This is a genomic window from Haloferax sp. SDI50 (assembly GCF_059802635.1).
Genome location: NZ_JBPULL010000001.1, coordinates 2750799 through 2804965, shown reverse-complemented (window position 1 = coordinate 2804965; position 54167 = coordinate 2750799). Strand labels below are relative to the sequence as shown.

60 protein-coding genes and 1 tRNA gene (2 of these 61 cut by a window edge) are annotated in these 54167 nt (G+C 68.5%); 30 read left to right on the top strand and 31 right to left on the bottom strand.

Annotated features, from left to right (window positions below):
• Positions 1–61 carry the end of an ATP-binding protein gene (locus ACSR87_RS14860; protein WP_498530990.1) on the top strand. It extends 1514 nt beyond the left edge of the window, so the window shows 61 of its 1575 coding nt (coding positions 1515–1575); the start codon falls outside the window, past its left edge; the stop codon is at positions 59–61.
• Between the two features lie 5 nt (positions 62–66).
• On the opposite strand, the gene pyrI is transcribed toward ACSR87_RS14860, so the two are convergent.
• The 5 genes from pyrI to gdhB form a co-directional block, all read right to left on the bottom strand.
• The gene (gene pyrI, locus ACSR87_RS14855; RefSeq protein WP_498530989.1) at positions 67–534 is read right to left on the bottom strand and encodes an aspartate carbamoyltransferase regulatory subunit; all 468 of its coding nucleotides are present in this window, start codon (positions 532–534) and stop codon (positions 67–69) included.
• Positions 527–1444: an aspartate carbamoyltransferase gene (gene pyrB, locus ACSR87_RS14850; protein ID WP_498530988.1), complete on the bottom strand. Its 918-nt coding sequence runs from the start codon at positions 1442–1444 to the stop codon at positions 527–529. Before pyrB ends, pyrI begins: the two co-directional genes overlap by 8 nt.
• Before the next feature lie 219 nt (positions 1445–1663).
• Complete coding sequence (locus ACSR87_RS14845; protein ID WP_498530987.1) at positions 1664–2917, bottom strand: Glu/Leu/Phe/Val family dehydrogenase; 1254 nt, start codon at positions 2915–2917, stop codon at positions 1664–1666.
• 146 nt (positions 2918–3063) lie between these two features.
• Entirely contained in the window at positions 3064–3903 is an 840-nt protein-coding gene (locus ACSR87_RS14840) for an HpcH/HpaI aldolase/citrate lyase family protein (RefSeq protein WP_498530986.1), read from the bottom strand.
• 51 nt (positions 3904–3954) lie between these two features.
• Positions 3955–5241, bottom strand: a complete 1287-nt coding sequence (gdhB, locus tag ACSR87_RS14835; RefSeq protein ID WP_498530985.1) for a glutamate dehydrogenase GdhB — start codon at positions 5239–5241, stop codon at positions 3955–3957.
• 207 nt (positions 5242–5448) lie between these two features.
• Here gdhB and ACSR87_RS14830 point away from each other — a divergent pair, with 207 nt between their 5' ends.
• Positions 5449–5964: a MaoC family dehydratase gene (locus tag ACSR87_RS14830; RefSeq protein ID WP_498531076.1), complete on the top strand. Its 516-nt coding sequence runs from the start codon at positions 5449–5451 to the stop codon at positions 5962–5964.
• A gap of 68 nt (positions 5965–6032) precedes the next feature.
• Positions 6033–6488, top strand: coding sequence for a DoxX family membrane protein (locus tag ACSR87_RS14825; protein WP_498530984.1), 456 nt, complete (start codon positions 6033–6035; stop codon positions 6486–6488).
• On the opposite strand, the gene ACSR87_RS14820 is transcribed toward ACSR87_RS14825, so the two are convergent.
• The 5 genes from ACSR87_RS14820 to ACSR87_RS14800 form a co-directional block, all read right to left on the bottom strand.
• Positions 6472–6831 carry a DUF5658 family protein gene (locus ACSR87_RS14820; RefSeq protein WP_115878129.1) on the bottom strand — a complete coding sequence of 120 codons (360 nt, stop codon included), beginning with the start codon at positions 6829–6831 and terminating at the stop codon, positions 6472–6474. The genes ACSR87_RS14825 and ACSR87_RS14820 overlap by 17 nt on opposite strands.
• Positions 6832–7020: 189 nt before the next feature.
• Positions 7021–8766, bottom strand: a complete 1746-nt coding sequence (locus ACSR87_RS14815) for an acyl-CoA carboxylase subunit beta (protein ID WP_498530983.1) — start codon at positions 8764–8766, stop codon at positions 7021–7023.
• Positions 8767–8973: 207 nt separating this feature from the next.
• A complete protein-coding gene (locus tag ACSR87_RS14810; protein ID WP_498530982.1) occupies positions 8974–9867 on the bottom strand; it encodes a class 1 fructose-bisphosphatase in 894 nt (297 codons plus the stop codon).
• Positions 9867–9995: a hypothetical protein gene (locus tag ACSR87_RS14805; protein WP_498530981.1), complete on the bottom strand. Its 129-nt coding sequence runs from the start codon at positions 9993–9995 to the stop codon at positions 9867–9869. The genes ACSR87_RS14810 and ACSR87_RS14805 overlap by 1 nt, the downstream gene beginning before the upstream one ends.
• A 175-nt stretch (positions 9996–10170) precedes the next feature.
• A complete protein-coding gene (locus tag ACSR87_RS14800; RefSeq protein WP_498531075.1) occupies positions 10171–11115 on the bottom strand; it encodes a helix-hairpin-helix domain-containing protein in 945 nt (314 codons plus the stop codon).
• 124 nt (positions 11116–11239) lie between these two features.
• On the opposite strand from ACSR87_RS14800, the gene ACSR87_RS14795 reads away from it, so the two are divergent.
• The 6 genes from ACSR87_RS14795 (at position 11240) to ACSR87_RS14770 (ending at position 17743) form a co-directional block, all read left to right on the top strand.
• Complete coding sequence (locus tag ACSR87_RS14795; RefSeq protein ID WP_004063385.1) at positions 11240–12100, top strand: 3-hydroxyacyl-CoA dehydrogenase family protein; 861 nt, start codon at positions 11240–11242, stop codon at positions 12098–12100.
• A gap of 147 nt (positions 12101–12247) precedes the next feature.
• Positions 12248–13240 carry an ABC transporter ATP-binding protein gene (locus ACSR87_RS14790; protein WP_115802566.1) on the top strand — a complete coding sequence of 331 codons (993 nt, stop codon included), beginning with the start codon at positions 12248–12250 and terminating at the stop codon, positions 13238–13240.
• Positions 13237–15108, top strand: coding sequence for an ABC transporter permease family protein (locus ACSR87_RS14785; protein ID WP_498530980.1), 1872 nt, complete (start codon positions 13237–13239; stop codon positions 15106–15108). The genes ACSR87_RS14790 and ACSR87_RS14785 overlap by 4 nt, the downstream gene beginning before the upstream one ends.
• A complete protein-coding gene (locus ACSR87_RS14780; protein WP_498530979.1) occupies positions 15101–16159 on the top strand; it encodes an ABC transporter permease in 1059 nt (352 codons plus the stop codon). The genes ACSR87_RS14785 and ACSR87_RS14780 overlap by 8 nt, the downstream gene beginning before the upstream one ends.
• A gap of 95 nt (positions 16160–16254) precedes the next feature.
• Complete coding sequence (locus tag ACSR87_RS14775) at positions 16255–16578, top strand: DUF5798 family protein (RefSeq protein ID WP_498530978.1); 324 nt, start codon at positions 16255–16257, stop codon at positions 16576–16578.
• A 184-nt stretch (positions 16579–16762) separates the two neighbouring features.
• On the top strand, positions 16763–17743 hold the full coding sequence (locus tag ACSR87_RS14770; protein ID WP_498530977.1) for a PLP-dependent cysteine synthase family protein: 981 nt from the start codon (positions 16763–16765) through the stop codon (positions 17741–17743).
• Positions 17744–17794: 51 nt separating this feature from the next.
• On the opposite strand, the gene ACSR87_RS14765 is transcribed toward ACSR87_RS14770, so the two are convergent.
• The 3 genes from ACSR87_RS14765 to ACSR87_RS14755 form a co-directional block, all read right to left on the bottom strand.
• Positions 17795–18214, bottom strand: a complete 420-nt coding sequence (locus ACSR87_RS14765; protein WP_008574193.1) for a CoA-binding protein — start codon at positions 18212–18214, stop codon at positions 17795–17797.
• An 87-nt stretch (positions 18215–18301) separates the two neighbouring features.
• The gene (locus ACSR87_RS14760; protein WP_004043498.1) at positions 18302–18913 is read right to left on the bottom strand and encodes an RAD55 family ATPase; all 612 of its coding nucleotides are present in this window, start codon (positions 18911–18913) and stop codon (positions 18302–18304) included.
• A 187-nt stretch (positions 18914–19100) separates the two neighbouring features.
• Entirely contained in the window at positions 19101–19955 is an 855-nt protein-coding gene (locus ACSR87_RS14755) for a geranylgeranylglycerol-phosphate geranylgeranyltransferase (protein ID WP_498530976.1), read from the bottom strand.
• A gap of 94 nt (positions 19956–20049) precedes the next feature.
• Between ACSR87_RS14755 and ACSR87_RS14750 the strand changes: the two genes are divergently transcribed.
• A tRNA-Arg gene (locus ACSR87_RS14750) sits at positions 20050–20124 on the top strand.
• Between the two features lie 291 nt (positions 20125–20415).
• Complete coding sequence (locus ACSR87_RS14745) at positions 20416–21753, top strand: permease (RefSeq protein ID WP_498530975.1); 1338 nt, start codon at positions 20416–20418, stop codon at positions 21751–21753.
• Between the two features lie 81 nt (positions 21754–21834).
• Here ACSR87_RS14745 and ACSR87_RS14740 read toward each other — a convergent pair whose 3' ends face one another.
• The 7 genes from ACSR87_RS14740 to ACSR87_RS14710 all read right to left on the bottom strand — a co-directional run bounded on the left by ACSR87_RS14740 (position 21835) and on the right by ACSR87_RS14710 (position 28656).
• On the bottom strand, positions 21835–22143 hold the full coding sequence (locus tag ACSR87_RS14740) for a non-histone chromosomal MC1 family protein (RefSeq protein ID WP_004063400.1): 309 nt from the start codon (positions 22141–22143) through the stop codon (positions 21835–21837).
• A 107-nt stretch (positions 22144–22250) separates the two neighbouring features.
• The gene (locus tag ACSR87_RS14735; RefSeq protein ID WP_498530974.1) at positions 22251–23255 is read right to left on the bottom strand and encodes a phosphotransferase family protein; all 1005 of its coding nucleotides are present in this window, start codon (positions 23253–23255) and stop codon (positions 22251–22253) included.
• Between the two features lie 97 nt (positions 23256–23352).
• Entirely contained in the window at positions 23353–24045 is a 693-nt protein-coding gene (locus ACSR87_RS14730) for an HAD family hydrolase (RefSeq protein WP_498530973.1), read from the bottom strand.
• Between the two features lie 87 nt (positions 24046–24132).
• A complete protein-coding gene (locus tag ACSR87_RS14725) occupies positions 24133–25842 on the bottom strand; it encodes a sensor histidine kinase (protein ID WP_498530972.1) in 1710 nt (569 codons plus the stop codon).
• Between the two features lie 165 nt (positions 25843–26007).
• Positions 26008–27141: an NAD(P)/FAD-dependent oxidoreductase gene (locus ACSR87_RS14720; RefSeq protein WP_498530971.1), complete on the bottom strand. Its 1134-nt coding sequence runs from the start codon at positions 27139–27141 to the stop codon at positions 26008–26010.
• A 75-nt stretch (positions 27142–27216) separates the two neighbouring features.
• On the bottom strand, positions 27217–28191 hold the full coding sequence (mvaD, locus tag ACSR87_RS14715) for a phosphomevalonate decarboxylase MvaD (protein WP_498530970.1): 975 nt from the start codon (positions 28189–28191) through the stop codon (positions 27217–27219).
• 345 nt (positions 28192–28536) lie between these two features.
• Positions 28537–28656, bottom strand: a complete 120-nt coding sequence (locus ACSR87_RS14710; RefSeq protein ID WP_477185502.1) for a DUF7989 family protein — start codon at positions 28654–28656, stop codon at positions 28537–28539.
• 84 nt (positions 28657–28740) lie between these two features.
• Between ACSR87_RS14710 and ACSR87_RS14705 the strand changes: the two genes are divergently transcribed.
• Positions 28741–29181: an SRPBCC family protein gene (locus ACSR87_RS14705; protein WP_498530969.1), complete on the top strand. Its 441-nt coding sequence runs from the start codon at positions 28741–28743 to the stop codon at positions 29179–29181.
• A 51-nt stretch (positions 29182–29232) separates the two neighbouring features.
• Here the strand turns inward: ACSR87_RS14705 and ACSR87_RS14700 are convergent, their stop codons facing one another.
• The 3 genes from ACSR87_RS14700 to ACSR87_RS14690 form a co-directional block, all read right to left on the bottom strand.
• Positions 29233–29886, bottom strand: a complete 654-nt coding sequence (locus ACSR87_RS14700) for a hypothetical protein (protein ID WP_498530968.1) — start codon at positions 29884–29886, stop codon at positions 29233–29235.
• Between the two features lie 95 nt (positions 29887–29981).
• Complete coding sequence (locus tag ACSR87_RS14695) at positions 29982–30563, bottom strand: flavin reductase family protein (RefSeq protein ID WP_498530967.1); 582 nt, start codon at positions 30561–30563, stop codon at positions 29982–29984.
• 192 nt (positions 30564–30755) lie between these two features.
• Positions 30756–31187, bottom strand: coding sequence for a DoxX family protein (locus tag ACSR87_RS14690; RefSeq protein WP_498530966.1), 432 nt, complete (start codon positions 31185–31187; stop codon positions 30756–30758).
• A gap of 367 nt (positions 31188–31554) precedes the next feature.
• Between ACSR87_RS14690 and ACSR87_RS14685 the strand changes: the two genes are divergently transcribed.
• The 3 genes from ACSR87_RS14685 (at position 31555) to ACSR87_RS14675 (ending at position 33868) form a co-directional block, all read left to right on the top strand.
• Positions 31555–32232 (top strand): winged helix-turn-helix domain-containing protein, encoded by a 678-nt coding sequence (locus tag ACSR87_RS14685; protein WP_498530965.1) that lies wholly within the window; start codon positions 31555–31557, stop codon positions 32230–32232.
• 38 nt (positions 32233–32270) lie between these two features.
• Positions 32271–33068 (top strand): DUF429 domain-containing protein, encoded by a 798-nt coding sequence (locus tag ACSR87_RS14680; protein WP_498530964.1) that lies wholly within the window; start codon positions 32271–32273, stop codon positions 33066–33068.
• Between the two features lie 356 nt (positions 33069–33424).
• Entirely contained in the window at positions 33425–33868 is a 444-nt protein-coding gene (locus ACSR87_RS14675; protein ID WP_498530963.1) for a DUF7960 family protein, read from the top strand.
• 12 nt (positions 33869–33880) lie between these two features.
• Here ACSR87_RS14675 and ACSR87_RS14670 read toward each other — a convergent pair whose 3' ends face one another.
• Both ACSR87_RS14670 and ACSR87_RS14665 read right to left on the bottom strand, forming a co-directional pair.
• The gene (locus ACSR87_RS14670; protein WP_004063426.1) at positions 33881–34120 is read right to left on the bottom strand and encodes a DUF8132 family protein; all 240 of its coding nucleotides are present in this window, start codon (positions 34118–34120) and stop codon (positions 33881–33883) included.
• A gap of 79 nt (positions 34121–34199) precedes the next feature.
• Entirely contained in the window at positions 34200–34484 is a 285-nt protein-coding gene (locus ACSR87_RS14665; protein WP_498530962.1) for an acylphosphatase, read from the bottom strand.
• Positions 34485–34659: 175 nt separating this feature from the next.
• Between ACSR87_RS14665 and ACSR87_RS14660 the strand changes: the two genes are divergently transcribed.
• The 6 genes from ACSR87_RS14660 to ACSR87_RS14635 all read left to right on the top strand — a co-directional run bounded on the left by ACSR87_RS14660 (position 34660) and on the right by ACSR87_RS14635 (position 43060).
• Positions 34660–36021 (top strand): phosphopentomutase/phosphoglucosamine mutase, encoded by a 1362-nt coding sequence (locus tag ACSR87_RS14660; RefSeq protein ID WP_498530961.1) that lies wholly within the window; start codon positions 34660–34662, stop codon positions 36019–36021.
• 180 nt (positions 36022–36201) lie between these two features.
• Positions 36202–37338: a BMP family lipoprotein gene (locus ACSR87_RS14655; RefSeq protein WP_498530960.1), complete on the top strand. Its 1137-nt coding sequence runs from the start codon at positions 36202–36204 to the stop codon at positions 37336–37338.
• Between the two features lie 224 nt (positions 37339–37562).
• Positions 37563–39122 (top strand): ABC transporter ATP-binding protein, encoded by a 1560-nt coding sequence (locus tag ACSR87_RS14650; protein ID WP_498530959.1) that lies wholly within the window; start codon positions 37563–37565, stop codon positions 39120–39122.
• The gene (locus tag ACSR87_RS14645) at positions 39119–40387 is read left to right on the top strand and encodes an ABC transporter permease (RefSeq protein WP_498530958.1); all 1269 of its coding nucleotides are present in this window, start codon (positions 39119–39121) and stop codon (positions 40385–40387) included. The genes ACSR87_RS14650 and ACSR87_RS14645 overlap by 4 nt, the downstream gene beginning before the upstream one ends.
• Positions 40384–41487 (top strand): ABC transporter permease, encoded by a 1104-nt coding sequence (locus ACSR87_RS14640; RefSeq protein WP_498530957.1) that lies wholly within the window; start codon positions 40384–40386, stop codon positions 41485–41487. Before ACSR87_RS14645 ends, ACSR87_RS14640 begins: the two co-directional genes overlap by 4 nt.
• 157 nt (positions 41488–41644) lie before the next feature.
• On the top strand, positions 41645–43060 hold the full coding sequence (locus ACSR87_RS14635; protein ID WP_498530956.1) for a geranylgeranyl reductase family protein: 1416 nt from the start codon (positions 41645–41647) through the stop codon (positions 43058–43060).
• Here the strand turns inward: ACSR87_RS14635 and ACSR87_RS14630 are convergent.
• Together ACSR87_RS14630 and ACSR87_RS14625 are read right to left on the bottom strand one after the other, a co-directional pair.
• Positions 43035–44231: a sensor histidine kinase gene (locus tag ACSR87_RS14630; RefSeq protein ID WP_498530955.1), complete on the bottom strand. Its 1197-nt coding sequence runs from the start codon at positions 44229–44231 to the stop codon at positions 43035–43037. The two genes, ACSR87_RS14635 and ACSR87_RS14630, sit on opposite strands and share 26 nt — an antisense overlap.
• A 129-nt stretch (positions 44232–44360) precedes the next feature.
• Complete coding sequence (locus ACSR87_RS14625) at positions 44361–45644, bottom strand: amidohydrolase (protein ID WP_498530954.1); 1284 nt, start codon at positions 45642–45644, stop codon at positions 44361–44363.
• A 128-nt stretch (positions 45645–45772) separates the two neighbouring features.
• Between ACSR87_RS14625 and ACSR87_RS14620 the strand changes: the two genes are divergently transcribed.
• Together ACSR87_RS14620 and ACSR87_RS14615 are read left to right on the top strand one after the other, a co-directional pair.
• Positions 45773–47323: a Na+/H+ antiporter NhaC family protein gene (locus tag ACSR87_RS14620; RefSeq protein WP_004043545.1), complete on the top strand. Its 1551-nt coding sequence runs from the start codon at positions 45773–45775 to the stop codon at positions 47321–47323.
• Complete coding sequence (locus ACSR87_RS14615) at positions 47320–47583, top strand: DUF7513 family protein (protein ID WP_004063445.1); 264 nt, start codon at positions 47320–47322, stop codon at positions 47581–47583. The genes ACSR87_RS14620 and ACSR87_RS14615 overlap by 4 nt, the downstream gene beginning before the upstream one ends.
• Positions 47584–47644: 61 nt before the next feature.
• Here the strand turns inward: ACSR87_RS14615 and ACSR87_RS14610 are convergent, their stop codons facing one another.
• Positions 47645–47974, bottom strand: coding sequence for an uS10/mL48 family ribosomal protein (locus ACSR87_RS14610; protein ID WP_004063449.1), 330 nt, complete (start codon positions 47972–47974; stop codon positions 47645–47647).
• A gap of 158 nt (positions 47975–48132) precedes the next feature.
• On the opposite strand from ACSR87_RS14610, the gene ACSR87_RS14605 reads away from it, so the two are divergent.
• The 3 genes from ACSR87_RS14605 to ACSR87_RS14595 all read left to right on the top strand — a co-directional run bounded on the left by ACSR87_RS14605 (position 48133) and on the right by ACSR87_RS14595 (position 50386).
• On the top strand, positions 48133–48588 hold the full coding sequence (locus tag ACSR87_RS14605; RefSeq protein WP_004043548.1) for a bis(5'-nucleosyl)-tetraphosphatase: 456 nt from the start codon (positions 48133–48135) through the stop codon (positions 48586–48588).
• Between the two features lie 180 nt (positions 48589–48768).
• On the top strand, positions 48769–49761 hold the full coding sequence (locus tag ACSR87_RS14600; RefSeq protein WP_498530953.1) for a DUF5787 family protein: 993 nt from the start codon (positions 48769–48771) through the stop codon (positions 49759–49761).
• 25 nt (positions 49762–49786) lie between these two features.
• Positions 49787–50386, top strand: coding sequence for a class I SAM-dependent methyltransferase (locus ACSR87_RS14595; protein WP_498530952.1), 600 nt, complete (start codon positions 49787–49789; stop codon positions 50384–50386).
• A 19-nt stretch (positions 50387–50405) separates the two neighbouring features.
• On the opposite strand, the gene ACSR87_RS14590 is transcribed toward ACSR87_RS14595, so the two are convergent.
• The gene (locus ACSR87_RS14590) at positions 50406–50906 is read right to left on the bottom strand and encodes a DUF5797 family protein (protein ID WP_058567442.1); all 501 of its coding nucleotides are present in this window, start codon (positions 50904–50906) and stop codon (positions 50406–50408) included.
• Between the two features lie 99 nt (positions 50907–51005).
• Between ACSR87_RS14590 and ACSR87_RS14585 the strand changes: the two genes are divergently transcribed.
• The 4 genes from ACSR87_RS14585 (at position 51006) to ACSR87_RS14570 (ending at position 53249) form a co-directional block, all read left to right on the top strand.
• Positions 51006–51779: an enoyl-CoA hydratase/isomerase family protein gene (locus ACSR87_RS14585; protein ID WP_498530951.1), complete on the top strand. Its 774-nt coding sequence runs from the start codon at positions 51006–51008 to the stop codon at positions 51777–51779.
• Positions 51780–51898: 119 nt separating this feature from the next.
• Complete coding sequence (locus ACSR87_RS14580; protein WP_498530950.1) at positions 51899–52156, top strand: hypothetical protein; 258 nt, start codon at positions 51899–51901, stop codon at positions 52154–52156.
• Between the two features lie 93 nt (positions 52157–52249).
• Positions 52250–52570 (top strand): transcription factor S, encoded by a 321-nt coding sequence (locus ACSR87_RS14575; RefSeq protein WP_008574128.1) that lies wholly within the window; start codon positions 52250–52252, stop codon positions 52568–52570.
• 40 nt (positions 52571–52610) lie between these two features.
• The gene (locus ACSR87_RS14570) at positions 52611–53249 is read left to right on the top strand and encodes a DUF6517 family protein (RefSeq protein ID WP_498530949.1); all 639 of its coding nucleotides are present in this window, start codon (positions 52611–52613) and stop codon (positions 53247–53249) included.
• Between the two features lie 51 nt (positions 53250–53300).
• Here the strand turns inward: ACSR87_RS14570 and ACSR87_RS14565 are convergent, their stop codons facing one another.
• Positions 53301–54026 carry a methyltransferase domain-containing protein gene (locus ACSR87_RS14565; RefSeq protein WP_008574124.1) on the bottom strand — a complete coding sequence of 242 codons (726 nt, stop codon included), beginning with the start codon at positions 54024–54026 and terminating at the stop codon, positions 53301–53303.
• Positions 54023–54167 carry the end of a nascent polypeptide-associated complex protein gene (locus ACSR87_RS14560; protein WP_498530948.1) on the bottom strand. Its footprint extends 239 nt past the window's final position, so 145 of the gene's 384 nt are visible here — the last part of the coding sequence; the start codon falls outside the window, past its right edge; the stop codon is at positions 54023–54025. Before ACSR87_RS14560 ends, ACSR87_RS14565 begins: the two co-directional genes overlap by 4 nt.

The following is a 54167-nucleotide window of genomic DNA, read 5'->3' as shown; positions in this document are numbered from 1 at the left end:
CGGCGAGGGCCACCGCTGTCCGGCGAGCGCCGCGGGAAAAAGCGGGTCGGACGACTCCTAACGCGGTCAGTTCACGTCGAGGTTGGCCGCGACTTCGTCCTCGCGGACGATGGTCTCGCAGTAGTCGCAGCGCACGCCGTCCGAGAGGACCGTAAAGCGGGACTGAATGGGCTCGTCGGCGTTCGAGATGCAGTTTCTGTTCGGACACGAGATGATGCTCGCGACGGCGTCGGGGCGGACGACCCGGTTCTTCTCGACCACGTCGTAGTCGCGGACGATGTTGATGCTCGCGGCGGGCGCGATGAGCGACAGCACGTCCACCTCGGACTGGCTCAGTTCGCGGCCCTCGACCTTCACGATGTCCTTGCGGCCGAGGCGGTCGGAGGGGACGTTCATCCCGACCGAGACCGCCTCCCCGCTGGTGCCGTCGATGCCGAGGATGGCGAGGACGTTGAGCGCCTGCCCCGCGGCGACGTGGTCGATGACGGTGCCGTTTTGAATCTTCGAGACGCGGAGTTGGTGGTCGTCAGTCATCGTTTTGGGAGAGGAGGATGTCCAACAGCGCCATCCGGACCGGAATGCCGTTGTGGGCCTGTTCGAAGTACGTCGCGTGGCTGGTGTCGTCGATGTCCGGCGAAATCTCGTCCACGCGAGGCAGCGGGTGCATGATAGTGAGGTCGTCGGCCGCCGCCTCCAGCGTCTCCGAGTCGATTTGGTACTGTCCCGCGACCTTGCGGTACTCGTTTTCGTCGGGGAAGCGCTCGCGCTGGATGCGCGTCACGTAGAGCACGTCGAGTTCGGGGAGCACCTCGTCGAGTTCGGTGTGTTCTCTGACCTGCGCGCCCGAGGCGTGGAGGTCGTAGCGGACGTTCCGGGGGAGTCGCAGGCTCTCAGGGCTGATGAAGTGCTGGCTGGCGTCGAAGTTCGTCAGCGCCTCGGCCAGCGAGTGGACCGTCCGCCCGTACTTCAGGTCGCCCATGATGCCGATGGTGAGGTCGTCGAGGCCGGCGTTCTCCCGGATGGTGTAGAGGTCCAGCAGGGTCTGGCTCGGGTGCTGGCCCGCGCCGTCGCCCGCGTTGACGAGCGGCACGTCGACGAACTCGGCGGCCATCGTGGCCGCACCCTCGCTCGGGTGGCGGAGGACGAGCGCGTCGGCGTAGCCCTCGACCACGCGGACGGTGTCGGCGAGCGTCTCGCCCTTCTTGACCGACGACGACTCGACCGGTCCCATATCGACGGTCTGGCCGCCGAGGCGTTTCATCGCGGAGTCGAAGCTCATCCGAGTTCGCGTGCTCGGCTCGAAGAAACAGAGCCCGAGAACCTTTCCGGCGTGTCGTTGCCGGAACGCGGCCGGGTCGTCGTCGATGTCGGCCGCGCGGTCGAGCACCGCCTCGATGTCCTCCCGCGAGAGGTGCGACGCGGAGATGAGGTGGTCCTGACGCATCGATGAATGACGCGACCTACACCGACTTGAATCCCCCGGCATCGGACGCTTCGAGTGATATTCACCACCATGCACAGAATCGGCAGCGTCTGCGACCGCGCCGGCGGTCGCGGCGGACACAGAAGCGGGGCGAACCGGTCAAAAACGAGGCGACGAGGCGGCAGAGCGAAACGCCGAGGCGGCAGGACGAAAACGCCGAGACGACGACCGGCTCCGACGCTACGGCCAGTTGCCGGCGGAGTCGTAGGAGTCCACGACGCGCCGGATGGCGACGACGTAGGCCGCGGTACGGAAGTTCGGCAGGTCGTGGCTCTCGTAGGCGTCGACGAGTTCCTCGAAGGCATCGACGATGACGCGCTCCAGTTCGTCGTTGACGCGCTGTTCGGTCCAGTAGAACCGCTGGCGGTTCTGGACCCACTCGAAGTACGAGACGGTGACGCCGCCGGCGTTGGCGAGGATGTCGGGGAAGACGTGGACCTCGCGCTCGGTGAGCACGTCGTCGGCGTCGGGCGTGAGCGGGCCGTTGGCGGCCTCGACGATGACGTCCGCCTTCACGTCGTGGGCGAGTTCGCCGTCGATGGCGTTCTCCAGCGCGGCGGGGACGAGCAGGTCCACGTCGAGGGTGAGCAGCTCTTCGTTGGTGATGGCCTCCGTGCCCTCGTAGTCCGAGACGGTGCCCGTCTCGTTTTTGAACTCCTTGACCGCGCGGGTGTCGAGGCCATCGGCGTCGTAGATGCCGCCGGAGGAGTCGGAGACGGCGACGACCGTCGCGCCGAGGTCCTCGATGAGCCTCGCGGCGATGGAGCCGGCGTTCCCGTAGCCCTGGACGGCGACGGTCGCGCCCTCGATGTCGCGGCCGAGGTAGTCGAACGCCTCGCGGGCGGTGAGCATCGTCGAGCGGCCCGTCGCCTCGACGCGGCCCTCGCTCCCGCCGTTCGAGAGCGCCTTGCCGGTGATGACCCCCGGTGCGGTGGTGTTTTCGAGGGTCTCGTAGGTGTCCTTAATCCAGTTCATCTCGCGCTGGCCGGTGTTCACGTCGGGCGCGGGGATGTCGCGGCTCTCGCCGATGAGGGGGCGAAGCTCTTTGGCGAACGACCGGGTGATGCGTTCGAGTTCGGATTCGGAGTACGCCTTGGGGTCGATGACGATACCGCCCTTGCCGCCGCCGTAGGGAATGTCGACGACGGCGCACTTGTACACCATCCACCCGGAAAGCGCCTTCACCTCGTCTCGGCTGACGTTCGGGTGGTAGCGAATCCCGCCTTTGTACGGGCCGCGGTCGCCGTTGAACTGCGACCGGTAGGCGCGAAACAGCTCGATGTCCCCGTCGTCCATCTCGACGGCGAGGTTCGTTTCGAGGACTCGTTCGGGGTTCTTCAGCCGCTCGATAACGTCGTCGCGCACGTCGAGGTAGGTGGCCGCGTCGTCGATTTGCTCCTGCAGACTCTCGAAGGGATTCGCCTCTTGTGCCATGCCCTAATACGGTCAGGGCATCCGGTTAAGCGTAGCGGGGATTGTAGCATACCACACTATTGATACACATACCCCTTGCTAAAATGTGGCAGTCGTCGGGAGTTCGGCCGGGTCGGTCTCGCGCCGGCGCGTCGGTCCGGGTGCGCTCAGTACGACTCGCCGGCGCGGTCGAGAATGTTCTCGGCCTGTTTGACGAGCGGGGCGTCTATCATCTCGCCGTCGACGCCGAAGACGCCCCGGCCCTCCCTCGCGGCCTCGTCACGGGCGCGGAGCACCTTCTTCGCCCACGCCACGTCCTCGTCGTCGGGGGAGAACGCCTCGTTGATGACGGGGACCTGCGCGGGGTGGATGGCGAGTTTCCCGTCGTAGCCGAGCCGCCGGCCGAACGCGGCGTCCTCGCGGAGTTCCGCTTCGTCCCGATAATCGACGTGGAGCGTGTCGATGGCGTCGACGCCGGCGGCCGCGGCCGCGACGACGACGCGCTCGCGGGCGTACAGCACCTCGGTCCCGTCGTCGGTCCGGGTCGCACCCACGTCGGCGGCGAAGTCCTCCGCGCCGAAGACGACCGCGGCGGCGTCGGGCGCGGCGGCAACCTCGGGGGCGGTGAGGACGCCCGCCGCGCTCTCGACGATGGCGATAACGGGGCAGTCCGCGCCGACCTCGCGAGCCGCGCCGGCGACGCTCGTCACGTCGTCGGCGCTCGTGGCCTTCGGGACGACGAGCGAATCAGGCGGGTGGGCGGCGCAGACGGCGGCGATGTCGTCGCGGCCGGCGTCGCCGGGGTTGACGCGGACCGCGACTTCGGCGTCGGGGTCGAACTCGGGGTCCGAGAGGACCGAAGCGACCGCCTCCCGAGCCTCGGCTTTCCTGTCGGGCGAGACGGCGTCTTCGAGGTCGAAGACGAGCACGTCAGCGCCCGCGCCGGGGGCTTTCCGCAGCAGTTCGGGTCGGTCGCCGGGGGAAAACAGGACGCTTCGTCGGGGCATGGTGTGTGTATCGAGGGGGGCGGTGAAATATCGACGCGTCACCGGCCCGGCTCAGGGCCAGAGGCCGCGGTGTTCGTGGGCCTCGGAGACGCGTTCGAGCGCGACCATGTAGGCGGCGTCGCGCCACGTCACGTCGTGTTCTTCGACGCGCTCGCGGACGGCGGTCCACGCGCGGAGCATCTCGGTCTCCAGTTCGTCGTGGACGCGTTCGAGCGACCACGAGCGGTGGTTGAGGTCCTGCAACCACTCGAAGTACGAGACGGTGACGCCGCCGGCGTTGGCGAGGATGTCGGGGACGACCGGAAGCTCGCGCGCCTCGAAGATTTCGTCCGCGGCCGACGTGGTCGGGCCGTTCGCACCCTCGACGACGAGGTCAGCCCGCACGTCGTCGGCGTTCTCGGCGGTCAGGACGTTGCCGACGGCCGCCGGGATGAGCACGTCCACGTCGAGTTCGAGCAGTTCCTCGTTCGAGAGCTTCCGCGGCGCGTCGTACTTCATGACCGCCTCGGGCTCTTCCTCGTGGGTCGGCACGTCGTGCGTGTCGAGGCCGTCGGGGTCGTAGATGGCCCCGTTCACGTCGGAGACGGCGACGACCGTCGCGCCCTCGTCGTCGAGGAGTCGCGCGGCGGGCGCGCCGACCGAGCCGAAGCCTTGGACGGCGACGGTCGTGTCTTCGATGTCCCAGCCGAGGTCGTCGATGGCCTCGCGGGCGATGATGGCGACCGAGCGGCCGGGCGCGGTGTCGCGGCCCTCGCTCCCGCCGACGACCGGCGGCTTGCCCGTCACGACGCCCGCCTTCGTCTCGCCTTCCTGCATCGAGTAGGCGTCCATGAACCACGCCATCGTCTGGGCGTCGGTTCCCATGTCGGGCGCGGGGATGTCTTTCGTTGGACCGATGAAGGGGCGAAGCTCCTCTGCGAACCGGCGGGTGAGCCGCTCTTTCTCGTCGGTCGAGAGGTCCTTGGGGTCGACGACGACGCCGCCTTTGCCGCCGCCGAACGGGAGGTCCATCACGGCGCACTTCCACGTCATCCACATCGAGAGGCCGATGCACTCGGCTTCGGTCACGTCGGGATGGAACCGGAGGCCGCCCTTGTACGGGCCGCGGACGCTGTCGTGCTGGGCGCGGTAGCCGGTGTAGACGGCGGTCGAGCCGTCGTCGCGTTCGAGGGGCACCGAGACGCGGTGGACCTGATTCGGGTGTCGGAGCCGCTCGATGACGCCGGGGTCGACGTCGAGGTGCGCCGCCGCGCGTTCGAGCTGTCGGCGGGCCGTCTCGAGGGCTGTCTCTTCGGTCGGTTCGTCGTCCGTCGCGGTGGATGGTGCTGCGGATGCCATGATTGTCGTGCCGGCCGAGCGCCGGCTGTGCCGGGGGACAGACGCGTCGTCCCGCGCCCGCAGTGACGGCCGAATCACCGACCGACCGGCCGACCGAATCAGCCGCCATCGGGCGCTTTCGCAATCCTCTATTGTGGATAATTATAATGGTTGTTATCTAGTTTTGTTCGGGGCAATAGTTGTCACACGAGACGGTCGACCGGCACGATTTTATCACGGTCTATCACACGCACCAGTATGACCGGTCTGTACTACGAGGAGTTCGAGGTCGGCCGGACCATCGAACACGAGAAGCGCCGCACCGTCTCGGAGTCGGACAACCAGCGCTTCTGCGACATGACGATGAACCAGCAGCCGCTCCACCTCGACGCCGAGTTCGCGGCCGACTCGCAGTTCGGCGAGCGACTGGTCAACGGCCTCTACACGATGAGCCTCGCGGTCGGGCTCTCGATTCCCGACACGACAGACGGGACCATCGTGGCGAACCTCGGCTACGACGACGTGTCCCACCCGAACCCGGTGTTCCACGGCGACACGCTCCGGGCGCAGACGACCGTCCTCGACAAGCGCGAGACCTCCGACGGCGAGCGCGGCGTGGTGACGATGAAAGTGGAAGTGTTCAACCAGGACGACGACCTCGTCTGCGAGTTCGAGCGGACGGCGCTGTCGCTGAAACGCGAGTTCGCCGCCGACGCCGACGACGTGGACGACGCGGACGACTGAGTCGGCGGCCCGTTCCGGCCTCCGCAACCCACCCGCACCGTTTTCTCCCCGGCGTCGCTAGGCCGGTCATGGATTTCGACGGCCTCTCCGCGCTGACCGCGTCGGTCGCTGACCGGGCCGCCGCGGTCGCCGCCCGCGCCCCCGACCCGACGACCGTCGCCCGGGTCGGCCTCGGCGCGATGGTGTTCGCCGCGGGCGTCCACAAGCTCCTGGACCCGCTTTCGTGGTCGGCCTACGTCGTTCCGTGGCTCGCGCCGCTGTTCGTCGTTTCGCCGGTGACGTTCATGCTCGCAAACGGCGTCCTCGAAGTCGGCTTCGGCGCGGCCATCGTCGCCGACCGCTACACCGCCCTCGCGAGCGCCGTCGCGGCCGTCTCGCTGTCGGTGACGTGTCTCTACCTCGCGGTCGTTTTCGTCGCAGAAGGTGGCCTGTTCGGCGACGTGCTCGCCCGCGACATCGGGTTGGCGGGGCTCGCGTGGGCCGTGCTTATCGACTCGCTCCGGCGGCCTACCCGAACACCGTGACGAGGATGAGCTGGGTGTTCATCAGCCCGGCGACGCCCCACGGGACGGCCACGCCGATTGGAATCGCCCCGCGGTAGCGACTCGGGAGGACGCGCCACGCGACGACCGCGACCGCGAGCACGACGAGTTTCAGCGAGATGAGCGCGCCCACCGGCCCGAGCGCGGGGATGAGCGCGAGGACGACGGGGTTCAGTTCGGCCAGCCCCCGGCCGAGGCCGTAGAGCGTCGTCAGCACGTCGAGGACGAACGCCAGCATCGTCACGGTCCAGAGGACGTGCTCGTCGCTCACCGCGTGTGCGAGTACCGCGCGGGGTGTTTCGGGGAGTGGGACTTCGTGGCTCATGGCTGGCTATCGGCAGGCGACGACTCCCGAAGCCGCGACGAGACAGGGCAGGATGCGATGAGTGGGACGGGGCGGGAGTCGGCCGACGATGAGGTCCGTACCACCCCCGCCGTCCTCAGTACGAACCGCTTAGGTCAGTTACCGTGAGATTACCCGCCGAAAAAACGGAGCATTAACTCCCGACTCGGCTCAGAGGACGGTCCCGTGTTTCTTGTCGGGGAGCGATTTGTCCACGTCGGCGTAGAACTCGAAGCGGGCCGCAAGCTCGTCGCGAAGGGTCGACGGCGGGACGATTTCGTCGATGACGACCTCGCTCGCCATCCGGTGGGCGTCGATGTCCTCGCGGTACTCCTCGCGGAGTTCGTCTTCCATCCGCGCCCGTTCTTCGGGGTCGTCGACCTCGGCGAGCTTGTTCGCGTACACCGCGTTGATGGCGGCTTCGGGGCCCATGATGCCGATTTCGCCCGAGGGGAGCGCGATGACGCTCTCGGGGTCGTAGGCGGGGCCGCCCATGGCGTAGATGCCCGCGCCGTAGGCCTTCCGCACGATGACGGTCTGTTTGGGCACCGTCGCCGACGACGTGGCGTAGATGAACTTCTTGCCCTTCTCCAGGATGGCGTCCTTTTCGACCTGCGACCCGGCCATGAAGCCGGGCGTGTCACAGAGGTAGAGGAGCGGAATCTCGTAGGCGTCGCAGGTCCAGATGAACTCCGCGGCCTTCTCGGCGGCGTCGGGGAAGATGGCCCCCGACCGCTCGGTGGGCTGGTTGGCGACGATGCCGACCGGCCGGCCGTCGATGCGGGCGAACGCGGTGACGATTTCCTTCCCGTAGTCGGGTTTCAGTTCGAACACCGACTCGGCGTCGACGACGCGCTCGATGAGGTCGTGGGCGTCGTAGGGGCGGTTCGGTGACTCGGGGATGAGTTCGTCGATGCCGTCGGGGGAGTACCGCGGCGGTTTCGACTCGGCGCGCGGCGGCTTCTCGCCGGCCTTGTCGGGGAGGTAGGTGACGAGTTGGGCGACGAGTTCGCGGGCGTGCGCCTCGTCGCGGGCGACGAGGTCGGCGCTCCCGGACTCCTCGGCGTGCATCCGCGCGCCGCCGAGGTCCTGCATGGATATCTCCTCACCGGTGACCATCTTCACCATGCGCGGCGAGGCGATGGCCATCGCGGACATCCCCTCGACCATGACCGTGAAGTCGGCGAAGACGGGCGTGTAGGCCGCGCCGGCGATACACGGCCCGTAGAGGACGCAAATCTGCGGGACGTACCCCGAGAGCATCGAGTGGTTGTAGTAATATTTCCCGATGCCCTCGCGGTTGGCGAAGAAGCCGGTCTGCTGGTCGATGCGGCCGCCCGAGGAGTCCATCAGGTAGAGCACCGGCTTGCCGGTCTTGAGCGCCCGCTGTTGCATGCGGAGGAACTTCTCGACGCCGCGGCGGGCCATCGACCCGGCTTTGACGGTGAAGTCGTTGGCCATGACGTGGAGGTCGCGGCCCTCGAACTCGGCGGCTCCCGTGAGGAGGCCGTCGCCCGGCAGGCGGGTGTTCGGGTCCGCCTCGTCGACCTCGGGGGAGTTCTCGTGCCACGAGTCGAAGTTGGCGAACTTGCCGTCTTCGAACGCCAGCCCGTCGGGGAACCACAGGTCGAGGCGGTCGCGGACGAACAGCTTTCCCGATTCCGGCAGGCGCTGTTTGTACTTCTCGGGGCCGCCGCCGAGGATGTCCGCGATTTCCTCGCGGAGTTGCTCCTCGCGCTCGGTGGGTCCCATGTCGTCGTCCAGCGGGAAGGTGTCCGCGGGCGGTTCGGCGTCCGCGACGGCCTCCTCGCCGTCGCCGACGAAGACGTTCACGTCCGTCCCGAGGTGTCGCGCCAGCGCGTTGGCGATGGCCTCGGCCTCGTCGCCGGTCGCGCCGTCACCGATTCTGACCTTCATACTCGGTGATGCACCACCGTATTCAAAATGGTTTTCCATGCACGATTTGCCGGTCGGTCGAACGGGACCGGCGGCAGCCCGGCCGTAGTCCGTTTGGAGACCGGTCGCTATCGACTGCGGAGTTCGGAGAAAACGAGGTGCCCGGTCGGTTCGGTTCGCTCGACGCGGTTGATGCTTCGGACCCGGGGGCCGACGGGTCGGGCGCGCTCAGTCCAGCGCGGCTTCGAGCTTCCCCACGAGGTCGGTGTTGCCGACGTACATCGGGGTCCGCGCGTGAAGTTCGTCTTTGTCCACGTCGAGGAGCGACTTCGTGCCGTCGGAAGTCGCGCCGCCGGCCGTCTCGATGACGTAGCCGATGGGGTAGCCCTCGAACTGAACGCGGAGTTTGCCCTCGGGCGCGGACTCCAGCGTCGGGTACGCGAAGATGCCGCCGTAGGTGAGAATCTGGTTCACGTCGCCGATCATGGAGCCGCCGTAGCGGAGCTTGCGCGAGGGGTCCTGTTCGACCTCGCGGGCGAACGCCTCGAAGTCGTCGGTCCAGTCGGGGACGCGGCCGCCGAAGCCGTACACCGACCCCTCGTCGGGGAGCGAAACGTCCTCGCGGACGAGTTCGTGGCTCGCGTCGTCGTGGATGACGTACTCGTCGACGGTGCCGTTGCGGGCGACAATCATCGTCATGACGGGGCCGTAGAGGACGTAGCCGGCGGCGACGAGGTCGCGCCCGTGGGCCGGCAGCGGGCCATCGTACACCGCGAAGATGGTCCCCATCGTGTTGTTCGGCTTCAGGTTCGACGAGCCGTCGAGCGGGTCGACAGCGACCGACAGCCGGCCGGTGCCCACGTCCACGGACTCGGGGCGCTCCTCGCTGGCGTACTCGCCGACGCCGTCGAGCGCGCCGATGCGCTCGCAGAGGAGGTCGTCGGCGAACACGTCGGCGGCCATCTGCGTCTCGCCGCTCGGGTTCTCGTCTTCGGCGGTGACGCGGCGACCGGGGAGGCCGGTCCGAATCTCGGGCGCGGTGCTCGCGATGATGTCGACCACGCCGTCGATGGTCCGCACGTCGCGGGCGGTGTCGGCGGTGTTGACGTCGGTCGTCGCCATCAGGCCCACCCCTCCGGGCGTCGGCGGGTCGTCGGCGAGTCGTCGGCGAGTCGAGCGCTGACCCCGAGCGTCGTCGGGGCGGGAGATACCGTCTGCGGGGAGTCGACGGCCGTGTCGGAACCGGGCATCATCTGATTCAAAATGGTGTAACCACCTATATAAAAACTGCGTCTAGAGTGGTTTAGGAGATATTGCCGAATCCAGTCGTTATGAGGGTCGTAACAAAATATTACGGGAGAATCCACTTCGAATAGAAATTACTACTCAGATAGTAAAAATTCGGGCGGCAGTCAGAACCGGCGGTTACTCCATGGCGTCGCGCGCCTGACCCTTCCACGCGCTGACGACGGTCGGGTCGATTTGGAGGGCGTCGGCGACGTGTTCCGGGTCGGCGGTGGCGAGTCGCCTGACTGAGCGGACGCCCGCCTCGGCGAGCAGTTCGGCGTCGGCCTCGTCGATGCCGGCGAGCGTCGTGAGCGGTTCGGGCTTCGACCGCTCGCGCCACGCTTCTTCGGCCGCGAGCGCGTCTCCCGACCCGTCGGTCGACGCGTCGGTCGCCCCCCGCCCGGTCGGCGTCCAATCGCCAGACGCCGTGGGCTCCGAGGGGGCGTCCGCTTCGCTCTCCGGTCTCGTAGTCGTCCCCGACCCCGACGGAGTCCAGTCTCCGTCTCGCGCCGGGCCGCTCGTCTCCGTCGCCTCGCCCCGGCCGTCCGGGGTCCAATCGCCGGTGTTGCTGTTTCTGTCGCCGTCGCTGTCGTCGCTGTCGGCATCGTCACTCGCGTCCCAGTCGCCCGAACTCGCGGCGACCCACGCGCGCTCGTCGTCGCCCAGTCCGCGGACCTGCGAGGAGCGGCGGTCGAGGTCGTCGCCGGAGTTGAACGACCACGAAAGCGAGTGCCAGCGCCGAATCTTCGCCGCGACGCCGGGGTTCGTCCCGGCGGCGACGAGGTCCCGGTAACACACCTCGCCGTCGACGATAGCGGCCGCGTCGATGTTCGCCTCGGCGAGACAGTCGGCGGTCGCCGGGCCGACGTATTTCAAGGCCTCTAACTCGGTCGGGACGCCGTCGCTCGCGCGGTCGCCCCGCGGTCTGAGCAGGTGGGTCAGCGCCTCAGCAGGGTTTTTCGGCCCCTCGTCCGGCCCGTTCCCCCGGTTTGCGCCCTCGGCGTCGCTCGGGCGCGCGTCCGAGACGGCTTCCCCTCCGTCCCCGCCCGCGTCGTCTTCGTCGTATCTGCCGGCGTCGTTCACCCCAGTCACCGTTGCATATCCCCATTCTTGCCCCCGACTTGAGTCTTCCCGTGACAGTCACGAGTCTGTCACTATTCCGAACGCATCGGCAAGTTTTACCACCCTCCCTCGCGCAGACCCCGATATGTACGATACCGAAGATATCGACACGGTGGGCGTCGTCGGCGCGGGAACGATGGGCAACGGCATCGCGCAGGTGGCCGCGATGGCCGGCTACGACGTGGTCATGCGCGACCTCGAACCCGAGTACGTCGAGCGCGGCCTGTCGGCCATCGACGACAGCCTCTCGCGGTTCGTTTCGAAGGAGAAACTGACCGCGGACGAGGCCGACGCCGCGAAGGCGCGCGTCGCGGGGACGACCGAGCTCGCGGACCTCGGGGACTGCGACCTCGTGGTCGAGGCGGCCGTCGAGAACATGGACGTGAAACGCGACATCTTTGCCGACCTCGACGACATCGTCCCCGAGGGCGTCGTGCTGGCGACGAACACCAGCACGCTCTCCATCACCACCATCGCGGCCGCGACCGAGCGCCCCGAACTCGTCGTCGGCCTCCACTTCATGAACCCCGTGCCGATTATGAAGGGCGTCGAGGTCGTCCGCGGCGAGAAGACCGACGACGACGTCGTCGCGTTCGCCCACGACTTTTCGGAGGCCCTCGGCAAGGAGACGTGGGAGTCCGACGACAAGCCCGGCTTCGTCACCAACCGCATCCTCATGCCGTGGCTCAACGAGGGCATCCGCGCCTACGACGAGGGCGTCGCCTCCAAGGAGGACATCGACCGCGGCATGACTCTCGGCACGAACGTCCCGATGGGGCCGCTCACCCTCGCGGACCACATCGGCCTCGACATCTGTCTGGACGCCTCCGAGACGCTGTTCGAGGAGCTCGGAGACCGCTACAAACCGGCGTACCTGCTCAAGCGCAAGGTCGCGGCGGGCGACCTCGGCAAGAAGACGGGCAAGGGCTTCTACGAGTACGACTAAGTCGACGAGCGTCGGTTCTCGGCGGCGCGGGCATTCGTTCACTCCCGGCCGCGGGGCGGCGAAACTGTTGCCCCGCGAAGGGGAAGGCTATCAATCCTGAAACCCTGCGCGAACGCTTTTTATGCCGTCCCGCGTGAAACTCTCTCAATGATTACGGTCGAGAACCTGCGGAAGACCTACGGCGACTTCCCCGCCGTCGTGGGAAGCGACTTCTCGGTCGAGTCGGGCGAGGTGTTCGGCATCGTCGGCCCCAACGGCGCGGGGAAGACGACGACGCTGAAGATGCTCGCCGGACTCGTCGAACCGACCGGCGGGTCGGCGTCGGTGCTCGGATACGACCCCGAGGAGCCGGCGATGCGGCGCAAACTCGGCTTTCTCCCCGAGGAGTCGCCGCTGTACGAGGACATGACCGCGCGGTCGTATCTCCGATTCTTCGCCGACCTCTACGACGTGCCCCGCGACGTGGCCGACGAGCGCACCGGCGCGGTGCTCGACCGCCTCGACCTCGAATACCGCGACCGCCGACTCGGGGACATGTCGAAGGGGATGAAGCGCAAGGTCGCCATCGCCCGGTCGCTCGTCAACGACCCCGACCTGCTCATCTACGACGAACCGGCCAGCGGCCTCGACCCGCTGACGACGAACGTCGTCTTGGAGTTCGTCCGCGAACTCCGCGACGAGGACAAGACCGTCGTCTTCAGCGCGCACAACCTCTTTCACGTCGAGTCCATCTGCGACCGCGTGGTCATCATGAACCGCGGGGAAATCATCGCCCGCGGGACGGTCCCCGAGATTCGCGCGGAACACGGCGAGACGACCTACCGCGTGTTCACGACCGTCCCGCTCGCGGAGACCCTGCCCGCCGACGACGAAATCGACGGTGAGGAGCGCCACGTCGCCGTCGTCGACGAGATGTCGGCCGTCGAGTCGCTCCGCGAGCGCGCCGAGGCCGCCGGCGGCCGCGTCGCCGACATCCGAACCGACGAGGCGTCGCTGGAGGACATCTTCCTCCGCCTCGCCCGCGAGGCACCGACGACGAGCGAAGCCGAGGGCGGCCGCGGGCGGGCCGCTGACGGCGAGCGCGAGTACGCCGACGACGAGCGCGAACAGCGCGTCGCCGGAGGTCGCGGGCAGTCGTGACCGACCTCCGAACCCGACTCGTCGCGCACGCCCGGACTATCCTCCGCATCGCCCGCTGGGAGGTGTCGCGCTCGGCGGGGACGCTCGACCGCCGGACCGCCGCAATCGGTCTCGTCGCCGTCCTCGTCGCCGGCGGCATCGCGGCCGGGGCGGCGGGCGGCGGGGTCGCGCTCGACCGCGACCTCTACCGCGTCGGCATCGCCGGCGACAGCCCCTACTACGACGCGGTCGACCGGTCGTCGGCGCTCGACCCGCGGCCCGTCTCGGACCCGAACGTCGAACTCGTCGTCAGCGAGACGCACGTCTCGGTCGTCGACACGCAGACCGGCCGGGCCGCCTACGCCGCGTTCCGCGACGCGGTCCAGTCGTACAACGAACGACAGATGGCCCGCGAGGAGAACCAGTCGGCCGCGTTCCCGGTCGTCGTGGACCTCCAGTACCGCGAGCGCGACGCGCTCGTCCCGGCCGGAAGCCGCGTCGACGGCGGTGCGGGCGGAGGTGGTGGCGGAGCCGGGACCGGTGACGGCGGCGGAGCCGACGCCGGAACCGGAGCCGGGAGCGGCGCGTCCGGTGCCGGTGACGGTGCGGGCGGGACAGCCGGCGGCGGCCCGAGCGCGTCCGACGCCGCGGCGGCCGACGACGGCAGCGTCGACGCCCCGTCGCTCGGCGGGATGGCGGGCCTCTTCGGCGGCGACACCAGCGGGTCGCCGGCGAGCATCAGTCCACCGTTCCCGTTCGCCTCGCTCGTCCTCGCCTTCGCCTTCCTCGTGCCGATGAACTTCGTGATTCAGGCGTACGGGTCGAGCATCCTCAACGAGCGCATCAACCGCCGCGGCGAACTGCTCCTCGTCGCGCCCATCTCGCCGGGCGACATCGTCGCCGGCAAGACGCTGCCGTATCTGCTCGGCACGGTCGGCATCACCGTCGCCATCGCGGCGGCGGTCGGCGGCGGCGTCGTCTCGGTGGCCGCGGTCGTCCCCGTCGGCCTCCTGTTCCTCGCGTCGACGTTCGTCGGCGCGATGTTCGCCCGCTCGTTCAAGGAACTCACGTTCGTCACGGTGACGGTGTCGGTGTTTCTGACGACGTACACGTTCGTCCCGGCCATCTTCACGAACGTCACGCCCATCGCGCTCATCTCGCCGTTGACGCTCGTCGTGCGCGACCTCGCGGGCGAGTCGATTCCACTCGGCGAGTTCCTGTTTTCGGTCGGGCCGATTCTCCTCGCCGTGGGCGTGTTGTTCCTCCTCGGCGTCGGCGTCTACCGCGAGGAAGACATGTTCACCCAGCGACCGGTCCCGCTGAAGTTCCTCGACGCGCTCGACAGCCGCATCTCCCGGGCGCGCTCGGTTGCGACCCTGTCGGCGCTGTCGATTCCGTTCGTCTTCATCGCGGAACTGCTGGCCATCGCCGTGCTGTTCGTCCTCCCGGTGGACCTGACCGTCCCGATGGTGCTCGTCGCGGTCGCGGTCATCGAGGAGTTGGCAAAAAGCTTCCACGTCCTCGCCGCCTTCGAGAAGGCGCGCTTTTCGCGGACGCTCCGGTCGTCGCTCGTCCTCGGCGGGCTCTCCGGCCTCGGCTTTTTCGTCGGCGAGAAGTTCACCGCCATCGCCCAACTCGCCGGGTTGCAGTCGCTCACGCTCGGGCAGACCGCCTTCGCGCCCTCCGGCGTCGGCATCGCCGGCGGCACCGGCGTGAGCGCCCTCGTCGTCCTCGGCCTGTTCCTCGCGCCGCTCGTGCTCCACGCGGTGACCGCCAGCGTGACCGCCTTCGGGGCGAGTCGGGGGCGCTCGGCCTACGGCGTCGCGCTCGTGGGTGCAATCGCCATTCACCTCGGCTACAACCTTCAGGTGGTGAACGCCCTTGGGTAGCCCGCGACTCGCCATCGCTCGGCGCGAACTCGGGAGTCTCCGCAAGGAGAAGACCATCGTGCTGGCGCTGGCTATCCAGCTGTTCGTCGCGGCGTTCTCGTCGTTCCTCGTCGTCGGCCTCGTCTCGCTGTACGACCCCGGCGCGGCGAGCTATCAGGTGGACGTGGCCGTCGCGGGCGACGAGGAGGCCGTCGAGGACCTGCTTCGGGCCGTCGGGTCCGAAGACGGGCTCAGCGGGCGACCGTACGCCTCCACGTCGGCAGCGATGACGGCGTTCCACGAGCGGGAGGTCGATGCCGTCTTAGAGGCGTCGACGGGAGAGGACGGCAGGATACGGGTCGCGGCGGTCGCGCCCGACACGGGCGTGGAGACGACGGCGGTCGTCACCCGCCTCCGCGACGCGCTCCGCGAACTGGAGCGCAACGAGCGCGCGGAACGGCGCGCCTTCCTCGAAACGGACCCGCTTTCCCTCCCGCCGGCGGCGGAGTCGAGCCCGTACTTCGGCTTCACCTACACGGTGCTCGTCCCGCTGTTATTGTTCCTGCCCGTGTTCATCTCGGGGTCGCTGGTGGTCGACTCGCTCACCGAGGAAGTCGCCCGCGGCACGCTCGAACTCCTGCGGGTCGCGCCCGTGAGCTTCGCGGCCGTCGTGGACGGAAAGCTCCTCGCGGCCGGCGGACTGGCTCCGGTGCAGGCCGTCGCGTGGATGCTGCTCCTCCACCTGAACGGGACGGCCATCGAGAGCGTGCCCTGGCTGTTCGGCATGGTCGCCGGGCTCTCGGCCGTCGTCGTCGCCCTCGGCGCGGCGGTGGCGATTACCTCGCCCGACCGCCGGGTCGCACAGCTCCTGTACTCCATCGGCGTGCTCCTCGTCTTCGCGGGCACGTCGTTGCTGCCGCTGAACCCCGCGAACACGGCCGCTCGACTGGCGCTCGGGACCGCGGGCGTCGGCGCGAGAGCCGCCGTCGCGGGGCTCGTCTTCGTCGGCGTCGTCGCGCTCGTCGGCCTCCGGGTCGTCGTCGACCGAGTGGACCCGAACGAACTCGGCTGAGACCCGGTGTCCCGCCCCGCTCTCGGTGTTCGTGGCCGGCTTTCTCGCGACACCGCACCGGAAGTCGTACATGCCCCGAGTCCGAGAGGCGACACATGGCACTCGGAGGCACCGCGAAGAAGCTCCAGAAGGTCGCAGAGATGGCCGAAGACGTGTACAAGAAGCTCAACGAACTGCGCGAGCAGATCGTCGAGGTCCGCGAGACGGTCAACGAGACGAAGTCGCGCGTCGACCGGCTCGAAGCCGAAAACGCCGAACAGCGGGCGATTCTCGAAGCCATCGCGGAGGAACAGGGCGTCGACCTCGACGCCGCCATCGCGCAGGCGCACATCTCCGAGGCCGAGGACGACGCGGCCGGCGACGAGACCGCCGACGCCGATGCCGACGCGTCGAGTGACGCCACCACCGACGACGCGTAAGCACGCCGACTCTCCGACTCTCCCCGTTTTCTGTCGGTTTCGCACCCAGCCCTAGCCTCGTCTCGGAGTCCCCGAGAGGCGACCGTGCTCGACCGATACGACCCGACCCACCCACGCGCCGACCTCCGACGAGGGGGACAACGGGATGAAAACGTTCAGGGTCAGGGGCAACTTTTGCCCGCGTATGACCACGCACCGCGAACCCTTCGACTCGGTGCTCGACACCGTCGGCGAGACGCCGCTCGTCAGGGTCCACGCGTCGCCCGACGAAGTTCCCGTCTACGCGAAGCTCGAATCGTTCAACCCGGGCGCGAGCGTCAAAGACCGCATCGGGAAGTACATGCTCGAACGGATGCTCGAATCGGGCGAACTCCCCGAGGGCGGCACCATCGTCGAGCCGACCGCCGGTAACACCGGCATCGGCTTCGCCGTCGCGGCCGGACAGCTCGGCATCCGCGCGGTGTTCGTCGTCCCCGAGCGGTTCAGCGTGGAAAAACAGACGCTCATGCGCGCGCTCGGAGCCGACGTGGTGAACACGCCCACCGAAGACGGGATGGGCGGCGCTATCGACCGCGCACACAAGCTCGCCGACGAACTCGACGACGCCGTCGTCCCCCAGCAGTTCTCCAACCCGCTCAACCCCGAGGCGCACTACGAGACGACCGCGCCCGAGATTTACGACGCGCTCGACGGCGAGGTCGGCGCGCTCGTCGCCGGCTGCGGCACCGCGGGCACGCTGATGGGGATGGCGCGCTACGGCCGCGAGCGCAACGAAGACACGTTCGTCACCGCCGTCGAACCCGAGGGGTCGCTCTACGCTCGGCTCCACGGCCGCGACGTGGCGGAGGCGTCGTACAAGACCGAGGGCATCGGCACACACGACCCCGCGACGAACGAGCTGTTCGACCCCGAGCTGGTGGACGAAATCGTCCAAATCGCTGACCGCGACACCCACGACGAGATGCGGCGCCTCGCCGCCGAGGAGGGCCACCTCGTCGCGTCGAGCGCCGCCGCCAACTCGCTGGCCGCCGTCGACGTGGCCGAGCGCGCCGCCGCCGGCGACCTCGACCTCCCGCACGACGCCGTCGTCACGGTCTTCCCCGACTCCTCGGAACGATATCTCTCGAAGGGCGTCTACGGCGACTTCGAGTCGTGGGAAGGGTAGAACAGGCCGGCCGGAAGCTGATCCCGGTCGAATCGCCGGTTCAGCGGGCGCTCAGGCGAGCCGCGAGTGCTCGACCTTGAAGCACTTGTCCTGAACGAACGAGAGTCCGGCTTCCTCGGCGCGGGCGGCCGCGTCGTCGTCGCGGATGCCGAGTTGGAGCCAGACCGCCGCCACGTCGCCGCGGTCGGCCGCGCGCTCGATTGCGGCGTCGACGATGTCGCCCGCCTCCTCGGACGGTCGGAACACGTCCACGAGGTCGACGTCTTCGTCCACGTCGGCCAGCGAGTCGTACGCCGTCTCGCCGAGGATTTCGTCGTGGAAGGGGTTGACCGGGACGACGCGGTAGCCGTGGCGCTGCATGTACGCCGGGATGTCGTGGGCCGGCTTGCCGGCCGTGGCCGAACAGCCGACGACCGCGATGGTCTCGGCGTCGAACAGCGCGCGGATGTCGTCGTCGCTGGTGATGGGCATACCTACGACGTGGCCGTCTGCGGATAAAAACGTCCGGCGGCTGTGCGGCGCGGCCGCCGTCCCAGTCCGGCGCGCGCGCCGAGCCGGCTAGTGGTCCGCGATGCGGATGTCCGGCGGCGCGTCCTCGTGGGTCGTGATGATGCCGTCGAACAGCTGTTTGATGGTGTTCATCGTCCGGTCGTCGTGGGCGTCGGCGTCGATGGTGAACACGCCGAGGCCACCGACGCTCTGGATGCGGCCGGTGAACACGTGCAGAAACCGAAAGACGGTCTGGAGGTCGGCGTACATCAGCAGCGTCGAAAGCGAGTGGAGCATGATGCGGTTCTCCGGCAGCCCGCGGTCCTGGTAGTACTCCTGGAGGATTTCCGAGAGCTTGATTCCGATTCCGGTCATGTCGACCGGTGACGACGTGTACCGGATTCGGTCGTCGTCGCGGACCTCGCCGACGCCCTGCTGTTTCGTGACGCAGTCGACGACCGCGACTGGCTTGCCCTCGTAGTCGAGTCGCTTGCCGAAGTCGTTGAGGATGCGGTCCGCGCCGTCTTTGGTCGTGACGATGACGGCCCCCTCACCGCTCCGGGTCCCCTCCGCGAGGATGTCGAGCGCCAGCGAACGCTTGCCGGTCAACGCCGGTCCGACGAGGAGGAGGTTCGTGCCCGGTTCGACCTCGACGTCGAGATCAGCGCCCAGATTATACATACAGGTACCTCGGCTCGATGTCGTCGACTCCGAGGAACGCGCTCGCGTGACGCTTCCGCTCGCCGGGGGTCATCGGATAGTACGATGATACAGTGAGCCGGTAATATTCTTTTTGATTGGAGGATCGAACAGTTCCGGCTCGTCGGGGCGTTCTCCGGGAACTTGCCGATTTCCCGTCCACAATCACTTATAAGAGACTTCCCGCTGGCGCCGTCGCCCGTCCGAGGATGAACGCGAACGCCGCCAAGAACATCCCGTGTTTGAGTCGGCGCTGGGCCGCGGCCGGATTACCGAACGACTGCGCGGTGGCGGCGAGCATGAGCGCGTCGGCGGGGACGACCACGCCGAGATACGCCAGTCCGAACTCCCCCCGGACGAACGGCACCGCGCTCGCGCCGACGGCGACCACGAGGACGACCGCGCCGAGCCACAGCGACGCCGCCTCGCCGACGACGATGGGGAGCGTTCGAAGTCCCTCTTCTCTGTCGCCGCCGATGTCCTCGACGTCTTTGACGATTTCGCGGGTCAGCGTCGCCAGCGCGGCGAGCACACAGAGGACGACCGCGCCCAACGGTTCGCCGATGGCCGCGCCGCCGAAGAGGAACGTCGAGCCGGTGAGCGCGGCGACGACGACGTTGCCGACGCCGGGGAGACCCTTGAAGAACTCCGTGTACGCGAGGAGCGCGACGAGGTTGACCACGGCGATGGCGATGGCGACGACCGGGAGGACGAGCGCCGAGACGACCGCGCCGCCGAACAGCGCGACGCTGAACCACTTGGCCTCGGGCGCGGTCACCGCGCCGCGGGGAATCGGCCGGTCCGGGCGATTGATGCGGTCGATATCGCGGTCGAAGTAGTCGTTGATGGCGTTGCCCGCGCCCGTGGCGAACACGGTGGCGAGCATCGCCGCGACGACGACGAGCGCGTCGCTCGGGGCCGCCCCGGCGACGAACGCCCCGGTGAACGTGAGAACGCCCGCGGCGACCGCGTTTCCCGGCCGGGTGAGTTCCGCGAACCCGCGTGCCCGCGTTCCGAGAGACATACCACGTACTGTTCGGAGACCGCGTATAAATCGCGCGGAGTCGCCGCCCCGAATCAATCCATTTAAAGCAATCCACAACAGACGAAGTCATGTAGGGCGCTTAGCTCAGTCTGGACAGAGTGCTTGGCTTCGGACCAAGTTGCCACGGGTTCAAATCCTGTAGCGCCCATGATTTTGCGAGGAACTTGGTGACGAGCGGAATCTGGGCCGAAGGAGTTGAACCAGGGAGCGAAGGGAGTGAGCGACTGCGGTTCACAATCTTCTGGGTCAAGAGAATCGCCCGCCATCGCACGCATCACGCACCTTCCGAGCAGTCGTTGGAGTCGTCGCACCGGCGCTCGGCTTTCCGCTCCAAAATCGACGGCGGACTCGACTTCACAACCCAAAATCGCGTCGCGCCGGGACCCCGATTCTCCTAGGCACAACCCAGTTAGGTACGGCTCCCCTCATACTCAATCACATGGACCGGAGCGAATACGCGATACTCGCGGTCATCGCAGCCGCGACGGTCGGACTCGGCGTGTTCACGACCACACAACCGCTGGGAACGTTCCTCGTCGAGAGCGCCAGAGAGGCGCTTTCGACCACCGCGGCCATGGCGTGGGTGACGTGGTGGGCGCTCGTCGTCGGCTTCGCCATCGCCGGCGGCGTGGAGGCGTGGACCTCGGGTGAGGAGGTCTCGGAGCTACTGGAGGGCCACGGCCTGCGCGAAATCGGCTACGGCTCGCTGTTCGGCTTCGTCTCCTCGTCGTGTTCGTACAGCGCCATCGCCACCGCGAAGAACCTCTTTAAGAAAGGCGGCTCCGCGGCGGCGACTCTCGGGGCGTTCATGTTCGCCTCGACCAACCTCGTCATCGAAATCGGCGCGGTCATCTGGATTCTGCTCGGCTGGCAGTTCCTCGTGGCCGACATCCTCGGCGGGTTCATCCTCATCGGGCTGATGGCGTTCGGCTTCGTCTACCTCGTGCCCGACGAGGTGGTCGAACAGGCCCGACGGAACGTTCAAGACGAGGGAAGCGAGACCGTCCGCGACCCCGTCTGCGGGATGGAAGTCGACCCCGACGAGACGGAGTACAGCGTCGAACGCGACGGCCGGACGTTCTACTTCTGCTCGAAGTCGTGCAAGGAGAGCTTCGACCCCGAGGAGGCCAACACGACGGTTCGCGAGCGGGCCACGTCGCTGTCGGGGTGGAAGGCGCTGGCCGACAAGCAGTGGAAGGAGTGGGGGATGCTCTGGGACGAAATCGCCATCGGCTTCGTCTTCGCCGGCCTCATCGCCGGCTTCATCCCCGACGCGGTGTGGACCTCGGTGTTCTCGGGGCCGACGTTCGGGCTCCCGGTGTACGTCTTCTGGACCGCGGTCCTCGGGGCCGTCATCGGCGTCGCCACCTTCGTCTGCTCGGTCGGGAACGTCCCGTTCGGGGCGGTGCTGTTTTCGAACGGCCTGCCGTTCGGGAGCGTCCTGAGCTACATCTACGCCGACCTCATCGTCCCGCCCATCGTGGACGCCTACCGCGAGTACTACGGGACGACGTTCGCGGCCGTCCTCTCGGGGATGATATTCGTGGCGGCGGTCCTGACGGGCGTCGTCATCCACTTCGTCTTCCTCGGCGCGGGGCTCATCCCGGCCCCCGAGAGCGTCCAAATCGCGGAGGTGAGCATCGAGGCCGACTACAAACTCGTGTTGAACGTGTTCGCGACCGGCCTGTTCGGCGTCCTCTACTGGCTCCACCGCTCGGAGTCAGTTGGTGATGACGGCCACGGCGGTCACGGCGAGGCGGCGCAGGCCGGCGACTGAGCCGTCGGAGCGCGTGCGCGACGCACGCCGAAACGCCCGAAAAACCGAAGCCGGAGTCCACCGGACCCGCCGAACCCCCGGTTACGCTTCGAGATGTTCAATGCCTTGCTTCGAGACGTTCGCCCGGGTGACGTGGTCGTCCATCCACTCGGGGGCGTCGTCGTCTTTCTCCTCGGTCCACGCCCAGCCCTCGTAGATGTGGACGCGGTCGGTTCCGCGCTCGCGGAGCCTGAGCGTCGCTTTCCCGTCGATGTCGTCGGGGCTGGGAGCGGGATGGAGCCGGCGGGCGGCCTTCAGCGCCGCCTGCCGGGGATACGTTCCGCTGAACACGCTCGTCTCCTCGCCGTCTTCGACGAGGACGAAGTTTCGCTTGCCGTCTTCTCGTACCATGCGTGCCTATACCACGCACTCCGAATTAGTAGTTCGTGTCGCCGCGACGGTCACGGCGCGCCGTCGACGGGGCGGTTCGTTCCGGTCGACGCCACACCCCCCACGACTCACAACCACGCGTCGAGTCGCGCCCGGTGGAAGTCGACCGCGGCCGCGCCGGTTCGCTCGGGGTAGCCGGGGCGGGTCACCTCGCCCGCCGAATCGACGGCCGAGTGGACGACGGCGGCGACCCGATAGGCGCGCGGGACCGGCGGGAGCGGCCGGACCGACTCGTAGCCCGCGCGGAACGCCCGGCGGAGCGGCGCGCCGTCTTCGACGTACCAGTCAGCGACGAGGTGTTCGACTTTGGCGACGGCGAGTCCCGGCGCGGCGGCCATCGGCTGTCCCCAGTCGAGGACGGCCGAGACCCGGTCGTCCTCGACGAGCGCGTTCCCCGGTCTGAAGTCCCACGGATAGAGCCGAGCCGGCGGGTTCGCGGGAAGCGATGCGGCCGCGACGGCGTCCGCTAACCGCTTTCGACACCCGTCGAACGCGGCCGGGAGCGCGGCGATTCCCTCGCGGGCGTAGGCGGAGAACCACGCCTCCCAATCGCTGTCGTCGGCGCTCGCAGCGTCGAATCCGCGGTTGGTCGCCGGTTCCGATTCGAACGCGGCTCCGCCCGCGGTCGCTTCGCCACCGTCGGCTCGCTGTCCGCCGCGAGGAGAGCCCGCAAGCCGACCGTAGCCGTCGAAAGTGAACTGTTCGTGGAGCTGGCCGAGGCCGACGCCGAACGACCGGGCGACCCGCCGCTGGGCCGTCGCATCGAGCGAGACGAACCGCTCGTGGAGTTCGTCGCCGGCGGCGCGCTCTGTGACGACGTAGCCGACCCCGTCGAGCGCGCCCGACGCGAGGACGCGGGGGACCGGAATCGACGTGTGCTCGCGGACCGCCCGCGAGAGGGAGGCTTCGAGGGCCAGTGCCGCGGCGTCGGCCGCCGTTTGGACGACGACTTCCCCGCCGTCAGCGAACGTCGCCACCGCGGTCCGCTTGTGGTTCCCGTTCGGAACGCGGGCCGTCGCCGCGACGCGGCGCTCGGGAAACTCGCGGGCGAGCACGCCCTCGACGGGGTTCATGGAACCACTCTACGGGTGACGCGAACAAAGGTCCAGCGGACGGCTCGCGGCGGCCGATGGCGATGGCGATGGCGATGGCGACGCCGCGGGAGCCGAGTCACGGCCCGCCGTCGAGAATCGTCGAGAACTCGGTGAGCGACCGGAGGACGTACGCCGGGGCGTACGAGGTCGGGTCCGGGTCGCCTTCGCCACCCGTCTCGACCGGGCACCACGCGGCGTCGAGACCGGCGCGGTGGGCTCCGTCCACGTCGAACTCCAGCGAGTCGCCGACGTGGAGGCTCGCGTTCGCCTCGGCGTCGAGGGCGGCGAGCGCCCGGTCGAACGGGTCGGGATGGGGCTTTCGCCGCGGCATATCGCCCGCGAAGACGACCGCGTCGAACGCGTCGACGATGCCGAGCGCGTCGAGTTTGATAGACTGCCGTCGCTCGGGCCCGTTGGTGACGAGGGCGACCGACGCGTGGTCGCGGGCGGCGGCGAGCGCCTCTTTCGCGCCCGGTCGGAACGAGACGGCCGAGTAGTCGACCGTCTCGACGAACCCGCGGGCGAGCGCCCGGGCGTCGACGCCCTCGCGGTCGTGCTTCGCGGCGACGCGCTCGAAGCCGTCGGCGAGGTAGCCCTCGTGGTCGTCGTGGTCCGGCGGGCCGTCGAGGGCGGCCCAGAGGTCCGACGGCTCGCCGAAGCGGTCGAGGCCGGCGGCGTCGAACGCGCCGGCGTAGATGGTCTCGCCGCTCTGGTCGTTCGTACAGAGCGTGTTGTCGAGGTCGAAGAGAATCGCGTCGAACGGTGCCACGCTCACTCTTGGAGCGGCGGCGGTAAAACCTCGTCCACGGGCGGCGCCGACCGCGGCGGCGACGGTCCGCGAGTCGAACGGGGCGGCTCAGTCCGCGGCCTCGACGGTCGCGAGCGGGAGTTCGATGACGAAGACGCTCCCCCGCGGTTCGTTGTCCTCGATGTGGACGGTGCCGTCGAAGTTCGAGACGATGGTGTCGACGAGGTACAGGCCGGTTCCGGTGCCGGGGCTTCCCAGTCCCTTCGCGCCCTTCCCGAAGACGACCGATTTCCGGTCGTCGGCGATGCCGGGGCCGTCGTCGGCGATGCGGACGGTGACGCACTCGTCGTCCGCCGCGCCCGAGACGGCAATCGACGGGCGGTCGCGGTCGCTGTGGACGACCGCGTTCTTCAGGACGTTCACGAACACGGAGTCGAGCAGGTCGTTGGCGAACACCGTCGCCGGCGGAAGGCTATCGACCGTGAACGCCGCGTTCGGATAGCCCTCGCGCACGTCGTCGACGGCCTCGCGGAGCGCGTCGTCGACGTCGAGGGCGCGGCGGCGCTCGTCGTCGTTCGTCGCGCGCATCAACTGTCCGAGCACGTCGGTGAGGTCCACGGTGTTGAGCGCCCGCCGGAGCGCGGTCTCCAACTGCGACCGCGCCTCGTCGGACAGCGGCTCGTGGTCGAGGACGATGTCGATGTACGCCGTCACGAGCTGCATGTCGTTTCGGATGTCGTGGCGGACGATGCGGTTGAGCACCTCCAGCTCGTCGTTTCTCGACTCCAAGGCGAGTTCGTAGTGCTTGCGGGGCGTCACGTCCCGGACCGAGACCACCCATCCGAGCGGCTCGCCGGCCTGTTCGAGCGGGATGCGCGTCAGTTCGACGTAGCGCTCGCCCGCGACGAGCGCGTCGCACGTCGGGGGGTCGCCGGCGAGGTCGTCGTAGTTCGGGATGACCTCGCCCGCCGGGCGGCCGAGGAGCGGGTCGTCGGTCCCCAAGAGGGGCCGGACGTGGTCGTTGACGTGGACGACGACCCCGTCGGCGTCGAGGACGACGAGCCCGTCGGTCGAATGCGCGCCGGCGGCCGCGTAGGCGAGCGGGAGGATGTCGAGGAGCTTGTAGCGGTAGACGGCGATGCCGAACGTCACCGCGGGCACCGCGAGCGAGGCGGGGATGAGGTTGACGCCGCCGGCGAGCGGTGGCGAGTCGGTGAGTTCGAGTGCGGCGACGACCGACGGCACGACCATCCCGACGATGAGGAGCGTCGCCTGCGTCCGGTAGGGGCGGTCGAGTTCGAGGGCGTACTGGCCGATGACGCCGAGCCCGAGAAACAGGAGCACGAAGGCGTAGACGAGGCCGAACACGCTCACCGGGCCGTCGGTGACGGAGAGCGTCACCCCACCGTCGACGGCCGACAGCTCCCAGCCGGTGTAGCCGAGTTCCAGCGGGTTGGTAAAGAGGACGACGAGGAACACCGCGGGGACGACGTACAGCGCCGCGACGACCTGCCGGTCGAGCAGTTCGCGCCGGTCGGTGTACGCGAGGGCGAAGACGAAAAACGCCGGCGCGGCCGTCATCGCGCCGACGTGGAGGAGCTTGTACGCGAGCAGTTTCGCGCCGGGGGCGACGAGAAACAGCTTGACCGCCGTCGTCGCGGTCCAGAAGGCGACGGCGGCCGTCAGCACGGCGAACGAGACGACCGTCGGGGTCCGCCCCCGGCGGCGAACGGACTGGAGCGCGTAGCCCGAGAGGATGGCGGCGACGACCGCCGCGAACACCATCGGGTAGGCGTACACGCTGTGCTGCCAGTTCATCGAGCGCCTCGCTCAGCGGTCACGTCTCGAATCGCGGCATCGCTGGCGCAGTCTCGGTCGTTCCCGGTATCGTCGGTGATAGCTGGAGCTACTCCGGCATCGGATAAAGAACTTCTCAGGGTCGGGCCGGCGGACCGCGGGAGCGGGTCGCCCGCCGCCGACCCGTCAGGCGTGCAGTTCCTCGTCGACGAGGTCGGCCGCCCGCGAAATCGCGCCGACCGAGGTGAGATGGCCCGCCCCGACGGTGGCTTTCATCGCCTTCGCGGCCTTCCCGCGGAAGATGCTCGGGCCGACCTGCGCGACCGCGCCGTCGCCGACCGAGACAATCCAGCCGGGGACTTCGAAGCGATAAGGGTCGGGCCGCGGGGCGAACTCGTCTTCGTCGCCGCCGGTCTCGAACTCGACCTGCGCGGCGATGTTGCCGGCGACGGTCTTCGCCTCGCGGAGCGCCGCGGAGGCGCTCGCCGGCACGGGCTCGCCGTCGGCGTCGACCGCGCGGGCCGCGTCCCCGACGACGAACGTCCGCCGGTCGAGTCGGAGGTCCGCCCTGACGGCGGGGCGCTCGCCGCCCATCGCGTCGTCGCCGGCGATGCCGCCGGTCCAGACGAGCAGGTCGTAGTCGATGTCGCCGGTGTCCGCCTCGACGGTCGCATCAGTCACCGACTCGACGGTCGTCTCGGTCCGAATCTCGACGCCCCTGTCGAGGAGTTCGTCGCGGACCGCCCGCTGGAACGACGCGTCGAACGACGGCGCGACGGCGTCCAGTTGCTCGACGAGGACGATATCGGCGTGCGCGCCCTCCTCGTCGCGGAGTGCGGCGAGTTCGCCCGCGACCTGCACGCCAGACAGCCCCGCGCCGCCGACGACGACGGTGCCGCCCTCGTCGCAGTCGTCGAAGAAGCGCGTGCGGATGGTTTCGGCGTCCGCGACGCGCTTCAGCGGGACCGAGTGGGCTTCGAGGCCGGGGATGCCGTAGTAGGCGGTCTGCGCGCCCAGACAGACCGCGCAGTAGTCGTAGTCGAGGGCGTCACCGGCGGCCAGTTCGACGGTTCGCGCGTCGCGGTCGACGCCCGTCACCCGGTCGACGACGACTTCGGCGCGGTCGAGCGCCTCGTCGAGAGGGACCTGAATCGCGTCGGCGACCGCCGGCCGCCGAATCGCGCGGTGGACCTCGTGTTGGACGAGATGGTGCGGGGAGTCGTTCACCACGGTCAGGTCGGCGTCGGCGGGGAGTCGGCGTTCGAGGTCGCGGGCGAGCGTGAGGCCCGCGTACCCGGCACCGAGAACCAGGACACGCATGGCTGTTCCGTCGGGCGCGAGAGAAAAGAGGGTGACGGCGGTCGCGGGCGCGGTACGCGGCGGTCGGCCGCGCGCTCAGAACAGCGCCTCGGACTCGTCGAGCACTTCGGCGGGGCCGCCGACGCCCCACACGTCGGTCTCGACGCCGCAGTCGGAAACGGCTTCCTCGACGCGGTCGACGTGCTCCTCGGTCGTGTTGATGTAGACGCTCGCGCCGGTGTCGGTCGAGAAGTAGACCGGCACGTCCTCCTCGTTTCGGAGCTTGCGGACGGCGTTGAAGACGGCGATGGTGCGCGGTTGCCAGTACACCCAGCCGGCGGGGCCGGTCATCGTCGTCGCCGCGAGCGACAGCGAGTCGTGCTCCGCGAGTTCGAAGGCGGCGTCGAAGTCGCCGTCGTACAGCGCGTCGCGCATGTCGTCTATCTGGGCGTGGATGTGGGCCATCCGCGCCTGGAACATGTGGCTGTCGGCGGCCTCGGCGTGGGCCTGTTCGGTCTCCTTGTAGGCGGGGACGTGCGCGGCGACGATGCGCAGGTCGTCTTCGAGGTCGGTCTCGATGCGCTCGGAGCGGCAGTCGGTGTCGTTCATTCCCGAGTAGAGATGCGAGAACGCGCCCGTGACGGCGCGGGCGGCGGACGCCGACCCGCGGCGGGCGATAGTCGAGACTTCGGGGCGCGTCATGTCGAGGTCGGCCGCCTCGGCGAGCGCCATCGCGGCGGCGGCGAACCCGGACGCCGACGACCCGAAGCCGATGTTCGATGGGAAGGAGTTCTCGCTTTCCAGTCGGACCCGGTGGTCGAAGCCGGCCAGTTCGCGGACCCGGTCGACGACGGCTTGGATGCGCTCCGCGCCGCGGCCCTCGACTTCCTCGCCGCCGATGACGTAGGTGTCCTCGTCGGCGTCGGGGCGGAACTCGACCGTCGTCTGCGTGTGGCTCGGTGCCGTGCAGACGCTGATGCTGTCGTGGTACGGCATTCGGCGCTCCGTGTCTCGCATCCCGTGATACTTCACGAGGCCCTGAATCGGGTGGGCCTTGGCGGTGGCCTTCATGTTCGAACGCCCGTCGGACTCGGGGTTAAACGTCCCGATAGGCGTCGGCTCCGGCGGCTCACGGAAAGAATCGGTCGGAAATCGAGTGCGCGCCGGCGGTCCCGCCGGCGCGGGTCGGTCGCAATCGGTGCACAGGAAGGTGGCACGGTCTCCCTCTCCCGCGGGAGACGGTTGAGTTCGATGCAGTCGGTCGGTTATGTGTGTCGTCGTATCGTGGTGACGGTATCGTGGTTGAGTAGCTGGATTCGCTCCGATTGGTTGGTTAGTCGGTCGGATTCGATGCGGGTGGTTCGTTACGGTGCGGTCGGTTCGTTGCTGTTCGTCGCGTCGGCCGAGTCTGCCGGCTTATTCTGTGGACTCGGATTCGTGTCCTCGCTCCCAGACGTTCGTGACGCTCTCGCCTGTGGGTGGTGTGTGGCTGACGTCTCGCATCGTCGCATTTGGGCGGTCACTTGTGTTGCTCATGTGTTGCCTTGGTAGTTGCTACCACGATTCGTGGATAAAGATTTCGGCGGTGTTATATTACGACTTATTAGCATACTAGGAGATATGAGGCGAGCGTCGAGCCGGACCCGAACGCGCGTGGAGCGAACGCCTGACGGGCGTCGTCTGGTCGTCGCTCGGCGGATTTCGGCTCCCGCGGCGGCGGCGTGGGACGTGTTGGTGTCGGTCGCAGACTGGCCCGACTGGGGACCGAGCGTGTTGGGCGTCCGCGGCGTCGACGGACGAATCGAAGCGGGCAGTCGAGGCGAGGTCCGCGTCGCCGGCGTCTGGGTCCCGTTCAGCATCGAGACGTGCGACGACGAGTCCCGTCGGTGGACGTGGCGCGTGGCCGGCGTTCCGGCGACGGGGCACCGCGTCGACCCGGTCGGTCCCGAACGATGTTCGGTTTCGTTCGAAGTTCCCGTGTTCGCGGGGCCGTACGCCGCGGTCTGTGCGGTCGCGCTGCGCCGAATCGAGCGACTCGCGAAGCGGCGCGCTCGCGGGTGAGGCGGGTCGAGAACACGGGAGCGCGTGAGTTCGAAACCGAGCTAGAGCCGCTCAGAACGGGGCGAACAGGACGAGCGCGGCGACGACCGCCACCACGACGACGGCCGCAACGAGGAGCGCGAGTGCCCGACCGGAGCCGGCGTTTTCGGCTTCGTCCGCCTCCGCCGCGGCGCGGGCTTCCTCGGCGTCTATCTCGTCGAGAATCTCCTCGAACTCCGGTTCGTGCGGCTCGTGATACTCGTCGATGACGTCCTCGTCGAGGTCGGCGTCTTCGAGCGCAGCCACGAGGTCGGGAAGCGCCACGAGGTCGATGGGGCGCTCGACTTCCGCGGGGTCGACGAGGAGCGCCCGGTCGCCGTCCTCGTCGGGCTCGTCGAGCTGTTCGTCGGTCGCGAACGCGAGCGCGAGCGTCTCCGCGGCCTGCTCCTCGTCGCCGGTCGTCAGGAGCGTCCCGTCGATGCCGCGGTCGGCGCAGCGCTCGGCGAACGCCTCGACGCTCCGGGCGTCGAACGCGGCTTCCACGTCTATCCAGACGACTTCGGTCGGCTGCGACTCGTCTCCGGGGGCCGAAAAGAGGAACGTCCGCCCGTCGCGGTCGCTCCGTTTCGTCCGCTCCCCGCGGGTCGCACGGACCCGCTCGACGACGGTTGCCGCGTCATCAGTATCGAGAAACGAAAGTACGCTCGACAACGACACGTCGCTCATTGGTTCGAAAGACTCCGTATCCTGCGATAAAGCTTCGCGCCCCATTACAATTCTCGATAACGGGCGGGCGGACGGAGCGGGTTCGTCGGAACAGGTCAGTCCGGGCGGACGAGTTCGAACCGGTCGTCGGTCGTCGCGTACTCGTCGCCCGCGAGGCGGCCGACCGCATCGAGTTTCCTCGTGTCGAGTTTGCCGTCGGTCAGCACCTCGTCGGCGACGTGCGCGTGGACGACCTCCCCCAGGACGAGCGTCGAGGAGCCGACCTCCATGCTATCGTAGAGGGTGCACTCGAAGGCGACGTTGGCGTCGGCGACGCGCGGGGCGTCGACCCGAACGGCCTCGGCCTTCTCGATGCCGGCGTGGTCGAACTCGTCGACGCCCGGCGGGACCGTCGCGGCGGTCTCGTTCATCGCTTCCACGAGGTCGCGGGTGACGACGTTGACGACGAACTCGCCGCGCGAGATGGCGTTTCGCGGCGTGTCCTTCAGCGACGGGCCGCGGCCGACCGGCGCGAAGACGACGACCGGCGGGTCGACGCTGGCGACGGTGGAGAAACTGTACGGCGCGAGGTTGTCGGCGTCGTCGCCGCGGGTGCTCACCCACGCGATGGGCCGCGGGACGACGGCTCCCGAAAGCAGGCGGTACGGGGAGCCGAAGGCGTCGGGCGCGCCGTCCATCACCGACTCGCCTCCGCGGGCGGGCGTGGTCGGCTACTCGGCGGGCGACGAGGGCGTGTCGAATCCGGTCTTGGGTCGGTCACGAATGAGTGTGTGGTGGGTTCGGAGGCCGATGAATCTGTGGGACGGCGTCGGTTCGGGTGTCGTGTTCGGGTTCGTGTCGGGACTCGCGCCACGGGCGCGTCGTCGCGGTCAGAACAGCGTCAGACCGACGGCGTATGACCACGTCGTCCCGCTGAGCGCGAGGAAGACGAGCGCGCCGCCGAGCATGACGAGGTTCTTCAGGAAGCCGGTCATCTCGGACTCCCGTTGGTCCTCGGGGACGGCCCAGAAGTTGTGGAACACCGGCGTCCCGACGACGAGGAAGACGGCGACGGCTCCGGCGGTGAGCGCGGGGAAGACGCCGAGCGCGATGCCGAGGCCGCCGAAGACGAGCATCCCGCCGGAGACGACGACGCCGAGGCGGGGTGCGGGCAGGCCCTTCATCTCCGCGTAGCCGGTCATGTGGTCGAGGTTCAGGAAGTGGTTGAGCCCCATGAACGCGAGCACCGCGCCGAAGAGGACGCGCGCGAGGAGGAACGCGATATCCGCGCCGGGGGACGCGAACTGGAGCGCGACGCTCATCTCGGCACCTCCGTCGCGAGGGCGGTCGTGCGGCGGTCCGTCGTCCGGAGTACTACTATCATCGCGTTACCTGGTACGAGACCGAATCGATATATGTGTTTGCTGACATACACGCCACCGGGTAACCGCTCGGGTATCCGGTTACGTCGGCGTCATCTGATTCTCACAGCATGAGTACGTACTGGTAGTTACTGTCGAGTTAGGCTCGTTTAGCCGCAGAGAGTGCCAGAACGTTTCGCTCCCGTGCGCTATATGGTACGTATATGGTAGTATTGTCCAACCCTCGAAAGATATACCCCGCTTGCCATTGCATACCAGTATGGGACGTGTCAATCATGATGAAAACGACCAGCGGAGAGTCTCACTTATGACCGAGACGTGGGATTCCGCGGGGTATATCGCAAGCTCACGGTACCGACTGGCCGTGTGCCGATATCTCTCGGAGCACGGTTCGGGACTGCCGTCTCGAATCGCGGCGGAGTCCGACCTCGCACAGCCGCACGTGTCTCGGGCGCTCTCCGAACTTCGGGAGCGGGGCATCGTCGAACTGTTGGTCCCCGAGTCGCAACAGAAAGGGCGGCTCTACGGGCTGACGGACCTCGGTGAACTCGCCTACGAGCGGGTCGCCCTCGACCAGGAGGCCGAGGTTACCGTCGTCGACGACGGCGAGTTTCCCGCGCCCGAACTGGCCTCGGAGTTACAGGAGGCGTACGGGGACGCACTCCGAGCGGTCGCGTGGTGTGAGCCGGTGCAGACGCGGATTCGCTTCTTCGAGCAGTCGCTTCTCGACCGCTACGACGACGACACCGTCAAGACGCTCGTCGCGACGCTCACGAACGAGGAGGCCATCGACGAACCGCTCGAAGGCCTACCTATCGGCGGGCCGGAGCTCGTCGCGTTCGCCATCGACAACACGCTCATCGTCCGGGTGCCGCTCGACGACGGCGTAAAACTGCTCGTCTCGCTCGACGCGAGCATCGACGTGACGCTCAACGAACTCCGCGACACCTGCCGGCAGATGACGGCCGCGGTGCTCGATTCATAACCCCAGTTTTTCTCTCGCTCCACGACGTAGCTCGGTCCGTGCCACAGCGATGCGTCTCCCCCGCGGTCGGCGTCGACGGCTGTCGGGCCGGCTGGGTGTGCGCCGTCGCCGGCGACGGCCTCAGCGTGCGAGTCGTCGCAGACTTCGACGCCGTCTGGGACCTCGCCCGCGAGCGAGACGCCCGGCGGGTGCTCGTCGATATCCCCATCGGGCTGCCCGAATCCGACCGCCGCGCGTGCGACCGGGCGGCCCGCGAGCGGCTCGGTTCTCGGGCCGCAACCGTCTTCTTCGCGCCCGTTCGGTCCGTCCTCGACGCCGACTCCCACGAGGCGGCCAGCGCGGCGAACCGCGAGCGGACCGGGGCGGGCCTCTCCATTCAGGCGTGGCACCTCGTGCCCAAGATTCGCGAGGCCGACGCCGTTCTCCGCGAGGCGCCGCGCGCCCGAGCCCGAGTGTTCGAATCCCACCCCGAACTCGCGTTCGCCGCGTTCGCTGGCGAGCCCCTCCCGGAACCGAAGTCGACGCCCGAGGGGCGCGCCCGCCGTCTAGACGTACTCAGGACGGCGTTCGGCGGATGCGGGTCCACCGACCGCGGTTCGGAAGCCGACGCGACCGACGACCGGGAGTCCGACGCCGAGCGCGCCTACCGCGAGACGCTGGACCGGACGCTCCGCCGCGATGTGGCCCGCGACGACGTGCTCGACGCGCTCGTCCTCGCCGCCGCGGCCCGCCGCCCCCTCACGACGCTCCCGAGCGACCCGCCGACGGACGCCCGCGGACTGGAGATGGCGATTCACGTCCCGACGAGCCGTCTCGCGAGCGAATTCGAAGTTTGACAATCTCGCACAAGTGTCTCCGATATCTTGAAACACACTAGTATATAGTCAACAATAGTGTGTGGTATTCCCTGAGGAGAAGATATTTATGCACGGTGTTCAATCGAATAGGTGGCGCGGCTACTGCCGCCACCACAGAATACCCAGCCCAGCCCAATGCGTGATTCAGTGCCAGCACGCAGTCGGCCGCGCCTCCCGCTGCCTCTACTCGGGTTCGACGACCCCGCCCCGGGCTCGAACCCGACCGTTTCCACGTCCCGAGCGGCCGCCGCGGTCGGACGTCGCCCCGTTCCGTTCCGACGCGAAACCGCCGGTCCGGCCCGAATCTACATCTACGACCCATCCTAACCCCGCGTATGTACACCGGCAGGACGGACCAGCCCTGCTGTCTCTGCGACGACCCGAAGACCGTCGCTCGCATCGCGGTCCCCCCGCGGGCGGTGACGCTTATGGAGAACGCCGCTCCCATCGCGTGGCGCGACATCGTCGGGGACGTGACGCTCCAGTTCTGCGAGAGCGACTGGGAACTCGTCACCGAGTTGGTGTTGGACCTCGGCATGCACCCCCTCTCGCGGTGTAACGTCGCCCGCGCGGACTTCAGCATCCGCGAGGACTTCGAGGCGCTCCTGAACAGCACCCGCGACGAACCCGACCAGACCGAACAGGAAGACCGTCTGCTCGCCGAGGCGCGCGCCGTCATCGACGACGCCGACGACCCGATGGTCGAAGAACGCGACCTCGTGGAGGCCCACGTCGTGGTCCGGTCGATGGCCGAACTCGGCGTCGACCGACCCGCGTGAGTCGGCCCCCGCTCACGCGCCGGTTCCCACGCCGAACAGCCGCGTCGACCCCCACGTAAGCACGACGATACCGGCGACGAACACCGCCAGCGCCGCCATCATGGGAAACGGGTCGAGCGACGGTCCGCCGAGGAACGGCCCGCGGACGATGAGAAACGAGGTGCCCATCGAGAGGCCGAGGCCGACGCTCGTCACGAGCGTGAAGAACAGTTTTGCGACGCCGAGTCCCCGCGTGTCGGTCCGGAAGCGCATGGGAACACGTCCCCCGAACCCCGCTTGAACGATTTGGCCGTCTCGCTGATGTTATCGCGCGGTTGTCGAGTTCCCCCGGTCAGCGCTCGATGCGAAACCCGGTCTCGCCGGCCGGTTCCTCGTAGGTAACGTCTACGTCCTCGACGGTCGCCATCGGACTCCCCTCGTGGCACCACTCGACCATCGCCTCCACGTCGTCGCGGGGGCCCTCGAAGACGGCCTCGACGCGACCGTCCGAGAGGTTCTTCACCCAGCCGTCGACGCCGCGGTCGCGGGCGGTGTCGCGGGTCGTCGCCCGGTAGTAGACGCCCTGTACGTGTCCCGAGACGTAGACGTGCGCGCGGGTTCGACCGTGTTCGCTCATGGCTCCCGATTCGACGCCCGCCCTCAAAGGCGTGCTGCCTCGGGCGGTCGATTCGGCGGTTCGTCCGGGAGCCGGTTTTCGTCTCCGAAGCGTCCCCTCGACCGCCCCGTGCGGCCGCCTCGCACGCGTCCCCCGAACCGTCAGCATCTAAGTACGACCCCGTCAACGCTGGACTATGGAACTCTTCGGCACCGCCGGTATCCGCGGGAGCGCGACGGAGCGAGTCACGCCGGAACTCGCCCTCAGCGTCGGCCGCGCCGCCGGCCGCGCCGCGCTCGAATCGGACGCCTCCGCCGAGTTCGTCGTCGGCCGCGACGGACGGACGACCGGACAGGGCCTCGCCGCCGCCGTCGAAGCCGGCCTGCTCTCCGCCGGCGCGGACGTGACCCGGGTGGGCGTCGTCCCGACCCCGGCGCTCGCGTTCGCCTCGCGTGGTCGCCGCGGCGTCATGCTCACCGCCTCCCACAACCCCCCGACGGACAACGGCATCAAGATGTTCGTCGACGGGCAGGAGTACGACCGCGACCTCGAACGCGACATCGAGACGCGGGTCGGGGCGGACGCGCCCCCGACCGACTGGGACGACTGGGGCGCGACGGGGACGGGCGGCGTCCTCGACGCCTACCGCGACGCAATCGTCGAGTTCGCGGGCCAGCACGGGGCGGCCCTCGACGGGCTCTCCGTCGCCGTCGACTGCGGCAACGGGATGTCGGCGCTCGGCACGCCGCAGGTGCTCCGCGACCTCGGCGCGCGCGTCGTCACGCTCAACGGGCAGATAGACGGCCACTTCCCCGGGCGCGAGTCGAAGCCGACGCCCGAGACGCTCGCGGACCTCATCGCGTTCGTCGCCGACGGCGACTTCGACTTCGGCATCGGCCACGACGGCGACGCCGACCGCATCGTCATCATCGACGGGAACGGCGAGGTCGTCCACGAGGACACCGTCATCGCCATCGTCGCCGAGCACTACGTCCGTGACTCGGACGCCGACGACCCCGTCGTGGTCACGACGCCGAACGCCTCGGGCCGCATCGACGAGCGGGTCCGCGAGGCCGGGGGTCGCGTCGAACGCGTCCGCCTCGGCGCGCTCCACGAGGGCATCGCCAGCGCCCGCGCCGACGGCGGCGACGTGGTGTTCGCGGCCGAACCGTGGAAGCACGTCCACCCGTCGCTCGGCGGGTGGATAGACGGCGTCGCCTCCGCGGCGCTCGTCGCTCGCCTCGCCGCCGAGTCCGGCATGGCCGGCCTGCGCGAACCGGTCACGGAGCGCCCGTACCGCAAGGTAAGCGTCTCCTGCCCCGACGAGAAGAAGCAGGCTGCGATGGCGGCGCTCGAAACCTCGCTCCCCGAGGCGATGGCCCCCGAGTCGGTCGACACCGAGTACGGCGTCAGACTGGAGTTTGCCGACGCGTCGTGGACGCTGGTCCGCCCGTCCGGCACGGAGCCATACATCCGGGTGTACGCCGAGGCCGACGACGTGGACGCGCTCGTCGACGAGGTGACGGCCGTCGTCGAGGGCGAAATCGAGGCCGCCTGACGGACGCCGAGCGACTTCGGCGCGGTCGCCGCCGCCGACGGTTGGGGGTCGACGCCCGCGACCGTGAGCCGACGGTTCTCGACTGGGATGTGCAAACGTGGCGATGCGACGCCGCTGAAACCGCGAAACGACACCTTTATGCAATTTTCGAGGCCCCTGTCTCAATAGGAGTTCATAGATATGGACAGACGTTCTTTTGTTAAAGCGGCAGGGGTCGCGGGTATCGCCGGCCTCGCAGGTTGTACGGGCGGTCCGTCAGAGGGAAGCGAAGAAACGACGACGGCCGAGCAGACGACCGAGGGTTCCGGCGGCGAGGAGACCACGACGAGCGAGCAGACGACCGAGGAGTCCGGTCCGGCGGCCAACGTCGGCATGGTCTACGCGCTCGGCGGTCTCGGTGACAAGTCGTTCAACGACGCCGCGAAGCGCGGCATCGAACAGGCGGAGTCGGAACTCGGCATCGCCTACGACGAGGCACAGCCCTCGGCGGCCGAGGAGTTCCCGCAGTTCCAGCGCCGGTTCGCGCAGTCGTCGAACCCGGACTACGACCTCGTGTCGTGTATCGGCTACGCGCAGCGCTCCGCGCTCTCCGAAACCGCGCCGAGTTTCTCGGACCAGCAGTTCATGATCGTCGACGACGTTGTCGACGAGGACAACGTGGCGAGCTACCTGTTCCGCGAGGAGCAGGGCTCGTTCCAGGTCGGCTACCTCGCCGGCCTCATCACGACCCAGGAGTTCTCGGCCGGCTCCGGTTCGACGACGGCCGACTCGAAGAGCGTCGGCTTCGTCGGCGGCACCGAGACCGACCTCATCCGTAAGTTCCAGGCCGGCTACGAGGCCGGTGTGGCGCACGCGGACGAGGAGATATCCGTCGACGTGGCCTACGTCGGGTCGTTCTCCGACTCCGCGAAGGGGAAGGAAATCGCCACCTCGATGTACGACAACGGCGCGGACGTCGTCTACCACGCGGCCGGCGGCAGCGGCCTCGGCGTCTTCCAGGCGGCGAAAGAGCAGGGTAAGTTCGCCATCGGCGTCGACTCCGACCAGTCGCAGACCGAACCGAACTACGCCGATGTCATCCTCGCCTCGATGGTCAAGCGCGTCGAGTCGGCGGTGTACGCCTCCGTCGAGAACGTCGTCAACGACGAGTTCAACGGTGGTTCCACTACGACCCTCGGCCTCGAAGAGGACGGCGTCGCCGCCGTCTACGGCGCGGAACTCGGGTCCGAGATTCCGCAGGACGTGAAGGATTCACTCTCGGAGTCCCGCGAAGCCATCATCGCCGGCGACATCGAGATTCCGACGACGACCGAGTAACGCCACACTCGACACACGCAGTTCTTTCGACCCCGCGCGCCGAGCGACAGGACCCCCGAATATCGAGGACAATGTTGCCGCTTTCACACCGCAGTCGGTCGAATCTGCTCGCGGGTTGAACGGTTCGAACTCCCCGAGAACCGCCGCAACGCTCCGTGTGGACCACTCCCGCGTCGAGTCGAATCCCACGAGTTTAAGCGAACCCCCCCGAAAAAAGGCTCAAGATGAGCACCGCTGTTCATCTCGACGAAATCACAAAACGGTTCCCCGGCGTCGTGGCGAACGACGACGTGGACCTGACCGTCGAGCGCGGCACGGTGCACGCACTTCTGGGAGAAAACGGGGCCGGCAAGACGACGTTGATGAACATCCTCTACGGGCTCTACGAACCCACGGAGGGGACCGTCCACGTGGACGGAAAACCGCGGGACTTCGATTCGCCCGCGGACGCAATCGACGCCGGAATCGGTATGATTCACCAGCACTTCATGCTGGTCGACCCCATGACGGTCGCCGAGAACATCGTCCTCGGCAACGAACCGCGCAAGTGGTTCGGCACGACCGTCGACCGGGAGCGTGCGCGCCAGGAGGTCATCGACCTCTCGAACCGATACGGATTCGACGTGAACCCCGACGACGCCATCGAGGACGTGAGCGTCGGCGTTCAACAGCGCGTCGAAATCTTGAAAGCACTCTATCGCGGGGCCGACATCCTCATTCTGGACGAGCCCACCGCGGTCCTCACCCCGCAGGAGGTCGAAGAGCTGTTCCGCGTCTTCGAGGAGCTGACCGCACAGGGCAAGACGATTATCTTCATCAGCCACAAGCTCGGTGAGGCCATGCACGCCGCCGACGACATCACCGTCCTCCGAAACGGGAAGAACGTCGGCACCGTGAAGGCCGACGAAACGTCGAACGAGGAACTCGCCGAACTGATGGTCGGCCGCGAAGTCCTCCTCGAACCGAAGGCCGAACCGCAGGAGCCGGGCGACGAGGTGCTCTCGGTGCAGCGGCTCTCGGCCACGGACAACCGCGGCGTGCCCGCCGTCTCGGACGTGTCGTTCGATATCCGCGAGGGCGAGGTGTTCGGCATCGCGGGCGTCGACGGCAACGGCCAGTCGCAGTTGGTCGAGGCCATCACCGGCCTGCGGACGCCGACCGAGGGCTCGATTTCCTACAAGGGCCGGGACATCACCGACGCCTCGCGTCGGTCCCGCATCGACGACGGGATGGCGTACGTCCCCGAGGACCGCCACGAACGCGGGCTCGTGATGGACTTCGACCTCGTCCAAAACGGCATCCTCGGCAGCCAGCACAGCCCGCCGTTCGCCGCCGCCGGCCGAATACACTGGTCCGACGCGCGCGAGCACACCGAGCGAATCATCGACGAGTACGACGTTCGACCGCCGCACGCCGACGCTGACGCCGAGTCCTTCTCCGGCGGCAACCAACAGAAGTTCATCGTCGGCCGCGAGTTCGAACGCGACCCGGACTTCGTCGTCGCCACCCACCCGACCCGCGGCGTGGACATCGGCGCGATGGAGTTCATCCACGAGCGGCTCTTGGACCTCCGAGCGGAGGGGAAGGCGATTCTCCTCATCTCCTCGAAGCTCGACGAGGTACAGGGCCTCTCGGACCGCCTCGGCGTCATGCACGACGGCGAACTCATGGACATCGTAGACCCACGCAACACCACCGAAGAAGAGATCGGCCTGCTCATGGCCGGCGAACGCCCCGACGCCGACGCGACCGATGCGGAACCGCCCGTGGGTGACGCCAAATGAGCGCGGCCGAAACGGCGAAATCCGTCCTCCGGCGGCTGACGGCCGCCTCCGCGACGGAGCGCATCCTCATCAGCTTCGCCGCGCTCGTGCTGGCGGTCGTCGTCGGCGCGGTCATCATCCTCGTCTCCGGCCGCGTCACGACGTGCCAGACCGCGGCGACGACGCTGTTCGGGACCGGGTTCTGTTACGACCCCGTCGAGGTGTACCTCGTGCTGTTCAACGGGGCGCTCGGCGAGCCGTTCCTCGTGAACAGCCCGGGGATTCTCAAACCGCTCAACCCCGACTGGAACCCGCTGAACTTCGGGTTCGCGCTCACGCTCAAGGAGACGACGCTCCTCATCTTCACCGGCCTCTCGGTCGCCGTCTCCTTCCGCGCGGGCCTGTTCAACATCGGGACGCAGGGACAGCTCGTCCTCGGCGGCCTCGCCACGGCGCTGTTTTCGTTCTTCGTCGCGCCGCTGCTCCCGTCCGGGCTCGTCGGCGGCCTCATCCTGATTCCGCTCGCGGTCATCGTCGGCGCGCTCGTCGGCGGTCTCTACGGGGCGATTCCGGGCGCGCTCAAGGCGTACGCCGACGCCAACGAGGTCATCACGACCATCATGCTGAACTTCATCGCGGCGCAAATCGCGTTCGTCCTCGTCAGCGAGTTCTTCGGCAACCCCGACTCGCAGGTCGTCGAGACGACGCCGCTTCCCGACTGGGCGACGCTCCTTCCGGTGGCGTTCCCGCAGGGCGGCGACTTCTCGCTTCTCGCGCTCGCGTTCGGCCTCGCGCTCGTCGTGGCCGTCTGGTTCCTGCTCGAACAGACCTCGTTCGGGTACGACCTCCGGACGAGCGGCGAACAGCCCGAGGCCGCCGAGTACGGCGGCGTCGACGCCAAGCACACGACCGTCACGAGCATGTTCCTCTCGGGCGCGCTCGGCGGGATGGGCGGCGCTATCTGGGTGCTCATGGTCATGGGCAAGTGGCAGGCCGGCGTCCCCTCGCTCGGGTTCGACGGCATCACCGTCTCCATCCTCGCGGGGAACAACCCGTTCGGCGTCGTCCCGGCGGCGCTCCTGTTCGGGACGCTCAAGTCCGGCTCCCTCGCGGTCCAGTTCGGGACCGGCGTCCCGAAACAGCTCGTCGGCGTCCTCCGCGGGCTCATCATCCTGTTCGTCGCGATGCCCGAGTTCTTCCGCATGCTCGGCTCCGCCATCGACCTCGAACCGGACCGCGAGACCGTGGCCACGGACGGCGGCCGCCTCGGAGGTGACGACGAATGAGCACGACCACCATCGACCGACTCCGCGACACCGAACTGTCTTACAGAGCGACCCTCGTCGGCGGCGCGGTGAGCGTCTTCCTGCTCATCGCGCTGCTCGGCCTCGCGTTCCCAACCAGTATCTGGGGCAACTTCCTCGCCATCCTCACGAGTCGGAGCACGCTCTCGTCGGCGCTGCGGCTCTCGGTGCCCATCACGTTCGCCGCGCTCGGCGGTATCTTCTCCGAGAAGGCCGGCGTGGTGAACATCGGACTCGAGGGGCTGCTCATCATCTCGGCGTTCACCGCGGTCATCACGACGGCCATCGTCGGCCCCGAGATGACCGTCGTCGGCCTCCCGGCCATCTGGATTGGCTTCTTCGCCGGCGTCCTCTCGTCGGTGCTGTTCTCGGCGTTGTTCGCCGTGGTCTGCATCCGCTTCAAGGCCGACCAAATCATCGCCGGCCTCGCCGTCTGGCTCATCGCGCTCGGCCTCGCGCCGTTCGCGGCGACCGTCTACTATGGCGGCGTCAACACCGACAACCTCGGGACGACGCTCGGGACGTGGACGATTCCCGTCCTCTCGGATATCCCGTTTTTCGGCGCGTTCTTCGACGCCGACCCCGCGGTGTACATGATGCTCGTCGCGGTCCCGGCGTCGTGGTACGTCCTGAACCGCACGGCGTTCGGCCGCCACGTCCGCGCGTCCGGCGAGAACCCCAAGGCGCTCGACACCGTCGGCGTCGACGTGAGCCGCGTCCGCTACGCGGGCGTGCTCCTGTCGGGCTTCCTCGCCGGCATCGGCGGCTCCGCACTGTCGCTCGGCCTCGGCCAGTTCGTCGGCAACAACCAGACGATGGTCAACGGGAAGGGCTTCATCGCCATCGTGGCGTTCCTCTTCGGGAACTACAACCCCGTCGGCGCGTTCGGCGCGTCGTTCCTCTTCGCGGGGCTGGAGGCCGCCCAGATTCGCCTCCAGCAGGTGCCCGGCTACGGCGTTCCCGACTCGCTCATCCAGACGATTCCGTACGTGACGGTGCTCGTCGTCCTCGCGCTCGTCGGCCGCACCCGCATCCCGGCCGCGTCGGGCGAACACTACGACACCGGCGACGACAACCGCTGAGCGACCCGAAATCCTCGCCGTTCCGTTTTCTCTTGCCTTTTGTCCGTCTTCTCCCCGTCGAGCGCCGCGTCTCGTCGCGGTCGACGCCCGTCGGACTCACCCCGCGCGGTCGGTACGGGAGTAAAGAGTTTTCAGCCCGCGATATGGAGGTGATACCATGTCCACAGACGAGAACGACACCGCCGAGGATTCCTCGGCGAGCCCACGGACCCAGTCCGTGGACGTGGTGGTCGTCGGCGCGGGAACCTCCGGCTGTTACGCCGCCGCCACCATCGCAAACGCGGGCTACGACGTGACCATCGTCGAGCGAAAGCCCGAGGAGGAAGCGGGCCACATCGCCTGCGGCGACGCCCTGAAGGGCGCAGACGCCTTCCCCGAGGCGATTCCGAAGTCGAAAATCGAGCCGGCGTTCACCAACACCGAGGTCGACCACGGCCGCTTCGAGATTCCGCAGGAGGACACCGTCCTCGACATCCCGGTCCCCGGCGAACTCGCCGTTATCGACCGCTGGGAGTACGGCCGCCTCATCATCGAGGGCGCGGAGGAAGCCGGCGCGGAACTCCACTACGACACGGTCGTCCAGGACGTGAAACAGGACGACGACGGCACCGTCACCGGCATCGTCGCCAAGCACGACGGCGAGGTCGTCGAGTACGACGCCGACATCGTCATCGACGGCGCGGGCTCGCTGTCGCTCCTCCAGGACAAGGTGGACTTCTCCGACGCCACCTTCGACACGAACGTCTCCTACCAGCACTTCTCGTCGGCGTACCGCGAGGTCGTCGAGGTCCCCGAGCCCGTCGAGTGGTCGGACGCGCTCGTGTTCAAACCCGCCGAGGTCGCCGCGGGCTACGTCTGGTACTTCCCGCGGACTGAGACGACCATCAACGCCGGCCTCGGCTTCCAGATGACGGAGGAGCCGATGAAGCTCGTCGACGACCTGAAGCGGGACCTCCGCGAGCGCCCCGAGTTCGAGGGCGCGGAAGTCGTCGACAAGCTCGGTGCCGCCCTCCCGACCCGCCGCCCCTACGATTCTGCGACCGCGCCGGGCTACATGGCCGTCGGCGACGCCGCGGCCCACGTCAACCCGACGACCGGCGGCGGCATCGCCGGCGCGGCCTACGCCGGCAAGTACGCCGGCGAGCAGGCCGCTATCGCACTCGACGCGGGCGACGTGAGCGAAGAGATGCTCTGGCGCTACAACCAGCGCGTCATGGACCACTTCGGCGGTCGCTACGCCAGCCTCGACGTGTACAACATCCTCTCGACCGCCGTCGACGTGGACGACCTGATGGGTCTCATCGCCTCCATTCCCGGCGAGAAGCTGGCGGAAGCGCTCTACTCCGGGACGACCTCGTTCGGCCCGGTCCTCCTCGCGCAGACCGCGGCGTCGAGCTACGGTCACTGGAGCCAGATTTACGAGTTCTTCAAAATCAAGCGTCTGGCCGACGAACTGCTGGCCCACTACGGCCGCTATCCGAGTCGGCCGAGCGCCCTCGAAGGGTGGAAAGTCGAGCGGGACCGCATCATGGACGACATCTACGAACTCACGGGCGCGGACCCGAAGTACTGACCTCGGACGCCGCCGCGAACGAGACGCCCCGGAACTCGAACCGCGCGCCCCCGTTTTTGCCGGTCGTCGCCGTCACCTCCCAGCCGTGAGCGTCGGCGACGCCGGCGACGATGGCGAGGCCGAGACCGGTCCCCCGCGAGTCGGTGCTGTATCCCGACTCGAAGATGCGGTCTTGTTCTTCCGGCGGGATGCCGGGGCCGTCGTCCTCGACGAAAAAGCCGTCTTCGAGCGGGCCGACGCGGACGTTGACGCCCGGCATCCCCCCGTCGGCGTCGGCTCTTGCCCGGCGGCCGCTCGCGTCGGCTGCGCTCTTGTCGGCGGCGGGAGACGGGGTCTCGGTCGGAACGTCGCGGCTCGCGGTCTCGTCTGGGGACTCCCGGCGGCTCGTCGAGCCGTGTTCGACGGCGTTCCGAAACAGGTTCTCGAAGACGGCGGTGAGCCGGCCCCGGTCGGCGAGCAGCCTCGCGTCGGCCTCGACGGTGAGTCCGGACGCCCCGAGACTGGTGTTCGTCACCGCGTCGGCGGCCACGGTGGCGAGGCTGACGGGTTCGACCTCGCCGACCTCCTCACCGACGCGGGCGAGTTGGAGCACGTCCTGAATGAGCGCCTCCATCCGGTCGTGGGCGTCAGCGACCGTCGAGAGGTGTTCGGTTCCGTGCCCCTCGCGGGCGAGTTCAAGTCGCATCTGGGCGACGTTCAGCGGGTTCCTGAGGTCGTGGGTGACGACCGACGCGAACTGGTCGAGCCGGTCGTTGCGGCGGCGCAGTTCCGTCTCGCGGGCGTCGCGGTGGGTCGACCACCGGACCGCGCCGACCGCGAGCGCGACCGACCCGACGAGGAGCGTCCCGTCCTCGAAGACGAGCGTGACCGCCTCGGGCTGGGCGACGACCTCGTCGACCGCGTCGGTGACGGCGTAGACGGCGAACAGCGCGGTCCCGGCGTACAGCGGCCGCCAAACCGCCGACACGTCGCGGACGCCGCCGACGACGAACGCGCCGGCGACGGGAATCGGAATCAAGAGGAGTTCGACGGCGAACCGGAGCCAGTGGACCTCGGAGCTGTGGGGAAAGACGGCGACCTGGACGACCGCGACGCCGACGGCGATGCCGACGACTGCGAGGCCCGGACGCAGGTCTGTGTCTTCGGTCGATTCACCGCCGAGGAACCCCATCGCTGCCGGCTATGCACGGAGGGGACAAATAACCGCTGGCGGTTCGTCGCGGGCGGGTCGGTCGGTCGTGCGCCGTTCCCGCCGCGGTGACGCGGTCTGAGACGGCCCGAACGACGCGCTCGGCGCGTCTCAGGGACGCTCGGTCGCAATTCGGTCGACGCTTTCGGCGAGCACGTCGACGGCGATGCGGATGGTCTCCTCGTCAACGTCGAACGTCCGGGTGTGGTGGCCGCCGGGGTGGTCCGTGCCGACGCCGACGTAGGCTGCCAGCCCGCCGCGGTCCTGGACGTGCTGCATGAGGTAGGTCGCGTCCTCGCTGCCGCCGAGGTCGTCGCGGTCGAGAACCGAGGTGACGCCCTCGACCCCCTCGCTGACGCCGCCGACGATGGCCGCGAGCGCGTCGTCGCTGCGGGCGCTCGGGGCCTTGCCCTCGACGTTGATTTCGACCTCGCAGTCGTGCATCGCGGCGGCCGACTCGATGACCGTGTGGGCGCGGTCTTCCATGTACTCCATGAGCTCCGTCGTGGCGCCGCGCACCTCGCCTTCGACGAACGCCTCCTCGGCGACGATGTTCGTGGCGGTCCCGCCGCCCATCAGGCCGACGTTGACGCGGGTCGCGCCGTCCGAGTGCCGGGAGATACCGTAGAGGTTCTGGGTGGCCGCTGCGGCCGCGAGGTTCGCGTTCTTCCCCTCCTCGGGCTTCGCGCCCGCGTGGGCCGGCGCGCCGGTGAACTCGGCGCGGAAGTGCGAGACCGCGAGGAAGCCGTCGATGCCGCAGACGACCTCGCCGGTCGGGTGGTCGAGCCCGACGTGGAGCGCGAGCAGGTAGTCCACGTCGTCGAGGTGGCCGCCCTCGGCGACGGCCTTGCCGCCGGCGACCTGCTCTTCGCTCGGCTGGAAGAACAGCTTGAACGTCCCCTCGAAGTCGGAGTCGATGACGGCGTCGAGGACGCCGAGGCCGATTGTCGCGTGGGCGTCGTGACCGCAGGCGTGCATGAACCCCTCGTTCTCGGAGCGGAACCCCTCGGCGGCCGGGCGGTGGTCGTCGGCCTCGGACTCGGGGATGGGGAGCGCGTCGATGTCGACGCGGAGTCCGACGGTCGGCCCCTCGCCGCGCTCGACGACCGCGACCGCGCCGGTGTAGCCGCCGGCGAGGCGGTCGAGTACGTCTTCGCGCGCGCCGGCCTCGCGCGCCCGCTCGAACCACGCGTCGAGTTCGGCGTCGTCGGGGACGGCCATACGCTCGTCGGCGTCGAGCGTCTCGGGGCCGACGTAGAGCGTGTCGAGGTCGCGCGTCTCCAGTTCGTCGACGAGGCGGGCGGTGGTGTAGAACTCGCACCACGCGGGTTCGGGGTGGCGGTGCAGGTCGCGGCGAAGCGAGACGAGGTCGTCCATCGTCGCTCGGTGGCTCATGTCTGGACTCTTTTCCCCCGGTGATGATAAACGCTCCCGACGTTTCGTGGGCAAGAAACGCAAGTTTGGAAGAAATAGTTGGAGGAAATTCGTGCCTATTATATATCCCAGTCAATCTCTGACAAACGATGCCAGAAGAACCGGACATCGAGCTCAGTTTCCGTGGCGGGCGCCTCGTGAGCGCCCTGCCCATCGCCCTGTTCATCGCGTGGGCGATTTTCCAGAGTGGTATCCTCGGTATCGGCGATACGACCGGCCTCGTCGCGGGGATGCTGACAGGACTCATCGCGGGACTGCTGTTCGTCCGGGGAGACTGGAAGGACTACGCGGACGTCATCTTCGCCGGCATGACCCGCCGGGTCGCCGCGACTGCGGTCGTCGCGTGGCTCTGGGCGGGCATGTTTGCCGAGACCATTCAGGTCGGCGGCTTCGTCGACGGCCTCGTCTGGGCGGCCACGGTCCTGAACGTCGGCCCGGGGCTGTTTCCGGCCGTGACGTTCCTGCTCGCGGCGCTCCTGGCGACCGGTATCGGCACCGGCTACGGCACCGCAATCGCCTTCACGAGCCTCGTCTTCCCGGCGGGGCTGCTCCTCGGCGCGAACCCAGTGTTGCTGTTCGGCGCGATTCTCTCCGGCGCGGTGTTCGGGGACAACCTCGCGCCCGTCAGCGACACCACCATCGTCTCCGCGGTCACGCAGGACGCCGACATCGGCGGCGTCGTCGCCTCCCGCGTGAAGTACGCCGTCGTCGCGGCGGCGCTCGCAATCGCGGCGTACCTCGTCGCCGGCTTCGGTATCCCCGGCGTCTGGGGCGGCATGCCGCACGTCGACGTGGCCGGTGAGGTCTCGGCGTCGGTGTCGCCGTGGGGGCTCGTCCACCTGCTCGACATCGCCGTGGTCATCGCCCTCGCCGTCCGCGGGCGGCACATCATCGAGGCCGTCTCGTGGGGGCTGCTCCTCGCGGCGGCGTTCAACGTCGCGCTCGGCGCAGCGAACCTCGTGGACGTGTCGGCCGGGAGCATGCTCCTGTTCAGCGCGCCGCAGAACGGCCTGACGCAGGCGGTCGAGGCGCTGCCGCTCCTCGGTGCCGTCGTCGAGACCGTCCCCGCGGGACAGGTCGGCGTCGGCGGCAGCGTCTACTCCGGCGCGGCCGGCTTCTTCCCGCTTATCGTCCTGACGCTGTTGCTCGTCGCGGGCGCGGAAATCATGCGCGCCGGCGGCGGCTTCGACGCGATTCAGGAACTCGTCATCGACCGCGTCGCCACGACGGTCCGCCGCGCGGAGACCACGATGGTCGTCGGGACGGCGCTCGTCAACGCGACGGTCACCATCAACACGGCGGCCGAAATCGCCATCGCGCCGTACATCGCCACGCTCGGCAAGCGCTTCAACATCAACGGCTACCGCCGCGCCAACATCCTCGACGCCAACACCTCGGCGCTCGGCTACATCTTCCCGTGGGGCGGCGGCCTCCTCGCCGGCTACGGGGCCATGCAGGGTCTCGTCGGCGGCGAGGCGACGCCGTGGTTCACGGCCGAGATGCTCGTGAACCCCGCGTCGGTCTTCCCCTACGTGTTCCACGGCTGGTTCCTCGTGGCGGTGTTCCTGCTCGCCGCGTGGACCGGCTACGGCCGCGAGTACGTCTCCGACCGCACGAGTGAGGAGGTGAGCCGCGTATGAGCCGCCTCGACAAGCTCTTGGCCGGCTGGACGTTCCGCACCGCGACGCCGACGTTCGAACCCGGCGAGGTCATCACGGCCTACATCAGCGAGCGCAACGGCGACGGCCTCACCGTCCGCATCGGTGACTCGGTTATCCGGGTCGAAGACGGCGAAGGGGCGGCCGTCGAGGACAAGGTTCGGCTGAAGGTCACGTCGTTCGACGCGACCAACCACGTCGGCACCGGCGACGTGGTCGAACTGCTCGGGCCGGACGCCTGAGCGGTCGAAAGACGGACAAAAAGCGCGGACCCGCGTCTTCGTTCGCGTTCCGCGGCCGCCGTCAGCGACGGTGGCCCAGCGGCTTTTTCTGTTCGACTTCGATTTCGACGTGGACGCTGTCGGGGAACTCCCTGAGGCCGACTTCGCGGGCAATCTGGTCCGCGCCGTGGATTTCGAGTCGGCGGGTGTAGACGGGGTAGGACCACGACGAGAACTGGTCGCCGGGCTGGAGCGTCCGGTACTGCGGGACGCTCACCTGTTTCGGCTGGTCGGAGTGGGGGCCGCGGCACTCCGCGCCCTTCCGCTCGATGAACTGCTTGAGGTCGTCGACCACTCGGTCGAGGACCGCCTTATCACCGCTTTGAAAGGTGAGTTTTGTGACGAAGGCCATAGCTGGGTACTACTGCTTGTTGCACGCTCCGACGGTAAAAGCGCATCTACACGAACCGGGAACTCGGGGTCCCACACCCCGAATCCCGAGTGAAAAACCGTGCGAACGCGCTACATCCTCCGATACCCTCTTAAAGGGTGGCACGTTTATTTCGGGTAATGGCAGTCGAAGCGGTCAGCGCTGGAGCCATTCTCTTCCGCGACACCCGCGGCCGGAGGGAGTACTTACTCCTGAAGAGCCGTCCCGGGGACTGGGAGTTCCCGAAGGGCGGGGTCGAAGGGGACGAGGAGCTTCAGCAAACGGCAATCAGGGAGGTCAAAGAGGAGGCGGGAATCCAGGATTTCCGCCTCATCGACGGCTTCCGCGAGGACTACAGCTACGTCTTCGAGGCGAACGGGACGACGATTCACAAGACGGTCCACCTCTTTATCGCGCGGTCGTTCGAGGCGTCCGCGGAGCTCTCGACGGAGCACCGCGACCTCCAGTGGCGCGACTACGAGCAGGCCATCAACACTATCACGCAGGACGGCCCCCGCGAGATATTCGAGCGCGCCCACGAGTTCCTCGACGACCTCGCCGCGAAAAACGAGGGCGAACACAAGTACCTGAAGTAGCGTCGGCCGAACCGGCCGACGCCCGAGACGCGACGCCAGCGAGCGACAGCGCCGCGCGTCGGCGGGGCGGCGCGGGCGGCGCGGGCGGCGACAGCCGCGGTATCATCTGCGTCATCGTCGGGACGAACGCCGAAGCCGCCCGACCGAAACGCCTTCGGCCTCCCGCCGCAACTCCCGGTCGTGAGCGACGCCGCCGACCGCGACCGCGACCATGACCCCGAGTTCGCCTTCGAGCTCCGGGTCTGTCGCTGGGCCGAGCGCGCGTGGCATCCCGACGGCCCGCGCCCCGCGTTCGTCGCCCGACAGCTCGGCACCCGACAGCGCCGCTGGGACACCGTCGTCGTCGAGGTCGACCCCGAGGCGTTCGCCGCCCGGCGCGCCCTCTCGACCGACGGCTTCGACTCGGACCTGTTGCGCGTCGTCCGCCACGCGCCCGCCGAGTGGGCGTGGTACAGAGACGCCATCCCCGAACCCGATTTCCCGTGGCGACACGTCGTGCCCGCGGTCCACCGCGCCGCGGGGCTCGGCCTCGTCGAGAAACGCCGCGGCTCGCGGAACCGCGTCGAGTACCGCCGGACCGCGCCGTACCCCGACTGGGTCGAGCGCGTCGTCGCCATCGAGAACAAGCCGAACCTCGACGCCAGCGCCGCCCGCGCGCTCGCTGACCAACTCGACCACGACGTGTCGCGGGCGCTCGCCGACGAGGTCTGGGTCGCAACCGAGGTGACGGGCCGGCGGGTCGAACCCGCCCTGTTGGAGGACCTGCCGGTCGAGGTCGGCATCCTCGGCGTCGACGGCGACTCGGCGGAGGTGCTGTGGCACCCGAGTTCGCTGTCGCCCGACCCAGCGGACGCCCGGCGGCGACTCGTCCTCGCCGAGCGCGCCTACGACCGCGGCTGGCGAAACTACGTGGATACGATGCGACCCGACTGCCGACAGTTCGAACTCGACCGGCGCGGCCGGGCGCTCGTCCCGCGGTGCGCCGCGAAAGACTGCTATCAGAGCCAGCGCGAGTGCGCCCACTCGTGTCCGTCGTTCGAGCCGGAGCCGCCGGCGTGGCGGATGAACGGCTGGCCCATCGAGGGCGGCCCCGGTAAAGGGGTCCGCCGGATTCTGGAGGCGCGGCGCGAGCGCGAACGAGACCGCGCCGAGCGCGGCAGTGAGAACGCCTAACTTCGCACCCCGCCGACCGGGCGGTATGGACCGATTCCAGAACACGAGCCTGCCGGACTGGGACTGGTGGGGAAAACTGTGGCCGACCCCGGGCGAGACGCTTCGGGAACTCGGCGTGTCGTCGGGCGACACCGTCGTGGAAATCGGTTGCGGAAACGGCTACTTTGCGCTCCCCGCGGCGCGAATCGTCGCGCCCGCCCCCGTCTACGCGGTCGACCTCGACGACGACCTCCTCGCGGAACTCGACCACCTCGCCGCCCAGCAACGCATCGACAACGTGGTGTCGGTCCGCGGCGACGCCCGCGAGCTTTCGGCGCACGTCTCCGAGCCAGTCGACGTGGCGCTCTTCGCGAACGCGTTCCACGGGGTCGACGACCGCGACGAGTTCCTGACGGAAGTCGAGTCGGTCCTCGCCGACGACGGCCGGTTCGTCGTCGTCAACTGGCGACCGCTCCCCCGGTCGGGGACGACCGTGGCCGGCGAGCCCCGCGGTCCGCCGACCGACCTGCGGCTCGGCCCGGAGGAGACCGCGTCAATCGTCGAGGCGGCGACCGACCTCGCGGTGACGGCCGAAATCGACATCCCGCCGTACCACTACGCGCTGGTGTTCGAGCCGCGCGAATAACGACCGCGGAGGCGGGCGGTTAGACGACTTCCACGTCGACCTCGTCGCGCTCGACGGCGAGGCGGAACGTGGGGACGGTCCGGTAGACGACTTCGATGACGCCCTTGCGGCGGAGGCTCTGGAGCGCGCGGCGCACGTCGTCAACGTCGGGGTCGATGTCGAACTCGTCGCGGAGCTTGTTGAGGACGCTGACGACGCTCTCGGAGCGCTCGTCGGGGCCGGCGACGACCTCGAAGACGCGGGCTTCGAGCGAGGGGACGCGGATGACGCTCGGCACGGACTCCGCCTCGTCGTCGCCCTCGACGCCGGGTTCGACGCCGACGAGTTCGGCCGCCTCGGCCGTCGCGCGGATGAGGCTGTTGTCGTCGCGGTAGTAGTAGTCTTTCAGCTCGGATTCGAGGTAGCGGTGGACCTCGCTCCCGCTTTCGAGGTCCCAGCGGTTCTGTAACTCCTTGTTCTTCGTCGGCTGGAGCCGGACGATGTCGGCGAGGCGTTCTTTCGCCTCGTCGGAGAGCGTCATATCGGTGGATTCGACGGAGGGGCTATAACGTTGTTCTGGATTCTTCAGCGCGACCGGCGAACGTTAATTATTATCCCTGTGTCTCGCGTCGCCCCGAGTATGAGCTGGGACACCCTCCGACTCGACTGGGACGGCGACGTGGCGACCATCACCATCGACCGCCCCGAGCAGATGAACTCGCTCAACGCGGATACGCTCGACGCGCTCGAAGACGCCCTCGACGAGGTCGAAGCCGACGGCGCGCGGGTGGTCGTCCTCACCGGCGCGGGCGACGAGGCGTTCATCGCGGGCGCGGACATCGGCTACATGAAAGACATCGGAACGCCCGCCGCGCAGGCGTACGCCGAGCAGGGCCACCGCATCGCCACGCGCTTGGAGGAGTTCCCCGCGCCGACCGTCGCGGCCATCAACGGCTACGCCTTCGGCGGCGGCATGGAACTCGCGCTGGCGTGCGACCTCCGGGTCGCCTCCGAGCGCGCGCTGCTCGGCCAGACCGAAATCGACCTCGGCATCATGCCCGGGTGGGGCGGGAGTGTCCGCCTGCCGGCGCTCGTCGGCGACGAAGTCGCGCGGCGGCTCATCTTCTTCGGCGAGCGCATCGACGCCAGCGACGCCCACGAGTACGGTATCGTCGGCGAGGTCGTCGCCCACGACCAGCTCGACTCGCACGTCGAAGACCTCGCCGCCGACCTCGCGTCGAAGCCGCGGCACGCCCTCGCGGGCGCGAAAGCCGCCATCAACATGTCCCACGACGCGCCGCGGGACGCCGCGCTCGACTTCGAAGCCCGCGTCTGGAGCGGCCTGTTCGGCACCCACGACCAGCGCGAGGGGATGGAGGCGTTCCTCGACAAGCGCGACCCCGACTTCGAATAGAACCGATAGAGAGCGCCGCTATCCGGTTAATACGGACGATTAGAGCCTCCATTCTCCTGAATTGGTGTGCTAGCACGGCTCCTACAACTGCTAATACGCCCCATGTATAATGAATAATTGTGCAAGATTCCATCACGCTCGGTCGCGTCGAATCCCTCCTCGAAGACCTCTCGTACCCGGTCTCGCGCCGGGACGCCGCGACTTCCCTCGACGGTGTGACGGTGCTCATGGCCGACGGGAACGCCGACCTCGGTGAGTTAGTGCGGAACTGCCTCACGAGCGAGTTCTCCGACGCGAAGGACCTGTACTACGAACTGAACAACGCGATGCCCATCGAGGCGCTCGGCGAGCCGGGGCAGTCCGACGGCGACGCCTGAACCGCCGTTTCGCGCCGACTTTGTTCAGCGCTCACCCCGCGAGCGCGGCGCAATCCTGACGCTTAAGTCCCTCAAGCGGTAGGACGTACTATCATGGAGTTTTGCGACGACTGCGGGTCCCTGATGACGCCGCAAGACGGCGTCTGGGTCTGTCCGAACGGCCACGAGAAAGCCCGCGACAGCGAAAAGGAGAAGTCGATGGTCACGACCGAGGGCCAGGAGTCCAGCGAGGTCGTCGACATGTCCGACGTGGACAACGCCGACATCGGCCCGACGACGAAGGCCATCTGCCCGAAGTGCGGCCACGACGTGGCGCGCTACGAGATGAAGCAGATTCGCTCGGCCGACGAGTCCGAGACGCGCTTTTTCACCTGCGTCGAGTGCGACCACAAGTGGCGCGAAGACGACCACTGAGCGACTCGCCTTTTTCAGCCCTCCGTCCGTAACGCGGGGTATGCCCGACGCGCTCGCCCCGCCGGCCCTCCCGCCGCTCGAGGGGTGGGTCCGCGTCGACGACGCGACCGACCGCCCGTTCGAACTCGGTCCCGTCAGCGTCGTCGCCCGGACGGTCGTCTACGAGGACGCCGCCATCCGCGAGCGCGTGCCGGCGACCGCCGACGGCCCGTGGCGCTTTCTGTTCGCCAGCCGTCTCGAAATCCGCCCGCGGACGCCGCCGTCGAAGTCGCTGACGAAACTCGTCGGCAAGCGCGCGAGCGCCGGATTTCGGTCGCGCCTCGAAGCCCGCGGCTTTTCCGACGTTCGGCGCGTCGAGTCGCGGACACTCCGGGTACGAGTCGGCGGGGGCCAGCGCGATGATGCCCGGGACGATGACGACCGAAGCGACGACGCGGAAAACGAAGCCGAGGCCGACGTGATTCGCTACGCCGCGACCGTGGAACTCGCCGGGGTCGAACTCGCGGCCGACGCCTACCTCGCGGTGACGCCGGTCGACGGCGAGTTCCTCCTGACCGGCGGCGCGTACCCCCGCGAGGTCCGCGGCGGCGACGCGGAGACGGCGGCGTCGCTCCGCGAGGTCATCGAGCCGGAGCGGTTCAGAGAAGAGCTGTTTCGCGTGATTCGCCGCGTCGGGTGAGGCGAAGCGGGCGGGCCGAAAGAGAGGCTGGCCCGTCCGGGTCGGACTCGCTCACTCGTTGCGGGCGAACACGAGGTAGCCGGTGTGGCCGACGCCGGCGGTCGAGGGGCGCGACCCGCGGTCGTTGAAGTCCATCTGTCGCTGAATCGTCTCGAACGTCTCCACGTCCGAGAGGCCCGCCTCCCTGGCGGCTTCGACGGCCGCGCGCGTGCCCTCCACGAACGGGGAGTAGACGGCGACGTAGCCGCCGGTCACGAGCAGGTCGGGCGCGTGGCGGACGACCTCGGGCGCGTTCTCGGTGTCGAGCGTGAGCGCGTCGAACCCCGAGTCCGCGAGGTCGTCGAGTTCGTCGGTGATGTCGCCGGTTCGAACGTCGACGCGCTGTTCGACGCCCGCGAGACGCATGTTCTCGCGAGCCACGTCCGCGAACTCGGCGTCGCGTTCGAACGTCGTCACGTCGACGCCGAGGCGGCCGAGGTACGCCGAGAGGACGCCCGTGCCGGTGCCCGCGTCGAGGACCCGCTCGCCGGCCGCGATACCCGTGTGGCCGACGATGAGGCCGATATCGCGCGGCATCATCGGCGCGCCGGTGCGCTCGAAGTGGTTGAAGAGGTCCGGGCCGCGCGGCTCGCGGACGAGGAACTCCTCGCCGATGTGGGTTTCGAGCGTCTGGCCGGCTTCCACGTCCTCGGGGACGGTGAGCATCCCGAGGTCGGTGTGCAACTCGTCGCCGGGCGCGCGAAGGTACTCGCGGTCGCCGTGGACGAGGAGTATCACTCCAGTCGCGCGATGGCCGCGGCGAGGTCGCCGTCTTCGGCCTCCAGCGCTTCGCGGGCCTCGTCCTCGGGGACGCCGGCGCGCTGGGCCACGATGGCCACGTCGTCGGCCGGAATGGCGTCGGCGGCCTCGGCGGACTCA

What these genes read in the sequence shown, in the direction of transcription:
- pyrI (WP_498530989.1), bottom strand. Translation starts at nt 534, where the DNA reads ATGACTGACGACCACCAACTCCGCGTCTCGAAGATTCAAAACGGCACC.
- pyrB (WP_498530988.1), bottom strand. Translation starts at nt 1,444, where the DNA reads ATGCGTCAGGACCACCTCATCTCCGCGTCGCACCTCTCGCGGGAGGAC.
- ACSR87_RS14845 (WP_498530987.1), bottom strand. Translation starts at nt 2,917, where the DNA reads ATGGCACAAGAGGCGAATCCCTTCGAGAGTCTGCAGGAGCAAATCGAC.
- ACSR87_RS14840 (WP_498530986.1), bottom strand. Translation starts at nt 3,903, where the DNA reads ATGCCCCGACGAAGCGTCCTGTTTTCCCCCGGCGACCGACCCGAACTG.
- gdhB (WP_498530985.1), bottom strand. Translation starts at nt 5,241, where the DNA reads ATGGCATCCGCAGCACCATCCACCGCGACGGACGACGAACCGACCGAA.
- ACSR87_RS14825 (WP_498530984.1), top strand. Translation starts at nt 6,033, where the DNA reads ATGGATTTCGACGGCCTCTCCGCGCTGACCGCGTCGGTCGCTGACCGG.
- ACSR87_RS14820 (WP_115878129.1), bottom strand. Translation starts at nt 6,831, where the DNA reads ATGAGCCACGAAGTCCCACTCCCCGAAACACCCCGCGCGGTACTCGCA.
- ACSR87_RS14815 (WP_498530983.1), bottom strand. Translation starts at nt 8,766, where the DNA reads ATGAAGGTCAGAATCGGTGACGGCGCGACCGGCGACGAGGCCGAGGCC.
- ACSR87_RS14810 (WP_498530982.1), bottom strand. Translation starts at nt 9,867, where the DNA reads ATGGCGACGACCGACGTCAACACCGCCGACACCGCCCGCGACGTGCGG.
- ACSR87_RS14805 (WP_498530981.1), bottom strand. Translation starts at nt 9,995, where the DNA reads ATGCCCGGTTCCGACACGGCCGTCGACTCCCCGCAGACGGTATCTCCC.
- ACSR87_RS14795 (WP_004063385.1), top strand. Translation starts at nt 11,240, where the DNA reads ATGTACGATACCGAAGATATCGACACGGTGGGCGTCGTCGGCGCGGGA.
- ACSR87_RS14790 (WP_115802566.1), top strand. Translation starts at nt 12,248, where the DNA reads ATGATTACGGTCGAGAACCTGCGGAAGACCTACGGCGACTTCCCCGCC.
- ACSR87_RS14775 (WP_498530978.1), top strand. Translation starts at nt 16,255, where the DNA reads ATGGCACTCGGAGGCACCGCGAAGAAGCTCCAGAAGGTCGCAGAGATG.
- ACSR87_RS14770 (WP_498530977.1), top strand. Translation starts at nt 16,763, where the DNA reads ATGACCACGCACCGCGAACCCTTCGACTCGGTGCTCGACACCGTCGGC.
- ACSR87_RS14765 (WP_008574193.1), bottom strand. Translation starts at nt 18,214, where the DNA reads ATGCCCATCACCAGCGACGACGACATCCGCGCGCTGTTCGACGCCGAG.
- ACSR87_RS14760 (WP_004043498.1), bottom strand. Translation starts at nt 18,913, where the DNA reads ATGTATAATCTGGGCGCTGATCTCGACGTCGAGGTCGAACCGGGCACG.
- ACSR87_RS14755 (WP_498530976.1), bottom strand. Translation starts at nt 19,955, where the DNA reads ATGTCTCTCGGAACGCGGGCACGCGGGTTCGCGGAACTCACCCGGCCG.
- ACSR87_RS14745 (WP_498530975.1), top strand. Translation starts at nt 20,416, where the DNA reads ATGGACCGGAGCGAATACGCGATACTCGCGGTCATCGCAGCCGCGACG.
- ACSR87_RS14740 (WP_004063400.1), bottom strand. Translation starts at nt 22,143, where the DNA reads ATGGTACGAGAAGACGGCAAGCGAAACTTCGTCCTCGTCGAAGACGGC.
- ACSR87_RS14735 (WP_498530974.1), bottom strand. Translation starts at nt 23,255, where the DNA reads ATGAACCCCGTCGAGGGCGTGCTCGCCCGCGAGTTTCCCGAGCGCCGC.
- ACSR87_RS14725 (WP_498530972.1), bottom strand. Translation starts at nt 25,842, where the DNA reads ATGAACTGGCAGCACAGCGTGTACGCCTACCCGATGGTGTTCGCGGCG.
- ACSR87_RS14720 (WP_498530971.1), bottom strand. Translation starts at nt 27,141, where the DNA reads ATGCGTGTCCTGGTTCTCGGTGCCGGGTACGCGGGCCTCACGCTCGCC.
- mvaD (WP_498530970.1), bottom strand. Translation starts at nt 28,191, where the DNA reads ATGAAGGCCACCGCCAAGGCCCACCCGATTCAGGGCCTCGTGAAGTAT.
- ACSR87_RS14710 (WP_477185502.1), bottom strand. Translation starts at nt 28,656, where the DNA reads ATGAGCAACACAAGTGACCGCCCAAATGCGACGATGCGAGACGTCAGC.
- ACSR87_RS14705 (WP_498530969.1), top strand. Translation starts at nt 28,741, where the DNA reads ATGAGGCGAGCGTCGAGCCGGACCCGAACGCGCGTGGAGCGAACGCCT.
- ACSR87_RS14700 (WP_498530968.1), bottom strand. Translation starts at nt 29,886, where the DNA reads ATGAGCGACGTGTCGTTGTCGAGCGTACTTTCGTTTCTCGATACTGAT.
- ACSR87_RS14695 (WP_498530967.1), bottom strand. Translation starts at nt 30,563, where the DNA reads ATGGACGGCGCGCCCGACGCCTTCGGCTCCCCGTACCGCCTGCTTTCG.
- ACSR87_RS14690 (WP_498530966.1), bottom strand. Translation starts at nt 31,187, where the DNA reads ATGAGCGTCGCGCTCCAGTTCGCGTCCCCCGGCGCGGATATCGCGTTC.
- ACSR87_RS14685 (WP_498530965.1), top strand. Translation starts at nt 31,555, where the DNA reads ATGACCGAGACGTGGGATTCCGCGGGGTATATCGCAAGCTCACGGTAC.
- ACSR87_RS14675 (WP_498530963.1), top strand. Translation starts at nt 33,425, where the DNA reads ATGTACACCGGCAGGACGGACCAGCCCTGCTGTCTCTGCGACGACCCG.
- ACSR87_RS14670 (WP_004063426.1), bottom strand. Translation starts at nt 34,120, where the DNA reads ATGCGCTTCCGGACCGACACGCGGGGACTCGGCGTCGCAAAACTGTTC.
- ACSR87_RS14665 (WP_498530962.1), bottom strand. Translation starts at nt 34,484, where the DNA reads ATGAGCGAACACGGTCGAACCCGCGCGCACGTCTACGTCTCGGGACAC.
- ACSR87_RS14660 (WP_498530961.1), top strand. Translation starts at nt 34,660, where the DNA reads ATGGAACTCTTCGGCACCGCCGGTATCCGCGGGAGCGCGACGGAGCGA.
- ACSR87_RS14655 (WP_498530960.1), top strand. Translation starts at nt 36,202, where the DNA reads ATGGACAGACGTTCTTTTGTTAAAGCGGCAGGGGTCGCGGGTATCGCC.
- ACSR87_RS14650 (WP_498530959.1), top strand. Translation starts at nt 37,563, where the DNA reads ATGAGCACCGCTGTTCATCTCGACGAAATCACAAAACGGTTCCCCGGC.
- ACSR87_RS14645 (WP_498530958.1), top strand. Translation starts at nt 39,119, where the DNA reads ATGAGCGCGGCCGAAACGGCGAAATCCGTCCTCCGGCGGCTGACGGCC.
- ACSR87_RS14640 (WP_498530957.1), top strand. Translation starts at nt 40,384, where the DNA reads ATGAGCACGACCACCATCGACCGACTCCGCGACACCGAACTGTCTTAC.
- ACSR87_RS14635 (WP_498530956.1), top strand. Translation starts at nt 41,645, where the DNA reads ATGTCCACAGACGAGAACGACACCGCCGAGGATTCCTCGGCGAGCCCA.
- ACSR87_RS14630 (WP_498530955.1), bottom strand. Translation starts at nt 44,231, where the DNA reads ATGGGGTTCCTCGGCGGTGAATCGACCGAAGACACAGACCTGCGTCCG.
- ACSR87_RS14625 (WP_498530954.1), bottom strand. Translation starts at nt 45,644, where the DNA reads ATGAGCCACCGAGCGACGATGGACGACCTCGTCTCGCTTCGCCGCGAC.
- ACSR87_RS14620 (WP_004043545.1), top strand. Translation starts at nt 45,773, where the DNA reads ATGCCAGAAGAACCGGACATCGAGCTCAGTTTCCGTGGCGGGCGCCTC.
- ACSR87_RS14615 (WP_004063445.1), top strand. Translation starts at nt 47,320, where the DNA reads ATGAGCCGCCTCGACAAGCTCTTGGCCGGCTGGACGTTCCGCACCGCG.
- ACSR87_RS14610 (WP_004063449.1), bottom strand. Translation starts at nt 47,974, where the DNA reads ATGGCCTTCGTCACAAAACTCACCTTTCAAAGCGGTGATAAGGCGGTC.
- ACSR87_RS14605 (WP_004043548.1), top strand. Translation starts at nt 48,133, where the DNA reads ATGGCAGTCGAAGCGGTCAGCGCTGGAGCCATTCTCTTCCGCGACACC.
- ACSR87_RS14595 (WP_498530952.1), top strand. Translation starts at nt 49,787, where the DNA reads ATGGACCGATTCCAGAACACGAGCCTGCCGGACTGGGACTGGTGGGGA.
- ACSR87_RS14590 (WP_058567442.1), bottom strand. Translation starts at nt 50,906, where the DNA reads ATGACGCTCTCCGACGAGGCGAAAGAACGCCTCGCCGACATCGTCCGG.
- ACSR87_RS14585 (WP_498530951.1), top strand. Translation starts at nt 51,006, where the DNA reads ATGAGCTGGGACACCCTCCGACTCGACTGGGACGGCGACGTGGCGACC.
- ACSR87_RS14575 (WP_008574128.1), top strand. Translation starts at nt 52,250, where the DNA reads ATGGAGTTTTGCGACGACTGCGGGTCCCTGATGACGCCGCAAGACGGC.
- ACSR87_RS14570 (WP_498530949.1), top strand. Translation starts at nt 52,611, where the DNA reads ATGCCCGACGCGCTCGCCCCGCCGGCCCTCCCGCCGCTCGAGGGGTGG.